Origin of the sequence: Xenorhabdus thuongxuanensis, assembly GCF_001908095.1 — a bacterium.
GTDB lineage: Bacteria > Pseudomonadota > Gammaproteobacteria > Enterobacterales > Enterobacteriaceae > Xenorhabdus > Xenorhabdus thuongxuanensis.
The window spans coordinates 20,232-77,902 of the sequence record NZ_MKGR01000005.1 but is presented as its reverse complement, the minus strand read 5'-3'; the positions used below and the strand labels follow the sequence as shown (position 1 = coordinate 77,902).

General features: G+C 40.7%; 49 protein-coding genes and 3 pseudogenes (1 of these 52 only partly in view). 32 read left to right on the top strand and 20 right to left on the bottom strand.

All coding sequences use genetic code 11. From position 1 onward, the window contains the following. On the bottom strand, positions 1-1,322 hold the 5' portion of the coding sequence (dgt, locus tag Xentx_RS05035; protein ID WP_074019183.1) for a dGTPase. 214 nt of this gene lie to the left of the window's left edge; 1,322 of the gene's 1,536 nt are visible here — the first part of the coding sequence; the start codon lies at positions 1,320-1,322; the stop codon falls past the left edge of the window. 135 nt (positions 1,323-1,457) lie between these two features. On the opposite strand from dgt, the gene mtnN reads away from it, so the two are divergent. The 5 genes from mtnN (at position 1,458) to Xentx_RS05010 (ending at position 6,453) form a co-directional block, all read left to right on the top strand. Then, on the top strand, positions 1,458-2,156 hold the full coding sequence (gene mtnN / locus Xentx_RS05030; RefSeq protein WP_074019182.1) for a 5'-methylthioadenosine/S-adenosylhomocysteine nucleosidase: 699 nt from the start codon (positions 1,458-1,460) through the stop codon (positions 2,154-2,156). A gap of 27 nt (positions 2,157-2,183) precedes the next feature. Beyond that, the gene (btuF, locus tag Xentx_RS05025; protein ID WP_083600879.1) at positions 2,184-3,029 is read left to right on the top strand and encodes a vitamin B12 ABC transporter substrate-binding protein BtuF; all 846 of its coding nucleotides are present in this window, start codon (positions 2,184-2,186) and stop codon (positions 3,027-3,029) included. Between the two features lie 450 nt (positions 3,030-3,479). Beyond that, positions 3,480-4,010, top strand: a complete 531-nt coding sequence (locus Xentx_RS05020) for a YbfB/YjiJ family MFS transporter (protein WP_083600878.1) — start codon at positions 3,480-3,482, stop codon at positions 4,008-4,010. Between the two features lie 262 nt (positions 4,011-4,272). Continuing rightward, positions 4,273-6,147 carry an FAD/NAD(P)-binding protein gene (locus tag Xentx_RS05015; protein WP_074019180.1) on the top strand — a complete coding sequence of 625 codons (1,875 nt, stop codon included), beginning with the start codon at positions 4,273-4,275 and terminating at the stop codon, positions 6,145-6,147. A 132-nt stretch (positions 6,148-6,279) separates the two neighbouring features. Beyond that, complete coding sequence (locus tag Xentx_RS05010; protein WP_074019268.1) at positions 6,280-6,453, top strand: tautomerase family protein; 174 nt, start codon at positions 6,280-6,282, stop codon at positions 6,451-6,453. 557 nt (positions 6,454-7,010) lie between these two features. Here Xentx_RS05010 and Xentx_RS05005 read toward each other — a convergent pair. The 4 genes from Xentx_RS05005 to erpA form a co-directional block, all read right to left on the bottom strand. Then, a complete protein-coding gene (locus tag Xentx_RS05005; RefSeq protein ID WP_074019179.1) occupies positions 7,011-8,183 on the bottom strand; it encodes an MFS transporter in 1,173 nt (390 codons plus the stop codon). Positions 8,184-8,194: 11 nt separating this feature from the next. Continuing rightward, positions 8,195-8,683 (bottom strand): hypothetical protein, encoded by a 489-nt coding sequence (locus Xentx_RS05000; protein WP_074019178.1) that lies wholly within the window; start codon positions 8,681-8,683, stop codon positions 8,195-8,197. Positions 8,684-8,951: 268 nt separating this feature from the next. Beyond that, positions 8,952-9,572 carry an L-tyrosine/L-tryptophan isonitrile synthase family protein gene (locus Xentx_RS04995; RefSeq protein ID WP_074019177.1) on the bottom strand — a complete coding sequence of 207 codons (621 nt, stop codon included), beginning with the start codon at positions 9,570-9,572 and terminating at the stop codon, positions 8,952-8,954. Between the two features lie 535 nt (positions 9,573-10,107). Further along, entirely contained in the window at positions 10,108-10,452 is a 345-nt protein-coding gene (gene erpA / locus Xentx_RS04990) for an iron-sulfur cluster insertion protein ErpA (protein ID WP_074019176.1), read from the bottom strand. Between the two features lie 222 nt (positions 10,453-10,674). Between erpA and hemL the strand changes: the two genes are divergently transcribed. Next, positions 10,675-11,958 (top strand): glutamate-1-semialdehyde 2,1-aminomutase, encoded by a 1,284-nt coding sequence (hemL, locus tag Xentx_RS04985; protein WP_074019175.1) that lies wholly within the window; start codon positions 10,675-10,677, stop codon positions 11,956-11,958. 65 nt (positions 11,959-12,023) lie between these two features. Here hemL and Xentx_RS04980 read toward each other — a convergent pair whose 3' ends face one another. Then, on the bottom strand, positions 12,024-12,764 hold the full coding sequence (locus Xentx_RS04980) for a sulfite exporter TauE/SafE family protein (protein WP_074019174.1): 741 nt from the start codon (positions 12,762-12,764) through the stop codon (positions 12,024-12,026). Between the two features lie 223 nt (positions 12,765-12,987). Here Xentx_RS04980 and Xentx_RS04975 point away from each other — a divergent pair, with 223 nt between their 5' ends. Both Xentx_RS04975 and nadS read left to right on the top strand, forming a co-directional pair. Further along, positions 12,988-13,314: a type II toxin-antitoxin system RelE/ParE family toxin gene (locus Xentx_RS04975; protein ID WP_074019173.1), complete on the top strand. Its 327-nt coding sequence runs from the start codon at positions 12,988-12,990 to the stop codon at positions 13,312-13,314. Positions 13,315-13,319: 5 nt separating this feature from the next. After that, complete coding sequence (gene nadS, locus Xentx_RS04970) at positions 13,320-13,610, top strand: NadS family protein (protein ID WP_074019172.1); 291 nt, start codon at positions 13,320-13,322, stop codon at positions 13,608-13,610. An 82-nt stretch (positions 13,611-13,692) separates the two neighbouring features. Here the strand turns inward: nadS and mrcB are convergent, their stop codons facing one another. Beyond that, positions 13,693-16,164: a bifunctional glycosyl transferase/transpeptidase gene (mrcB, locus tag Xentx_RS04965; RefSeq protein WP_074019171.1), complete on the bottom strand. Its 2,472-nt coding sequence runs from the start codon at positions 16,162-16,164 to the stop codon at positions 13,693-13,695. Between the two features lie 38 nt (positions 16,165-16,202). After that, on the bottom strand, positions 16,203-18,713 hold the full coding sequence (hrpB, locus tag Xentx_RS04960) for an ATP-dependent helicase HrpB (RefSeq protein ID WP_074019170.1): 2,511 nt from the start codon (positions 18,711-18,713) through the stop codon (positions 16,203-16,205). Between the two features lie 91 nt (positions 18,714-18,804). Between hrpB and sfsA the strand changes: the two genes are divergently transcribed. The 7 genes from sfsA (at position 18,805) to panC (ending at position 25,005) form a co-directional block, all read left to right on the top strand. Beyond that, positions 18,805-19,515 (top strand): DNA/RNA nuclease SfsA, encoded by a 711-nt coding sequence (gene sfsA / locus Xentx_RS04955; RefSeq protein ID WP_074019169.1) that lies wholly within the window; start codon positions 18,805-18,807, stop codon positions 19,513-19,515. Positions 19,516-19,710: 195 nt separating this feature from the next. Then, complete coding sequence (gene dksA, locus Xentx_RS04950) at positions 19,711-20,166, top strand: RNA polymerase-binding protein DksA (RefSeq protein WP_074019168.1); 456 nt, start codon at positions 19,711-19,713, stop codon at positions 20,164-20,166. 55 nt (positions 20,167-20,221) lie between these two features. After that, positions 20,222-21,103 carry a tRNA glutamyl-Q(34) synthetase GluQRS gene (gene gluQRS, locus Xentx_RS04945; protein ID WP_074019167.1) on the top strand — a complete coding sequence of 294 codons (882 nt, stop codon included), beginning with the start codon at positions 20,222-20,224 and terminating at the stop codon, positions 21,101-21,103. A gap of 308 nt (positions 21,104-21,411) precedes the next feature. Continuing rightward, the gene (pcnB, locus tag Xentx_RS04940) at positions 21,412-22,770 is read left to right on the top strand and encodes a polynucleotide adenylyltransferase PcnB (RefSeq protein ID WP_208607541.1); all 1,359 of its coding nucleotides are present in this window, start codon (positions 21,412-21,414) and stop codon (positions 22,768-22,770) included. Position 22,771: 1 nt separating this feature from the next. Further along, positions 22,772-23,254, top strand: a complete 483-nt coding sequence (folK, locus tag Xentx_RS04935) for a 2-amino-4-hydroxy-6-hydroxymethyldihydropteridine diphosphokinase (protein ID WP_074019267.1) — start codon at positions 22,772-22,774, stop codon at positions 23,252-23,254. A gap of 62 nt (positions 23,255-23,316) precedes the next feature. Next, the gene (gene panB / locus Xentx_RS04930; RefSeq protein ID WP_074019165.1) at positions 23,317-24,108 is read left to right on the top strand and encodes a 3-methyl-2-oxobutanoate hydroxymethyltransferase; all 792 of its coding nucleotides are present in this window, start codon (positions 23,317-23,319) and stop codon (positions 24,106-24,108) included. Positions 24,109-24,147: 39 nt separating this feature from the next. Next, complete coding sequence (gene panC / locus Xentx_RS04925) at positions 24,148-25,005, top strand: pantoate--beta-alanine ligase (protein ID WP_074019164.1); 858 nt, start codon at positions 24,148-24,150, stop codon at positions 25,003-25,005. Positions 25,006-25,075: 70 nt separating this feature from the next. On the opposite strand, the gene Xentx_RS04920 is transcribed toward panC, so the two are convergent. Both Xentx_RS04920 and Xentx_RS04915 read right to left on the bottom strand, forming a co-directional pair. Continuing rightward, positions 25,076-25,846 (bottom strand): ABC transporter permease, encoded by a 771-nt coding sequence (locus Xentx_RS04920; RefSeq protein WP_074019163.1) that lies wholly within the window; start codon positions 25,844-25,846, stop codon positions 25,076-25,078. Beyond that, positions 25,846-26,769, bottom strand: coding sequence for an ABC transporter ATP-binding protein (locus tag Xentx_RS04915; RefSeq protein WP_074019162.1), 924 nt, complete (start codon positions 26,767-26,769; stop codon positions 25,846-25,848). The genes Xentx_RS04920 and Xentx_RS04915 overlap by 1 nt, the downstream gene beginning before the upstream one ends. Before the next feature lie 184 nt (positions 26,770-26,953). On the opposite strand from Xentx_RS04915, the gene can reads away from it, so the two are divergent. Further along, positions 26,954-27,607, top strand: a complete 654-nt coding sequence (can, locus tag Xentx_RS04910; protein ID WP_074019161.1) for a carbonate dehydratase — start codon at positions 26,954-26,956, stop codon at positions 27,605-27,607. A 97-nt stretch (positions 27,608-27,704) separates the two neighbouring features. On the opposite strand, the gene hpt is transcribed toward can, so the two are convergent. The 4 genes from hpt to Xentx_RS04890 all read right to left on the bottom strand — a co-directional run bounded on the left by hpt (position 27,705) and on the right by Xentx_RS04890 (position 29,736). Then, on the bottom strand, positions 27,705-28,244 hold the full coding sequence (gene hpt / locus Xentx_RS04905; RefSeq protein WP_074019160.1) for a hypoxanthine phosphoribosyltransferase: 540 nt from the start codon (positions 28,242-28,244) through the stop codon (positions 27,705-27,707). Positions 28,245-28,679: 435 nt separating this feature from the next. After that, positions 28,680-29,024 carry an NAD(P)H-dependent oxidoreductase gene (locus Xentx_RS20065; RefSeq protein ID WP_244149820.1) on the bottom strand — a complete coding sequence of 115 codons (345 nt, stop codon included), beginning with the start codon at positions 29,022-29,024 and terminating at the stop codon, positions 28,680-28,682. Next, positions 29,021-29,293, bottom strand: coding sequence for a hypothetical protein (locus Xentx_RS04895; protein WP_074019158.1), 273 nt, complete (start codon positions 29,291-29,293; stop codon positions 29,021-29,023). Before Xentx_RS04895 ends, Xentx_RS20065 begins: the two co-directional genes overlap by 4 nt. Further along, positions 29,290-29,736, bottom strand: a complete 447-nt coding sequence (locus Xentx_RS04890; protein WP_244149819.1) for a carboxymuconolactone decarboxylase family protein — start codon at positions 29,734-29,736, stop codon at positions 29,290-29,292. The genes Xentx_RS04895 and Xentx_RS04890 overlap by 4 nt, the downstream gene beginning before the upstream one ends. A gap of 106 nt (positions 29,737-29,842) precedes the next feature. On the opposite strand from Xentx_RS04890, the gene Xentx_RS04885 reads away from it, so the two are divergent. From Xentx_RS04885 to speD, 5 genes and pseudogenes are all read left to right on the top strand, one after another. Beyond that, on the top strand, positions 29,843-30,322 hold the full coding sequence (locus Xentx_RS04885) for a MarR family winged helix-turn-helix transcriptional regulator (protein WP_074019156.1): 480 nt from the start codon (positions 29,843-29,845) through the stop codon (positions 30,320-30,322). A gap of 34 nt (positions 30,323-30,356) precedes the next feature. Beyond that, a pseudogene (locus Xentx_RS04880) lies at positions 30,357-30,635 on the top strand (IS1 family transposase); the annotation flags it as partial. Positions 30,636-30,781: 146 nt separating this feature from the next. Next, the gene (locus tag Xentx_RS04875) at positions 30,782-31,129 is read left to right on the top strand and encodes a YacC family pilotin-like protein (protein WP_074019155.1); all 348 of its coding nucleotides are present in this window, start codon (positions 30,782-30,784) and stop codon (positions 31,127-31,129) included. 117 nt (positions 31,130-31,246) lie between these two features. Beyond that, positions 31,247-32,110 (top strand): polyamine aminopropyltransferase, encoded by an 864-nt coding sequence (speE, locus tag Xentx_RS04870; protein ID WP_074019154.1) that lies wholly within the window; start codon positions 31,247-31,249, stop codon positions 32,108-32,110. A gap of 28 nt (positions 32,111-32,138) precedes the next feature. Beyond that, positions 32,139-32,933, top strand: a complete 795-nt coding sequence (gene speD / locus Xentx_RS04865) for an adenosylmethionine decarboxylase (protein WP_074019153.1) — start codon at positions 32,139-32,141, stop codon at positions 32,931-32,933. An 81-nt stretch (positions 32,934-33,014) separates the two neighbouring features. Here speD and Xentx_RS04860 read toward each other — a convergent pair whose 3' ends face one another. Then, a complete protein-coding gene (locus Xentx_RS04860; protein ID WP_074019152.1) occupies positions 33,015-33,563 on the bottom strand; it encodes a cysteine hydrolase family protein in 549 nt (182 codons plus the stop codon). 557 nt (positions 33,564-34,120) lie between these two features. Here Xentx_RS04860 and Xentx_RS04855 point away from each other — a divergent pair. The 9 genes and pseudogenes from Xentx_RS04855 to Xentx_RS04815 form a co-directional block, all read left to right on the top strand. Continuing rightward, positions 34,121-34,750 (top strand): response regulator transcription factor, encoded by a 630-nt coding sequence (locus tag Xentx_RS04855; protein ID WP_074019151.1) that lies wholly within the window; start codon positions 34,121-34,123, stop codon positions 34,748-34,750. A 3-nt stretch (positions 34,751-34,753) separates the two neighbouring features. Then, positions 34,754-36,331: an MASE1 domain-containing sensor histidine kinase gene (locus Xentx_RS04850; protein ID WP_074019150.1), complete on the top strand. Its 1,578-nt coding sequence runs from the start codon at positions 34,754-34,756 to the stop codon at positions 36,329-36,331. A gap of 64 nt (positions 36,332-36,395) precedes the next feature. Next, positions 36,396-37,694, top strand: a complete 1,299-nt coding sequence (uhpC, locus tag Xentx_RS04845) for an MFS transporter family glucose-6-phosphate receptor UhpC (RefSeq protein WP_074019149.1) — start codon at positions 36,396-36,398, stop codon at positions 37,692-37,694. Positions 37,695-38,140: 446 nt separating this feature from the next. Further along, on the top strand, positions 38,141-39,172 hold the full coding sequence (locus Xentx_RS04840) for an ABC transporter substrate-binding protein (RefSeq protein ID WP_074019148.1): 1,032 nt from the start codon (positions 38,141-38,143) through the stop codon (positions 39,170-39,172). 113 nt (positions 39,173-39,285) lie between these two features. Then, positions 39,286-41,367 carry an ABC transporter permease gene (locus tag Xentx_RS04835; RefSeq protein ID WP_074019147.1) on the top strand — a complete coding sequence of 694 codons (2,082 nt, stop codon included), beginning with the start codon at positions 39,286-39,288 and terminating at the stop codon, positions 41,365-41,367. A 15-nt stretch (positions 41,368-41,382) separates the two neighbouring features. Next, positions 41,383-42,438, top strand: coding sequence for a ferric ABC transporter ATP-binding protein (gene fbpC, locus Xentx_RS04830; RefSeq protein WP_074019146.1), 1,056 nt, complete (start codon positions 41,383-41,385; stop codon positions 42,436-42,438). Between the two features lie 259 nt (positions 42,439-42,697). Further along, complete coding sequence (locus Xentx_RS04825; RefSeq protein ID WP_074019145.1) at positions 42,698-44,038, top strand: MATE family efflux transporter; 1,341 nt, start codon at positions 42,698-42,700, stop codon at positions 44,036-44,038. Between the two features lie 526 nt (positions 44,039-44,564). Continuing rightward, complete coding sequence (locus tag Xentx_RS04820; RefSeq protein WP_074019266.1) at positions 44,565-45,890, top strand: SLC5/6 family protein; 1,326 nt, start codon at positions 44,565-44,567, stop codon at positions 45,888-45,890. Positions 45,891-46,796: 906 nt separating this feature from the next. Continuing rightward, positions 46,797-47,363: pseudogene (locus Xentx_RS04815) on the top strand (tyrosine-type DNA invertase); the annotation flags it as partial. Positions 47,364-47,715: 352 nt separating this feature from the next. On the opposite strand, the gene yjiA reads toward Xentx_RS04815, so the two are convergent. The 5 genes and pseudogenes from yjiA to map all read right to left on the bottom strand — a co-directional run. Further along, complete coding sequence (yjiA, locus tag Xentx_RS04810; RefSeq protein ID WP_074019143.1) at positions 47,716-48,675, bottom strand: GTPase; 960 nt, start codon at positions 48,673-48,675, stop codon at positions 47,716-47,718. A 60-nt stretch (positions 48,676-48,735) separates the two neighbouring features. Then, positions 48,736-48,939, bottom strand: a complete 204-nt coding sequence (locus Xentx_RS04805; RefSeq protein ID WP_074019265.1) for a YbdD/YjiX family protein — start codon at positions 48,937-48,939, stop codon at positions 48,736-48,738. Between the two features lie 136 nt (positions 48,940-49,075). Then, entirely contained in the window at positions 49,076-51,229 is a 2,154-nt protein-coding gene (locus tag Xentx_RS04800; protein ID WP_074019142.1) for a carbon starvation CstA family protein, read from the bottom strand. A gap of 302 nt (positions 51,230-51,531) precedes the next feature. Beyond that, on the bottom strand, positions 51,532-52,923 hold the full coding sequence (locus Xentx_RS04795) for a phosphoethanolamine transferase (protein WP_167366744.1): 1,392 nt from the start codon (positions 52,921-52,923) through the stop codon (positions 51,532-51,534). A gap of 323 nt (positions 52,924-53,246) precedes the next feature. Continuing rightward, a pseudogene (gene map, locus Xentx_RS04790) lies at positions 53,247-53,762 on the bottom strand (type I methionyl aminopeptidase); the annotation flags it as partial. Between the two features lie 416 nt (positions 53,763-54,178). Here map and mutS point away from each other — a divergent pair. Both mutS and miaE read left to right on the top strand, forming a co-directional pair. Next, positions 54,179-56,740: a DNA mismatch repair protein MutS gene (mutS, locus tag Xentx_RS04785; protein WP_074019263.1), complete on the top strand. Its 2,562-nt coding sequence runs from the start codon at positions 54,179-54,181 to the stop codon at positions 56,738-56,740. A 17-nt stretch (positions 56,741-56,757) separates the two neighbouring features. After that, positions 56,758-57,522, top strand: coding sequence for a tRNA isopentenyl-2-thiomethyl-A-37 hydroxylase MiaE (gene miaE, locus Xentx_RS04780; RefSeq protein WP_074019264.1), 765 nt, complete (start codon positions 56,758-56,760; stop codon positions 57,520-57,522). The last annotated feature ends 149 nt before the right edge of the window (positions 57,523-57,671 follow it).

Sequence of the window (57,671 nt, the reverse complement as noted above, 5' to 3'; positions counted from 1 at the left end):
TTGTGGAAATTATTTTGGTTCAGTTCCATAAAATCCTGACGAGGTAACTCCAGCAAAGGGCTATATACATCCAGCAATCCGGTAATAATTCGGTATCCCTGTAACTCCAATTCTTCCACTTCAGGATGATTGAAAACCCGTTTACGGGTGACATTCTTTAAGGTTTTCAACAAACGATGTTCTTCCCCATTTCCTTCCAACAGGGCGTGATTAAATGTACCTGCATAGATTTCAGGCAGGTGTTCAATAAACAATTTGGCGGTATAAGGCACCAATTTACCGGTAATAAACACCCGTAAATACATGAAAAATTGTTCGTGGATATTACGACGGACTTCGTTATTGGTGGTTTTCTTGTAGGCTTGTATCACCGTAGATTCGAATAAATCACCTTTTCCGTATCCTCCGTTTTCTTCCCACTCTTTTTTCAGATATTCCACCAGTTGTTCGACGTTAAAAATGCCCTTTTCAACCGCATCATCCAAATCTGCAATGCAATATGAAATATCATCTGCGGCTTCCATAATGTATGTCAGCGGAAAGCGACAGAAATCTTCCATTTGCAGTTCTTTTTTCAATTCACGGATAAAGCTCTCTTCTGACCAGTAGTAACCTATTTTCTTCATCAGGTAACTGAATTCAGCAGGCGTCTCTTCCAGACGATAGGCCGGACAGGTATATTTCAATATGCAACCAATCTGGGCATAAGTGAGATTCAAACGCAGCAGATTATGTGCCAGACGGATAGCCTGGGCATTACCTTCAAACTGACATAAATCTCTACGCAATTGTCGGCGAAATAGATCTTTCTTATCTTCTCCCGTCAGGCGCAATGCCGCAACCTTACAGGCATCCTGCCTATTCTCCGTTTTCAGCGTATGGAGCGAATAGTCAGGATCTAATCGGCGGGAGAACCAATCTTTAATCGCTGCCTCGCCAAAATGGCCAAATGGGGGATTACCAATATCATGCATCAGACAAGCCATCTCAACCAGGCTTTCAAAAGCAAGTAAGCGATCACTCAGCCCATATTTTTCCAATAAGTTCTGCTTTGCCAGCTCCGCGATAATTGTTTTTGATATATAACGCCCTATTTGCTGTACTTCGAGCGAATGCGTCAGCCGACTGCGTACTGCCGCATTACGTTCCAGTGGAAATACCTGTGTTTTCTGTTGCAACCGCCGAATAGCGGCTGAGTTGATGATCCGCCCCCGATCGCTTTCAAATTGGCGAATCACTTGCTCTTCATCATCGGGATGAATGGAAGATTTACTGAACTTACGTTGGTAATTCAACTTCTGCTTGAAATCAATCTTAGACATTAATCCCCCATACTAAATGAAACGATTATTTAGAATTGGAATCTGCGGTAAATAGCTATTCAATGATACACTTGCCGATTAAATTAGCCTTTTAATATAGGCATCAATCCATTAATAACAAGCGAGTATGACACAATGAAAATAGGTGTAATAGGTGCAATGGAACAAGAAGTGACTTTATTGCGTGACCAGATTGAAGGTCTGCAAACATTGTCACGAGGTGGATGCGAAATTTATACCGGCAAACTGAATGGCGTTGATATCGCCTTGTTGAAATCTGGTATTGGTAAAGTTTCCTCCGCACTTGGAACCACCTTGTTGATTGAGCATTGCCAGCCAGATATCGTGATTAACACGGGTTCAGCAGGTGGCCTTGATCCTCAACTGAAAGTGGGGGATATCGTGGTTTCCGAAGAAGTTCGCTACCATGACGCCGATCTTACTGCTTTCGGCTATGAGCCGGGACAAATGGCGCAATGTCCAGCCTCATTTATTGCTGACGATAAATTGATCGCCTTGGCCGAAAAATGTATCCAATCCCTCAACCTGAATGCCGTTCGTGGTCTGGTTTGCAGCGGCGATGCCTTTATCAATGGTTCAGAGCCATTAGCACGCATTCGAGCCACCTTCCCGAAAGTTGCTGCGGTTGAAATGGAAGCCGCGGCCATTGGTCATGTTTGCCATCAATATAACATCCCCTTTGTTGTCGTTCGTGCGATTTCTGATGTTGCCGATCAAGAATCCCATATCAGTTTTGATGAATTTTTAGTTGTCGCGGCGCGTGAATCAACACGGATGGTCAATGCCATGCTGACCGAACTGAGTAAACAGTAGTCCATCATGTAAAGTGGAGCATTGATAATGCAATCATTGTTGAAAACTATCTTTTGCCGTTCAATTTGTCTGGCATTCTTATTCCTTTTGTATAGCTTTTGGTGTGGTTTCAGTGCTCCACTTTATGCGGCCGCTTCCCGTGTTATTAGCCTTGCACCATCAACGACAGAGCTGGCATATGCTGCGGGGCTGGGCGACCAGCTTATCGCTGTTAGCGCTTACTCCAATTATCCCGAAGCAGCTAAAAAGTTAGAACAAGTTGCTGATTGGCAAGGCATCAATGTTGAACGGATTATCGCTCTGAAACCTGACCTGATTTTGGCATGGCGTGGCGGTAATCCCCAACGTCCTCTGGAACAACTCGCTGCTTTCGGCATCCCCATTTTTTATTCGGATGTGAAAAATGTAGAAGATGTTGCGTCAGAACTGGAACGACTGGCTGCCTATAGTCCACATCCCGATATGGCTAAGAAATCAGCCACAGATATTCGTGATAAGTTCAATCAATTAAAACAAAAATACGCCAACCAGAACCCTAAACCCGTGTTCTTGCAGTTTGGTATGCACCCGATTTTTACTTCCTCTAGCCATACCATCCAAAGTGAAATTGTCTCGGTATGTGGCGGTAAAAATATTTTCGCTGATAGCCCCGTCCCATGGCCACAGGTCAACCGTGAGCAAGTATTTACCCGCAAACCAGAAGTGATCATCATAGGCGGAACGGAAGAACAAAAACAGCAGGTTACAGATTTTTGGCGACCACAAATTAATGTCACTATTATCGCGCTGAACGATGACTGGTTTAGCCGTGCAGGACCGAGGATTATTTTAGCGGCAGAACAACTTTGTAATCAGTTGAACCATCCCAACTAAAATAATCTATCTTTTCATCTCAGTGCGTTTTTTCAGCATGTCATGAGCATTGGCCTCGGATGCGGTGACAAATAAGCAGATAATTACAGCATCTCTCGTACACTCATCCCTAATTTCTTGATTTAAACTATTTGCAAATTTGGAATATAATTTCATTAAAAATAATTATGATATTTCATTTATTAAATTGCAATATTATCTTATTTAAATATTTTATTTTTTAAATAGCACGATACATTTATAAAAATGGAAACAAATAAAATCAGAAAAACAAACTCATACTTACCTACATCAATAATAAAGAAATGAAATTATTTTCAATAATAATAAAAAGCAATAAATGTAATGCATTTCACTTAAATTTCCTTCTAACTATGGAACTCAAATATGAATAACATTATTTATTGACATATTGATAATAAACATTTATCTTTCGGCCTACTTTCTAATATGAATTATTCTAATATACTTATTGTTGCTATGACAGGAAGATGGGGTTATGAAATGCTAAATCATAGGATTCCTTTGAAGAGCATATATTCTGTATTTTATGTAATAATTATTTTAGTATCTGAGATGGGATTAGGTTGCTTTCTCTATAATACTTCTCTCTTGCCTGATATACCTGATGACGACATGTTAAATTTTAAGCAGTCACCCTATATTATCAGTACAAATTTCATCAATTATATTTTAGGAAGTTTATTATTTTTATTCTCAGCATTTTATTGCCATAAAACCCTTAAAGAATTACTATTATCATTTTCTATTATAACATTTTTTCTGTTATTTACTGTATTAAGTATTTATAATAAATCCCGTATGGTAGCCAACAGGTTTCTTTCTGGCATTGGCAATGCAGTGATGATAACTTGCAGTTCAAAAAATATATTGCAGTATACTGAACACTGTATTATTACGTCAATTTATTTTGGTGCATGGTTTGGAATGTTGTCAGGTGATAATCCTGGAGATATCTAATTTATTATGGATAATTTATGGAATTATAGCTATTTTAACACTTATTCATTTAAATATCATTTACACCAAAAAAAATCACTTACTATCTTAAACTTTATAAGATTTGGCACTGCTTTTATACAAAATAAAAATTAGTAATATCCCTAGCTAAAAAACTTTATTACGTCAGTAATTATATGCATTTCTATTCATTTATATATTTTAGAAAAAACAGGAATAATTATTTTATATAACATAATTATATTCCACAATGAGGAAAATCATGTCTAATAAAAAAATTGCAATTATTGGATTAGGCCCCAGAGGGCTAAGTATTTTAGAACGTATTATAGCACTTCATCCAATATACCAGCAATATGAAAACATTGAAGTTTTGTTAATTGAACCGAATAATATAGGTGTTGGTTCTCATGATATAGAACAACCTGAACATTTATTGGTTAATACCGTTGCTTGTCAAATAACCATGTTTGGGGACCATACGATAAAAACATCTGGTCCAATTATTACTGGCCCTAATTTTTATGATTGGACTCAAGAACAAGGGTATCGTAATGTAGATGGTAGTTATTTAAAATCAAAAAATCTAGGGGTTCCTATAGAACCTAATGAATACTTACCTCGTTATTTACTAGGACGATATCTTTCCTGGACATATGATTATCTCTCAGCACATTGCAATAAGAATATAAAATTAACTCATATAAAAAACAAAGCGATTAATTTGATTTTAAAAGAAAATAAGAAAATTGAAATTCATTTTGAAGACAAGTTCATTTCTGATCTGATAGTTGATTTTGTTTTCTTAACGACAGGACATGGGAAAAATTTACCCTCGATAAAAGATTATCAGATTAAACAATTTGTCAGTTCAAACAAAATTAAAAACACCAAACTAGAATATAGAAACAATCCTTATCCAATAATCAATTTAACAGATATTCCATCTGATTCCAGAGTATTGATACAAGGTATTGGTTTAACAGCATATGATATAATTTCTCATTTGACGCAAGGAAGAGGAGGAAAATTCCATAAAGAAAATGGAAAACTAATTTATACACCTAGCGGTAATGAACCATCAATTTTTATTCATTCAAGATATGTTCTGCCTTTTAGTGGACGAGGGGTTAACCAAAAAGGCATAAGTGGGCAATATAAGCCATCTTTTTTTACGGATAAAGAAATAAAAAAAATAGTTTTAAATAACTTAAAAAATGGATCTATAAAAATAGATTTTGAAAATCAACTTTTACCTTTATTACTTAAAGAGATGTGCTATGTTTATCGAAGCACTTTAGAAGGACACTGGTTAGATATTAATTCTTATAAAATTAGTATTGAAGACGAAAAATACATTAAACATTTGCTTTATCCACATCAAGGAAAAAGATTCTTATCATTGGAAGATTATACACATTGGTTTTTAGATTATTTAAGTGAAGATATTACAGAAGCAGAAAAAGGGAACGTAAAAGGAGCAACTAAAGCAGCAACAGATATTATCAGAGATATAAGAGATATTTTGCGTGATGCTGTAGACTTTTGCGGACTAACTCCTGATTCACATAAACTTTTTATTGAGCATTACTGCCCAATAATGAATAGAATCGCTGTTGGTCCACCCAAAGAGAGAAATCAACAACTAAAATCTCTTATGGATCTTGGAATTATAAAATTAGCCGGTGGGCCTTCATCTCATCTAATATTAAACGATCAAGACGCTTGTTTTGAGATTTATACCAAATTTGAAAAAGAAGTTAGTATTGTAAAAACTGATATATTAATTAAAGCCAGACTAGACACTTTTTCACCATGCACTGATAATTCGGCTTTAATATTCAATTTGAATAATCAAAGAATGATAAGACCATTTATGAATGGTAACTATCATTGCGGAGGTATTGATATTGATCGTAATATGCATCCGATTGCACAAAATGGTATCAGTATAGATAATATATGGGCTCTGGGTAATATTATTGAAGGTCCTAATTTCTATACTTATGTATTACCAAGGCCTTTTGTTAACTCACGAGCAATCAGAGATGCAGGGCACATTGTAATTGATATGTATAATCAAATAAAAGAATCAATCAATTATGAAAATGGAGAATCCATGAGTGTTTTATACTAATATCTATAATAAACAAAACAGATATTGACTTAATTTGATAATATAAAATAGTTTTTATGGTAATTTTATAATTATCATGAATATATAATGCAATTATTATATACAGTTAATGTAATAACAAAGGATATTATTATCCCATACGTTAATATTAAAATAACTAATGAAGGTGTTACCGCTAATCAAAAGAAAAAACTAATGGAAGGAGCAACTCAATTATTAGTAGATATCCTCAACAAAAATCCCAAAACCACTATTGTTGTCATTGATGACAATTGGGGAATAGGAGGAGTACCTGTAACAGAATGAAGAAAGAGATAATGTAATTAGTTTCAAATATTAATTATCAATTTTTATATTAATAACCTCTGTAACTGATCGTAATAGATACTGTTGTGAGTTTATTAGCTCTCATCTGAATATTGAGTTCATGATCCAGAATGGCTAATAGTTGAGAGCTAACCACAACAGTATAAAACTAGTAAAGATAAAAACATAAAGTTATTTACCCCCAATTATTAACAATATAATATTTCAGTTAAGTAATATTATTCTTTATAATACACAATTCCCCATTGTCACATCAAGATAACTAATTTATCCCATATAATATTTGATAGCATTGGCTTTGGTATAATAGTCTAAAGTAATAGTTTTTTCGTAGAAGCAATGATACTAAATCATCATATTGGTCACTAAATATCTCCTGACAATCAAAGAAAAAGAACAATTATCAGATACTGTAATTATTCCCCATTAAATAAACATTGATAAAATATGTTCACGCCCTGCATATTACTACAGGGCTATTATTTATTACTCTAATTTAACATTAGATATTTATTCATTTGATAATTTTTTGCTTTTTATAAAAAAACAATAGTGTATATAACAATTAATATGATACCAACAGAATTTAAAATATTCCATCCTCCTGGATAACTCATCACGATCCCTACAGATAATGATGAAATCATATTAGACAGATAAACTACCAATGAGTTTATCCCCTGTAATTTATGTTTGAATTTACTGTTTACAAACTCATTAAGCAGGAATGTCCCACCATTAAACATAAATGCCCATCCTAACCCAACAAAAAATAATGAAAATAGAAAACCATGAAATCCATCTATAAAAATAGCTATAATCATCCCAATTATAAAAAACAAAGCTCCAAGTAAGATTATATTTGTTGTTTTTAATTTATTGACAAGAAATGGGAGTATTAACGCTGGAGCATACATAGCAAAGAAATGCCACTGTAAAACTAATGCACTATCTTCCACTTCAAATTTAGCATGCAACATAGCTAAAGGAGTAGAGTTCATTAATAATGTCATCAATGAAAATCCTATAGCACAGCTACTTGTTGCTAAAAAAAACAACCTTGATTTTAATAAATCAGCAAGGTTGTCATTTTTATAATCGGTGTTACATTGTGTGTTAATTATTTCTTTTTTAAACCCCATAGGAAAATAAACAAATGATTGAAGAATAATTACAACAACACATACTATAGCTATTAATAAGAATGTCCCCAAAAAATGATAATCAGGAAATATATATTCACCTTTCATAGCTAAAAAAGGACCTAATACTCCCCCAAAAACTCCACCACCAATAATAATTGATATGGCTCTTTTTTTATTCAATTCGTCATCAAATATTTCAGCCGAAGCAAATCTGTAATATTGGTTAAATACAGTTGAGCACCCTAATATGAGTGCTCCAAATATAAACATAAGGAATGACTGGTAAATAATAGATATACCTGCCAATCCACTGCCTATTATTCCTATAATATTACCAATAATAAAAGCTATTTTTCTTCCATATATTTCCATTAGCATGGAAGCATAATAAACCATCAAAGCAGCACCACAAACTGTTGCAGTTATTGGTAATGTAGATAAGTAATCAATAGGGGCTAATGTCTTGCCAACTAATGTCGATGTTAATGTTAGCAGGGAAATAATTGAACCATTAAGCCCCTGACATATAAAAAGAAGAGTTAAATTTATATATTTTTTATTCATTTTTACCACTTTCACATTTTAATCAAAGGTATAGATAGAATATTTGAAAATGCATGACTTATATTGTCATTAGAATATAAAAGAGGTTGATTTTCACTATTTAACCAATGAAATAATCCTTTCCAATCTGTTGGTAGGAAATATTTTTTTATTTTGTCATTTTTATATAATTCCAATACTGTTGAAAACAGTATAACACCATCAACAACTGACATACAAACATGTTGAGAGAGTTTATTTCCTCCTATTTTTCCTAAAGTATAAATGGCAGGTATATCATTTCTATCATTTTTTACATGAACTGTTAGCCTTATACAATCACTATAAAATTCATTTTTTAATATTTTTTCAACACCGTTAATTAAATGGATTGATAAGTATTTTATTGTGGACTGCATTGTTATTTCTCTAAAATAATCTATTGTATTATCAAATGAACGATATATATAAGTTTTGAGTTTCTCTATTATTATAAATATCTTTATAATTTGTTTCTCCATAAATAGAATCATAATGAACAGATGTTAAAATAGACCAATACGTGTAATTAATTTGATTACCTAAATCACTAGTCTGCTTTATTTTCTCTAATGTACTATTCAGATCATTGCAACAAAACATAGGGTCAAATTTTTTTGACAAAGAGTTATAAATATTAATATACATTGACTCCCTTTTATCAATGTAGTTACTTTCTTTATTTTCTAATACCCACTCTTCATAGTCACATATTTTTACAATATCTGAAATATTTAAAGCCTTTACCCATTAATTAAGTGACATTTGATAATTATCAACTATACTTTTTGGTGTTCCACATGCTCTATTGTACTTATTACCATCAGCTAAAACTAAAAATTCACATTTAAAATTAGAAATGTTACTTATCATTTTAGCTATTTTTGCAAATCTTAATAATGTATTTATCTCGCCTAAGTCTGGGAAATATCCTTTATTCTTTATTGGTGAAATAGGTTTTCTGGATAAAATTGGCATCACCAGACATATCTTATCTTTATATTCAATCGATTTTTTAATTAAATTAACAGTATGTTTTGGAGTAACATAATCACCATTATTCTTAAAGAAATAGCTATCAAACAAAGCTTCAGCTGCGTACTCATAAACGGTTAGCTTATTAACCTCATAATTAGATTTTTTATCTCTTATTCTTCTTAGCAAAGCTGTTTGTCGCTTTGATATACTAGTATTAAACTTATGCTTTAATTCTGGAATTATCCAATTACAAAAATAATCACGATCAATATATTCAAAATCTTTTCCATACACCTCTTCTATACTTAGTCGATGCCTGATCTTTTTCGTCATCTCAATAAGTCGATGAGAACTGGATATTTGTGTCTTTCTTTGCTCTTTATTTAATCTCATTTTATTTCCATTCTTTAATAAAAAAACAAAAATTCAAATTAATTTAATTTAATTTAATTTAAATATTTCCCATAAGATAAAAACCAAAACCACATTATTTTATTAAAAACAAAATTAACCATATTTTTTAAAATCATGACCACCATTTTTAAATGTTAACTTATAACATTTAATAAAGATACTATAATGCCATTCCTATAGTATAACAAAATTTATTATAATCGCTGATAAAAATGTAAACATAATACTATGATAAATATAAGATTATTTTTTAATTGTATGAAACCAAACTACTCTCCACCTTTGATAATCAGTTTCAACCACACAGCATGCATATTCTATTTACATTCCTGTTCATCGGAGAAAACTCAGGGTGACTGAATACACTGGATGCATTTTTCATTATGTCTGGATTGGTGATCAACATTATTAAAAAGTTTCGCCAGCCATAATTGATTTCGTCGGAAATATGAAGGTATCTTGCAAAATGGCCTCTTAAACAAGAGGCCATTGATTACAACAGTGAGTTTTCCAATCAGATACTGAAAGAAGAACCACAGCCACAAGTGGTTTTTGCATTCGGATTGGAAACAACAAAACGGGAACCTTCCAGTCCTTCTGTATAATCCACACATGCGCCTATCAAATATTGCAAACTCATTGGGTCAATAACCAATTCAACCCCTTGTTTCTGAATGGTCATATCACCTTCGTTAATTTGGTCATCGAAAGTGAATCCATACTGGAAACCGCTACAACCACCACCGGTAATGTAAACCCGCAGGCGCAGGTTCGGGTTATCTTCATCAGCAACCAGTACTTTGACTTTATTGGCTGCGGCATCAGTAAACTGCAAAGGCAATGCAGCATCATCGCTCATACTTTTACTCCAGTCCGGTTTTCCGGTAAAAATTCTCGGAAAGTTATTTTATGCTTTCTGATCAGTTAGCCGAGATTATCCAATACCTGACTGATTCGTTCAAGTTTTGCCACATGAATGCAATGACTCGAAAGATGAAGAGCATATGATGATTTGGCTTCCCTATCGGGGTAATTTAGAATGGAATTCCCATATCCCGCTATTTTTCAGGAGCTTTTATTAATGAGCCAGTCCGAAATACTTTACTCTCAGGCAAAACATGTGATCCCTGGTGGAGTCAATTCACCTGTACGTGCTTTTAACGGTGTTGGTGGGACCCCCGTCTTTATTCAACGTGCTAATGGTGCTTACCTTTATGATGTTGATGGCAATGCCTATATCGATTATGTCGGTTCATGGGGGCCAATGGTTCTTGGACATAACCACCCGACTATCCGCAACGCCGTCATTGAGGCCGCTGAACGTGGTTTGAGTTTTGGCGCACCAACCGCTGCCGAAGTGGAAATGGCAAAACTGGTCACTGAACTGGTGCCTTCCATGGATATGGTTCGTATGGTGAACTCAGGTACAGAAGCCACTATGAGCGCCATTCGTCTGGCTCGTGGTTATACTCACCGTGACAAAATCATCAAATTCGAAGGTTGCTACCACGGCCATGCCGATTGTTTGCTGGTAAAAGCCGGCTCGGGTGCCCTGACGATTGGTCAGCCAAATTCTCCGGGCGTTCCCGCTGATTTCGCTAAACACACCCTGACTTGTGTTTACAATGACCTGAATTCTGTCCGTGAAGCCTTCGAAAAATATCCAGAAGAAATCGCTTGTATTATCGTCGAACCCGTCGCAGGTAATATGAACTGCATTCCACCGTTACCAGAATTCCTACCGGGTCTGCGTAAGTTGTGTGATGAATTTGGTGCCCTGCTCATTATTGACGAAGTGATGACAGGTTTTCGTGTCGCACTAGGTGGTGCACAAGAATATTACGATGTTAAGCCAGATTTGACATCTCTTGGCAAAATCATCGGCGGCGGTATGCCTGTAGGTGCTTTTGGTGGCCGTCTGGAAATCATGGAAAAACTGGCTCCAACTGGCCCTGTTTATCAGGCCGGAACCCTTTCGGGCAACCCCATCGCGATGGCGGCTGGCCTTGCTTGCTTGAAAGAAGTGGCTCAGGTTGGTGTTCATCAGCGCTTGAGCGAACTGACCGACAAACTGGCGGCTGGTTTAAAAAATGCGGCATCAGCAGCCGACATCCCGCTGGTAGTAAACCACGTTGGCGGCATGTTCGGTATCTTCTTTACCGATGCGGAAAGCGTTACCTGTTATCAGGATGTCATGAAGTGTGATGTAGAACGTTTCAAGCGGTTCTTCCACTTGATGCTGGATGAAGGTATCTATCTGGCTCCTTCTGCGTTTGAAGCGGGTTTTATGTCCATCGCTCATTCAGAGGAAGATATCCAACGTACTGTTGATGTGGCAGCACGTTGTTTTGCAAAACTGAAATAAAATATTCAACTTCCCGAAATCCCAGACGTCACTGTTTTCCATTTCAGTGGCGTCTGGATAAATATTCATACCAAAGTTCGTATCGCCTGAATAGCTGACATCACCGCCAACACGCCAAGTAATATCAACATTAACCAGCGAAAATGGTGTTGGCTGATACGCGATCTTAGGCGTGTACCAATAAAGAGAGAAAGCAAAGATAATGCTGTTAATATGAGTATCGGCCATAAATAATCTGAAGAAAACAATTCGAACGCTTCCTGGCGTAACACCGCTAATTGACTGATCTTGCCAACTAAAAAGCACAGATTAGCTGCCCGTGCAATTTCATGGCGATCACTGCTCATTGCTAATAAACACATAATCAGGATAGGTGACATCGCATTGGTTGCCCCACCAATAATCCCAGCAGCTAAACCAAACAGCGACAAAATAACTGGATTGTCTGGCAAACGGAAATGACGGCTACGAGTACTGCTGACAATATAAAATGCAATGACACCACTTAATAATAATTGCAAGTAGGCCGGATTAATTAAAAATAAAAGTTTCGCTCCGATAACACTGCCAATTAATGAAAAAAGTGCCAATAAGCCATATTTATGGAATATCTTACCAATCTTTCCACCTGAAATAACGCTTAAGATATTCACCAATAATGTCGGCCATAAGGCTAATACAACCGCCTCTTTTAATGGCATAAATAGACTTAATGCTGTCGTACTGGCTATCGGAAAACCGATCCCGCTGATACCATGCAATAATGCAGCGGTAATAAAGAGTAAGGATAAAATAAGGATATTCAAGGTGTTATGCCCCTGATTCAATATAGTTCATTGGGTTTACCCCATTGTTTCATTTTAATTCTTTTCATTGCAATCAGATCTGATCATCAAGAGTTAAATAATAAGGTTTCATCAATCAAATATCGATATCCATACCACCTAAATAAATAAACAACAACGCAGAAACTTGCAAGCCTTACTTTGTAAGACTACAATTCACTCTTACAGAGTGGGAGTCAAGCCAATGGAATATCTTGAATTTATAGAAACATCTGTATTTACAAGGGAATGCAAGAAACTACTTACAGACGATGAATACAAAGAGTTTCAGTCTTATTTACTGACAGATCCTGAAGCTGGCGCAGTCATCGTAGGTACTGGAGGTTGTCGGAAAATTCGGTGGGCAAAACAGGATACTGGCAAAAGTTCCGGTGTTCGAGCAATTTACTATTATTACAGCACAGCAGGAAAACTTTATTTGCTTTTGTTGTATTCCAAAAGCGAAAAAGACAGTCTAACTAATGCGGAGAAAGCCCAACTTAAAGCGGTTGTTGCTGGCTTCAAGGAGTAATTATTATGCGTAAAGAACTTTTTGACGATTTACTTGCCTCCGCAAAAGAGGCAGTAGCTATTCATAAAGGGCAGTTAGAACCAACGAAAATCACTAAGTTAGCTATTCCTGATGTAAAGGCTATACGTATACATACAGGTCTTAAACAAGACGAATTTGCAAGACTTATGGGAGTATCCCCCTCCCTTGTACAAGCCTGGGAACAACATCGAAGAACTCCCGCAGGTAGCAGTTTAAAACTTTTGCGTATGATTGAACTAAAACCAGATTTGGTTGAAACATTGCGTTTAACCTAGTTCCCCAAAGATAGTTCATTTAATTAAGCTCCCTACTCATTTTCGAGTCGGGAGCTATATTTTATTATTTATCAAAAAATTATCACTGACCAAACATCTCACGTAGCCAGCCAGGCGCTTCTTCTTCATTCTCCTCTATCGGTTGTTGTACCGATTGCTGACACAGCCTCTGTGGGTCATCAGTCCAAACTGGCAATACTCTGATACCGCCTCCCTCACAGTTGAAACTGCCATCTTCATTAACTGACATATCCGCAATACCTTCTGGTGGACGGTTATTCAGTTCCAGTGGCGTTTCATGTTCCAGATAACGACGGTAAATCGTCAGTGCACCCGTTGCTCCGGTTAAGTTGGTTGGGCCATTGTTATCACGTCCAGTCCAAACAATCGTGACTTCTTTGCCATCAATACCTGTAAACCAACTGTCACGCAGATCATTGGTTGTTCCGGTTTTCCCCGCCAGATTGTATTTACCATATTTTCCAATCAAAGAACGTCCTGTACCTCGTGCTATGACTTGCTGCATACCATATAGCGTCAGATAGGCGGCCTGTGGCGGCACAACTCGCTCTGCCTGTGGATAGCTCTGGTAAAGCACCGTGCCATCTTCAGCAGTGATGGAGCGCAACGCAGAGAGTTTCGCCCGATTGCCGCCGCTGGCAATCGTCTGGAATTCTTGTGCCATTTCCATTGGCGTTAGGTTAATCGCGCCCAACAACATAGAAGGGTTCTGTTGGATCTCTTTCGCGGGAATACCCAGTGCAATCAGGGTGCTGGCAATACGATCTAACCCAACATCCAGCCCCAAATTCACTGTCGGGACATTCATCGAACGTGCTAACGCGTCGATCAACATGACACGCCCACTGAAAATACGGCTAAAATTCTTCGGTTCCCAGGGCTTTCCACCCGCCTGAGGGATAGAGATAGGTTCATCTGCCAGCCAGGTATTCAGACGATATTTATCCGGCTGGCTCAATGCCGTCAGATAAGTGGCGGGTTTGGCAAGCGAGCCAATTAAACGACGGGCATTCAAGGCTCGGTTAAATCCGGCATATTGTGGCTGGGAGCCGCCAACCATAGCACGAACCTCACCGCTGAAACGATCAACAACGACCATCGCCCCTTCCAAGTCATCAATCTTGCGTACTTTTCGCAGGGCAGCAATGCCCTCTTCAACCGATTTTTCCGCCGCATCCTGCGAAACAGGATCGAGGGTCGTAAAGATCTTCACCCCTGACAAATCATTGACTTTATCACCCATCTTTTCCTGCAATTCCTGACGCACCAATTGCATAAAGGCTGGCTGTGGCGTAATCACCCCGCTTTTCGGTTTTACGCCTAACGGACGGGCACTGAGTAGATCATACAGTTCCTGATTGATAATTTTTTGGTTTTGGAGGATTTTCAAAACGATATTGCGCCGCTCCAACGCGGACTTAGGATTGCGCCATGGGTTATACCACGAAGCTCCCTTGACCATTCCCACCAGCAACGCCTGCTGATCCAAACTCAGTTCATCAACCGGACGCCCAAAATAGTACAAACTCGCCAATGGGAAACCATGGATCTGCTCATCACCACTTTGTCCTAAAAAAACTTCGTTCAAGTACAATTCCAGAATGCGATCCTTGCTATAACGTGCGTCCATCAGCAACGCCATGTACGCCTCATTCGCTTTACGGCTCAAGGTACGTTCGTTGGAAAGGAACAAGTTTTTCACTAATTGCTGCGTCAGGGTGCTGCCCCCCTGAACTGTACGTCCCGCCGTCAAGTTAGCTAAAACCGCACGGGCAATGGAGAACGGCCTGACGCCATCATGTTCATAAAAGTGCCGATCTTCTGTTTCCAGCAAAGTCTGAACCAACAAATCAGGAAAACCGGAACGCGGGACAAACAGACGCTGTTCACCATTCGGCGATTGCATCATAGTGATCAATTTCGGATCAAGGCGGAAAAAACCAAACTGGCGTTGGTTTTCCATGTTTTCAATGCTGGCTAGGTGGTTATTATCAAAGGTCAGTCGTGCCTGAATTTGCTCTTCTTTACCATCAGGAAAATCAAACGGGCGGCGTAGCATCTCTATGCTATTCCCCCTGACTACAAATTCACCTGCTCTGGTGATTTTTGTCACTTTTCGATATTGCATACCTTCCAGCAGGTGGATCATTTCGTTCTTGCTGTAATTCATGCCAGGTTCAAGATTGACCATCCGTCCGTACACGGCTGCCGGTAAATCCCAGACTTTTCCGTCAATACGCTCGCGAATTTTGTTATCCAGATAGAAACCATAAATGACAATGAGTACCGCTAACACAATAAAGATCTTTAGCAGCAACCACAAAAACCAATGCCCGCCTCTTTTAGGTGGGCGGGACTTAGGACTACGGGCGTTCTTCCCTTTTTTAGTCATGACTTCATCCTCATCATCATCATTAAAATCATCATTTTTATCATAGTTATCCCGCCGATCGCGTTGGTTAGATGTTTGCCCACGACGAAGTTCAGATTTTTTACCCTTGCGTCCGATTGGCTGACGATCATCATCAGACATACCGAATTCTCCAAATGTTTATTAATTAACTGAAACAATTACATCTGTTTTTTCACACGCCTGGTCGGTGCCGTGTTGGCAGGATCATCAGGCCATAAATGTTTGGGGTAACGCCCTTTCATCTCTTTTTGCACCTCACGATAAGTTCCCTGCCAAAACGCAGCGAGGTCTTGCGTGATCTGTAATGAACGATGGGCAGGAGATAACAACTCAATGACAACCGGAACCCGTCCTTTCGCCAATACTGGATTTTGCTGCTCTCCGTACATTTCCTGCATTCTCACTGCCAGTACAGGAGGTTTATCATGGAAATACTGGATAGCGATCCTGCTCCCAGTTGGCACAGTGTAATTAGTAGGCAATTCATTATCCAGTATTTGCCGTTGTTGCCAATCAAGCAACCCTATCAAACAGGGGGACAATTCAATCTGGCGCAAGCCTTTCAAGTCATCAACATCATCCAAAGCAGGAAGCAACCACTGTTCAAGGGAGTTCAACAACGCTTCGTCATCAACCGCAGGCCACTCCACCTCCGGTAACCATTCTGTCGCCCTTTGCAGACGAATACGCAACTGCAACGCTTCCTGTGACCAATTCAATGCCGATAATCCTTCCTGCCTGACCCAATTCAGCAAGGCTTCCTGTAATTCCGATGACGAAGGCTTTGCCAATGGCTGTGCTTTGACAATTAATCGCCCACATTGCAAACGCTTCCACGCCCGTAACGAACCTTTACTATCATCCCACTCTACAGTTGTATGTTCAGTAAACAGAAGAGGGTGCTGTTTTATGGTCTGTTCAATGTCCAATGGACAAGCAAGTAAAACTCGCGCCTCAGGCTGGCTACTTCCTTGCTGTAACGAGGGAGCCACCAACCAGGTTTCTCCCGAAAGTGGCTCTTCACGTTCCAGTGCTACCCCCAAGCCATTGGCTAACTGAAAACGCCCAAGATTATCGCGGTTTTTGGCAATCCGATCTGGGAAACCCTGTACCAATAGTTCAGGTACAAGATCCAATCTGAGGTTCTTAGCATGGCTTGCAACGCGCTGTGTCTCATTTTTATCCGCCAGTTGATTTGCAAAATTCCTGACGAGCTGATTAGCTCGCTGCTGCCAATGACGCTGATTCTCCGTCATCCAATAGAGAAGATCAGGCTGTCCACGACGCGGGGGTTCTTCCAGAATGGCAACTAATTTCGCTGCTGTTATTAATGCTGCACTTCCTTCTCCTCCTTTACCTTCGCTCTCCTTGGCTGAACACAATATGGCAGCCAACCGCGGTTCACTGCCGAATTCCGCCATTTGCCAACCACGGGAAGTCAGTTGCAGGTGATCGTCCAACGCCCCCAGACGCAGCAACAGAGATTCTGCAACAGCCAATGCGGGTTGTGGTGGATTGTCCAGCCAATGAAGGTGGGTGCTGTCACGGCATCCCCACTGCAATAAAGAGAGCAGTAATCCACTTAGATCTGAATGTAAGATCTCTGGCTCGCTGTGCTCTCTGGCTCTTTCTGCCTGATCCTGACTAAATAAGTGCCAACAAACACCTGCCTCTACTCGTCCAGCCCGCCCTGCTCGCTGAACCATAGATGCCTGGCTGATGCGTTGGGTAATCAAACGCGTCAGGCCACTCTTCGGTTCAAATCGGCCAGATCGTTCCAGTCCGCTGTCTACTACTAATCGGATACCTTCAATCGTCAAACTGGTTTCGGCAATATTGGTAGCGAGTACGACCTTACGCATCCCCACTGGCGCTGGCGTGATTGCCTTGCGTTGTTCTGACAACGACAATGCACCATACAATGGACACAACAGCGTATCGTCATTGATCTTGCCTTCCAATTGCGACAACACCCGTTGAATTTCACCGATACCAGGCAGAAACAGCAACAACGATCCCGTCTCCTGCTGCAATAACCGCAATACCGCCGATGCAACTGATTGTTCAAAAGGTTGATGAGAAGGAAGTGGATGATATGACCTCATTACCGGATAACTACGCCCTTCTGACACAATCACAGGTGCATCAGGTAATAAAGAAGAAAGACGCTGGTTATCCAATGTTGCCGACATCACCAAGATACGCAAATCATCACGCAACCCTTCCTGTACATCCAACAACAATGCCAATGCAAGATCAGCCTGTAAGCTACGTTCATGAAATTCATCAAGAATTACCAGAGAAACACCGCTCAATTCAGGATCTTGTTGCAGCATACGCGTCAGAATCCCTTCGGTCACAACTTCAAGCCGTGTTGCAGCACTGACTTTGGTTTCTGAACGCATCCGGTAGCCTATGGTCATACCAACAGGTTCATTGAGTTGTTCAGCAAGACGTTCAGCCACACTACGTGCAGCAATACGCCGCGGTTCCAGCATAATGACGCGCCCCGACAACTGCGCTTGCTGTAAAATCTCCAATGGCAATCCGGTCGATTTTCCAGCTCCCGTTGGTGCATGTAATAACACCTGCTTCGACGTTTGCAACGCAGCAATAACGGACCCCACTACGTCATAAATGGGTAATAAGTCACAAATGGGCAATGACAAAGGATCACCATAATGAATTAACTTTCAATGGATACCATTGTAGCATTAGCGCCTTTGATTTCATTCGCCCACTGGTTATGAAGGAAAGTTTATGGAATTTTCACCTCCCCTGAAGCCTGCTACCTTAATCCGCCGCTATAAACGCTTTCTTGCGGATGTCCTCACGCCAGAAGGAGAAACACTCACCATACACTGTGCCAATACGGGTGCCATGACAGGATGTGCCACGCCAGGGGATACTGTGTGGTACTCCACATCCGATAATCCCAAACGCAAGTATCCTAATAGCTGGGAATTAACGCAAACTCAAGATGGTCACTGGATTTGTGTCAATACCCTTAGAGCCAATGACCTGGCCTATCAAGCTATTGAAAAAAATACCATTTCAGAATTATCTGGATATGAGCACATGAGTCGTGAAATTAGCTATGGAAAAGAGAAAAGTCGTATAGATTTATTATTACAATCAAAACAAAAGGTTAACTGTTATATTGAAGTCAAATCAGTCACATTGTTACAGGAAAATTATGGATATTTTCCCGACGCTGTCACAATTCGAGGGCAAAAACATTTACGTGAGCTATCATTGATAGCACAACAAGGCCAGCGGGCTGTTTTGTTATTTGCTGTCTTACATTCTGGGATTAGTCAGGTTGCAGCAGCAAAACATATCGACCATGATTATGCTTTTCTTTTGGAACAAGCATGTCAATCAGGGGTCGAAGTAATCTGTTATAAGGCCAGCATGACAGAAAACGGGATGGTTCTAAGTGACAAATTATCTTTCTTATCAATGGGATAATTTGTAAACAAATCATACTGACGAGAGGAGTTTTGCAACATATTTAGGCAGTAAACATGCCTGCCTTCACACCATTGCAAAACTAATGGCAGGAACAATTGCCAACCTCGCAGTCATCTGCTATTTATAGCGGCCTATTTTTTTCCCCCTCTTGTTGGGGGGTCGTTTGATAGTGCGTGTGTAAGGAGAAGCATTATGCAAGAAGGGCAAAAACGTAAAACCTCGTCCTTGAGCATTCTCGCCATCGCTGGGGTAGAACCTTACCAAGAAAAGCCAGGCGAAGAATACATGAACGATGCCCAGTTAAAGCATTTCAAGCTGATTCTGGAAGCATGGCGCAATCAACTCAGGGATGAAGTAGACCGTACTGTATCTCATATGCAAGATGAGGCAGCAAACTTCCCTGATCCAGTTGACCGTGCGGCGCAAGAAGAAGAGTTCAGTCTTGAATTACGTAATCGGGATCGTGAGCGTAAGTTGATCAAAAAGATCGAAAAAACGCTGAAAAAGGTCGAAGAAGAGGACTTTGGCTATTGTGAGGCCTGTGGAATTGAAATCGGCATCCGCCGTTTAGAGGCTCGCCCAACAGCCGATTTATGTATTGACTGCAAAACGTTGGCCGAAATTCGTGAAAAACAAATGGCTGGCTAACCAATAGGGTTAAGTACGGCGCTAAACGCGCCGTATGCCCCTTTTTGAATCAACTATGACTCAATCTGGACACTCCTCGTTATATATTGGGCGCTTTGCTCCATCTCCTTCTGGCGATCTCCATTTTGGTTCTCTGGTAACTGCACTAGGCAGTTATCTGCAAGCCCGTGCCTGCCACGGAAAATGGCTGATGCGTATTGATGATATTGATCCCCCACGGGAAGTTCCCGGAGCCGCCAACCGGATATTGCAATCCCTTGAACATTACGGACTTTATTGGGATGGCGAAGTACTCTATCAATCTCGGCGTCATGATGCTTACCGTGCTGTCCTCGATCAATTAAAACAGCAAGGAGATAGCTATTACTGCACCTGCACCCGTCAACGTATCCAACAATTAGGCGGCTTTTATGATGGCCACTGCCAACATTTACATCTATCAGCTCACAACGCTGCAATTCGTCTAAAACAGCACCATCCGATTTACGGTTTTTACGATAAATTGCAAGGCCATATCACTGTTCCTACGAAAATGGCCGAGGAAGATTTCATTATTTATCGCAAAGATGGTTTATTTGCCTATAATCTTGTCGTTGTTATTGATGATAACTATCAAGGTGTCACTGAAATTGTCAGAGGAGCTGATTTAATTGAACCCACAGTTCGCCAGCTATCTCTGTATCAGCATTTGAATTCTGCAACACCAAATTATGTGCATTTACCTCTCGTGCTAAATAAAGAGGGAAATAAACTTTCTAAGCAAAATCATGCCCTGCCGATCCCATTGAGCGATCCAAGGCCATTGCTTATTGATGCGTTATCATTTTTAAATCAACCCACTATCGCAGGCTGGCAGGATCTCACGACAGATCAACTGCTACAGCAGGCTATCGTCGGTTGGAATATCAACGCGGTTCCGCCAAAAAAACCTAGCTAATAGACTAAGTTAAATAAAGTCTTTCTATTGGTACTGTAAGCATTCTCAAAAAATGTCCAGTAAGTTATGATTGGCGGCTGTTTTTTGTTTTAATTGATCAGTCACTACCGAGGTGTACCATTTTTAACCGAGTAGCAACTTTCTGCCGTAATCTGCTAATCCGCGATCACAGAGCAAAGCACGACACACCGGCAGTCAGTGAAAGGCCAGTCACCGTATCTGACCATTCTGCTCAAACAGAGAGCAGTTCTTTGCGTAAACGTCGCAGAGGGAATCATTCATCTTCATCACATGCCGAAAACGACAAAATGAAGAAAAAATTCGCAAAGGCAATGCCTTCGGACTCTCCGCTCACGGTGATCCCACGCGAACAACACCCAATTTCACGCAAGGACATCAGTGATAATGCCCTGAAGGTTCTGTATCGCCTAAATAAATCAGGTTTTGAAGCTTATCTGGTCGGTGGCGGAGTTCGTGATCTACTGTTGCACAAAAAACCCAAAGATTTTGATATAGCAACCAATGCTACACCTGAACAAGTTCGTCAACTGTTCCGTAATTGTCGCCTTGTCGGACGTCGTTTTCGCCTTGCCCATATCATGTTTGGCCCTGATGTGATTGAAGTTGCCACCTTCCGCGGGCCACATGATCAAATTGAAAACAATGACCGCAACCAGTCACATAAAGCCCAAAGCGGCATGTTACTGCGGGATAATATTTTCGGTTCAGTAGAAGAAGATGCGGTTCGTCGCGATTTCACGATTAATAGCCTCTATTATGGCATTGAAGATTTCGCACTGCGGGATTACGCTGGTGGCATGGCAGATCTGAACGCAGGTATCATACGCCTGATTGGTGATCCAGAAACTCGCTATCGGGAAGATCCCGTGCGTATGCTGCGTGCTGTCCGTTTTGCCAGCAAATTGGATATGACTATCGAGCCAGCTACCGCTGAGCCTATCTCACGCCTTGCATTTCTGTTGAAAGATATTCCGGCGGCACGTCTGTTCGAAGAATCTCTGAAACTGTTACAGACAGGACAGGGTTACAAGACTTATAAACTGCTGCGCGAATATCAGTTGTTCCAGCCATTGTTTCCGCTTATTCAACCTGGTTTCACCCAACGCGGTGATTCGTTAATGGAAAAGCTGTTGGCACAAGTGCTGAAAAATACCGATTTTCGCTTACAAAGTGACAAGAGAGTTAACCCCGCTTTCTTATTTGCGGCCATGTTATGGTATCCATTGATTGAACATGCGGAAAAATTGACACAAGAAGGCGGATTACAGTATTACGACGCCTTTGCGTTAGCAATGAATGATATTCTTGATGAACAGTGCCGCTCCATTGCGATCCCGAAACGCCATACCACAACCATGCGCGATATCTGGTTGCTTCAACTTCGCTTGCCGCGCCGTCAAGGAAGACGAGCAAATAAATTGATGGAACATCCGAAGTTCCGTGCTGCATATGACTTACTAGAATTACGCGCCAGCATTGAACCACGCCATGAACTGAAAGAATTGGTGCAGTGGTGGACTGCATTCCAACAATCAACTTCATCACAACAGCGCGAAATGATATCAGGACTGGGCAGCGAACCCATTCGCCGCAGGACACGCCCCCACCGTGGTGGGCGCGTTCGCCAGAATAGGAATAATGGTTAATATGACTCGAGTCTATATCGCCATTGGCAGCAATCTGGCTGATCCTTTGCAGCAAGTCAATAACGCACTTGCTGCCTTGAGCAAGATCCCTGATACCACTTTTGTGGTACGCTCATCTTTTTACCGAACTAAACCAATGGGACCACAGGATCAACCAGATTACCTCAATCTTGCCGTCGCATTGGAAACCCAATTACCTCCAGAAGCATTGCTTGATCACACCCAAGCAATCGAACTGGAACAAGGACGCGTTCGTAAGGGCGAACGCTGGGGCCCCAGAACACTCGATTTGGATATCATGCTGTTTGGTAATCACATCATCAACACTGAACGCTTGACTGTTCCCCACTACGGGTTAAAACAGCGTGAATTTATGCTCTATCCACTTGCAGAAATCGCACCAGATCTTGTGTTTCCCGATGGAGAAACCCTGGCAGAGCAATTAAAAAAAGTTCCAGAAAACGGCCTGACACTTTGGTTGTAGCTTGTAGTAGAAAGTAGAGAGGCAACTTGAAAATAGAGGGTATAACTATTCAGGAGAGAATGATGAAACCAACAACTTTGGCTGATTTAAGTCAGTTAAAAAAAGAAAAGCGCAAATTTGCAACTATCACAGCTTACGATGCCAGTTTCGCCCACCTTTTCGCTGAACAAGGCATTAGTGTCATGCTCATTGGTGATTCACTCGGCATGACCATACAGGGGTTCGACTCTACCCTGCCGGTTACCATTGAAGACATCTCCTACCACACCCGAAGTGTTCGCGCTGGTGCCCCTCGTGCTTTTCTCATCGCAGATATGCCTTTCATGAGCTACGCAACCCCCGAACAGAGTTTTGACAATGCGGCTGAACTCATGCGTTCTGGTGCCAATATGGTCAAAATTGAAGGTGGAGACTGGCTATGTGATACCGTCAAAATGCTGACCGAGCGTGCCGTCCCCGTTTGCGGTCATTTAGGTCTGACACCACAATCAGTCAATGTACTCGGTGGCTATAAAGTTCAGGGGCGTGATGAATCCTCAGCCCAAAAGTTACTTGACGATGCTATTGCTTTGGAAAAAGCAGGTATGCAACTCCTGGTGTTAGAATGTGTTCCGACTACACTGGCACAACGTATCACTGAAGCGCTGGACATTCCGGTTATCGGCATCGGAGCAGGCAATATGACTGACGGTCAAATTCTGGTTATGCATGATGCCTTGGGCATCACCGCAAGACCACCTAAATTTGCCAAAGACTTCCTCAAAGAAACTGGCAATATAAGGGATGCCATCCGCCTATACATTGAACAAGTAGAAAGCGGTGCCTATCCCGACCAGACACACTCATTCAACTGATTATTCTCCAGCATGACGGCTAATTAAAGGAGTACAGCAATGCTGATTATAGAAACGATCCCAATTTTACGCCGAGAAATCCGTCGCTGGCGCCAAGCGGGCAAGCGTATTGCTTTCGTTCCCACGATGGGAAACCTGCATGATGGTCACATGGCGTTAGTTGATACTGCCAAAGCACAGGCTGACGTCGTTATCGTCAGCATTTTCGTCAATCCGATGCAATTTGACCGAGAAGACGATCTGGTCAATTATCCTCGAACTTTACAGGAAGATTGCGAAAAACTGAGCCGTCGCAACGTCGAATTGGTATTCGCCCCTAATGTTAACGAGATGTACCCACACGGTTTAAACGGCAATCAAACTTTTACCGAAGTACCAGAACTCTCTCATATCCTTGAAGGCGCCAGCCGACCAGGACATTTCCGTGGCGTTACTACTGTTGTCAGCAAATTGTTTAACCTGATCCAGCCCGATCTGGTCTATTTCGGCGAAAAAGATTTCCAGCAATTACAGATTATCCGCAAGATGATTGCCGATATGGCTTACGATATTACATTGGTTTCCGTGCCGATCGTCCGTGATAAAAATGGATTGGCGTTGAGCTCACGTAATAGTCTTCTATCCGCTGAAGAGAAAAAAACTGCGCCTTTGCTGAACAAAATTATGCAATCTATGGCAGAAAGGCTGAAAAATGGCGAACGGGATACTGAACGACTCATTGAACAGGCATCTGCACATTTGCGTGAAGAAGGTTTTATGCCGGATGAGTTATTTATCCGTGATGCAGAAAACCTGATGCCATTAACAGCACAAAGTAAAAAAGCCGTGATCCTGATGGCTGCATGGTTAGGAAAAACACGACTGATTGATAATCAGCAGGTTGATTTGGCTGACTGATTTTAATTGTGGGATGTGTGTGTATCCACCACTCCGCCGCAATCAACGGCGGAGTATTATATTTTGGCCATTAAGTTCTTAGCCCTCGCCCTGATTCAATGAGATACCAGGCCAATGCATAGAATCCAGCAATAAAGATCCCCAACATGCCTAATGTCATCGCCAGAGAAACATCCATAATACCGAGAAAACCATAACGGAAACCACTGACCATATAGACGATCGGGTTCAGTTTTGACACTATTTGCCAAAAAGTAGGTAACAGGGTAAGGGAGTAAAATACGCCTCCTAAATAGGTCAACGGTGTCAGAACAAATGTTGGAATAATACTAATATCATCGAATGTTTTCGCAAAAATGGCATTCAACAGCCCCGCCAATGAAAATAAGATCGACGTTGCCAGCAAAGTGATTGCCACCATTCCCCATGAATGTATCTGTAACGGTACGAACAATAAGGAAACCAATGTCACCAGAATGCCAACGCATACCCCACGAGCTACCCCGCCCCCAACAAATCCAGCAATGATGACATGGGTTGGAACCGGAGCAACCAGCAATTCTTCAATGCTATGCTGGAACTTAGCGCCAAAGAAAGATGAAGAAACGTTAGCGTAAGAGTTGGTGATCACGGACATCATTATCAGCCCTGGCACAATAAACTGCATATAACCAACGCCACCCATTTCGCCAATGCGGGAACCAACCAGATTGCCGAAGATAACGAAATAAAGAGACATAGTGATCACAGGCGGCAGTAATGTCTGCACCCAAATACGACCAAAACGGGTGACCTCTTTAATCCAAATGGTTTTCAGAGCCACCCAATATAGTTGGATCATTATCTATCTCCTTGATTATTATTGGTTAGTCCGACAAACAGTTCTTCCAGACGATTCGCTTTGTTACGCATGCTGCTAATTTGTATGCCCTGTGTACTTAGCTGGGTGAAAACATCATTTAATCCCTGCCCACGTTTTATATCCACCTCCAGAGTTACTGCATCAATCAAACGGTAGTCGTAGCCTTCAACAATAGGCTTTACCCCTTTCGGTGATAAATCGAGCAAGAATGTTTCACATTCAAGTTGGCTAAGCAGATTTTTCATGCTTGTGTTTTCCACCAGCTCGCCATGTTGGATAATGCCGATGTTTCGGCACAGCATCTCAGCCTCTTCAAGGTAGTGAGTCGTCAGAATGATGGTGGTTCCCTGCGCATTCAATTCTTTCAAAAATTCCCACATAGATCGGCGCAGTTCAATATCCACTCCCGCCGTAGGTTCATCAAGAATCAACAATTTTGGCTGGTGCATTAAGGCTCGGGCAATCATTAAACGCCGTTTCATACCACCAGATAAACGAATTGCCCGCTCGTTGCGCTTTCCCCATAGATCTAATTGAATAAGGTAGGTTTCCGCCCTCTCCAGTGCCACATTGCGCGGGACACCATAATATCCCGCCTGGTTTAATACAATCTGAATCACCGTCTCGAATGGGTTGAAATTAAATTCCTGTGGAACAAGACCAAGCTGCCGTTTAGCATTGACGAGAGCCGTATCAATATCGTAGCCAAAGACCCTGACCTTACCCCCACTTTTATTAACCAAGGAACTAATAATACCTATCGTGGTAGATTTCCCAGCACCATTTGGCCCCAAAAGCGCGTAGAAATCACCTGCTTCTACACGCAAATCAATTCCCCGCAGCGCTTTCACTCCACTTTCATAGACTTTCGTGAGCTGCGTCAATTCTAATGCGTAAGCCATAAGTAAAAAATACCTTTATTATTTGCTATTCCTGACTGCTGCAAGATATAAATTATGCCATTATTTTTCCCCTATTTCTTAGTAATGGTAGGGGGGAAATAAAAAACATTCTTCAATTAAATATTAAATTCTCAATTAATGTTGTATATGATTCTATCTCAAAAATGTTACCAGGCTATTTGTTATGATGAGAAAAATTGAAGAACTGTTTGCCAGGAACAAGCAGTGGTCAAAATCCGTAAATGAAGAAAACCCACTTTTTTTTAAAGAATTATCAAAAGCGCAAAAACCTCATTTTCTATGGATAGGCTGCTCTGATAGCCGAGTACCTGCCGAAAAACTGATTGATGCAGCTCCAGGCGATCTTTTTGTTCATCGAAACGTCGCTAACCTTGTGATCCATACCGATTTAAACTGTTTATCTGTTGTACAATATGCGGTTGATGTTTTACAGGTTGAACACATCATTATCTGTGGTCACTACGGTTGTGGTGGTATTGAAGCTGCCATGGATGGCACTGAATTGGGCTTAATCAATAACTGGCTGCTCCATATCCGTGATTTGTGGTACAAACACAGTTCCATGCTTGGTGAGTTACCTCCTAATGATAGGCTGAATCGCTTGTGTGAATTGAATGTCATTGAACAGGTTTACAACCTCGGCCATTCAACCATTATGCAATCTGCATGGAAACGTGGACAGAAAGTGATGATTCATGGTTGGGTATATGGTTTAAAGGATGGTGAATTACATGATCTGGATATTACAGCTGACAGTCGTGAAAAATTGGAACTCAATTACCGTCAGGCTATTTCCAAGTTATCCCAGACAAAATAGCAGATCGAAGGACAACCTATTAATTATAAAAACAAATGGCAGCAAAAAAGCTGCCATTTGTTTATGCCGTATTGATTATTTCTGTTTGTCGCAAAAATTAATCTTCTAACAGAGTGACATGCCCAATATAAGGCAGATGGCGATAATGCTGTGCATAATCAATGCCGTAACCGACTACAAATTTATCTTCAATTGAATAACCAATCCATTCAACTGGCACATCGACTTCACGACGCGATGGTTTATTCAACAAAGTACAAATTGCCAGTGAATTAGGTTCACGCAATGCGAGAATCTCACGGATTTTGTTCAGTGTATTGCCTGAGTCAATAATATCTTCGACGATCAACACATCTTTACCACGAATGTCTTCATCCAGATCCTTGAGAATTTTCACATCACGGGTAGAACTCATCTCATTGCCATAGCTGGATGCAGTCATAAAATCCACTTCATGAGGAACCTGAATTTCACGACATAAATCTGCCATAAAGATAAACGATCCTCTCAACAGGCCAACTAACACTAATTCACGATCGCTATTACGATAGTGCGCAGTAATTTGTTGTCCCAGCTCAGCAATACGTTGCTTAACCTCCTGTTCGGAGATCATCACTTCTACAATATGTTTCTTCATTAATATAACCATTTGTTTCTAATAACAAATTCATGTCAGGTTATGTGATAACTCTTTAAAACTGATACACCGATTGATACACAGTTCGCCGCACAAATACGCACACTTGACATCCTCCTCGCCCTTCAGGGCGAGGATTCCTACGGTGTTCAGACGAAAGTCTGACTCACTTCGGTGGGTTCCTGCTTCAACGGACGGCCTGATTGCACCGTTCCTCTACAGGCTTAAAATCCCGCATGTTCTGCGGTACTGATTGCCGTCATTACGTCGCCGGAGCAAAACGCTGGTAGCAAATTAAGTTTAACACATATTAGCGGGAAAACCGTGCCTTATATCGGCACACACGATCAGTACAACTTTGCCCAGCGCACCGCCCATTCCCTCGAAAAGCTCACTTACTGTTATCCACCTATCACCAAGGCCAGGATTTCGCAGTCAACCATTCTTCGAAACGTACACGAGATTCCATCTGAACTTGAGATGAACGGTTACAGTTTTCAAGCGCGAATACCTGAAAGTTTCGCAGGCTAGTAATACGCATACAGGTCGGTCCCGCAGTAGCCCTACTTTTCCAATACCAGTTGATCGGAATGTACGATCTGGACGCACCACATGATCGATCCAACTTTTTAGCACCGAAGGTACGGCAAAGTTGTGCAACGGGAGGGACAGTAAGACCACATCGGCAGCATCAAGCTCGTTGATCAGTACTTCTGACAGCGCCAGTGCCAGATGATGAGCCTTGTCTCGTTGTGACGCAGCCGTTAAGCTTGCGTTCACAAATGTGGCGCTAACGTGTGGTACAGCAGTTTCGACCAAGTCTCGGAGCGCATCAGGTTTTCCTGCACTCGATAGCCAGCCAATGCTACTGGCGTACTTCCATCAAACAAGCCGGCCAGATGATAGCCATCTGCTGACTGACGTTGCCAACGGTCCCAAAATTCAGACTCCGACGTGAGGTGTGGACGGAGCTGCTGCATCAATTGGAAGCAACAACGAACATCTTTTTCATTACTGACAGAGCGGAGTACTAAGTTCTGTTTACTCATAGGCGCACGCTCTCGGTCATTTTAACCTTCGGAATGGGTGGAGAAAACTGCAAAGCACCTGCGATACGATTCCAAGCATTGATTGCACCCACAGAGGTAGTCAGGAATGCGATTTCTGATTCGGTGAACGCGGCTCGAACCTCATCATATAAAACATCTGTAACGTGCTGTTGTGCCATTAAGGTCAGTGCCTCAGCCCAACCTAGTGCGGCACGCTCACGAGCAGAAAACACACCCGCGTCTCGCCATGTTGCTACCAAGTCGATTTTAGCCTGTTCTAGGCCGAGTTTGCGTGCCAGATTCAAATGGAATTGGAGGCAGAATGCGCATCCATTTAACTGGGAGACTCGCAATTTTAGTAGTTCGGTGAGTTGTTTTTCCAGCCCTGAGTCGTCAACTGCCTTGCCCAGCATTCCTAGTGCGGCGATAACATTTGGCGCCACTTGTTCAAAAGAGGGCCAATCGCTTCGTCGATCAAATAAAGATTCCATAAAGCACTCCAAATTGCTAATATAAGAATACGAACAATAATATATGAACTCTAACATTATGCGCAAGTTAAAAATACACAACTCGTCGATTCCAGAAATAGGTGAAGGTAAGCGAGGAGAGGCTGGCCATATCGGTTATCTGCTGCGGCAGGCTCATGCAGCCCATAGGATAAGGATGGAACGCGCACTGCAGGACATTGGTTTGACCCTGCCTCAATTTTCAGTGCTGACCATGCTTGCCGAATATCCCAAGGCTTCGGGGGCTGAACTGGCCCGCTTATCACTATTGACACCGCAAACGATGAGCGTCATTGTCGGAAATTTAGAGCGTGCCGGAATGGTGTTGCGGCGGCCACACAAAATGCATGGCCGAATTCAAATTATCGAGATCACCGATGCAGGTCGAGAACTGCTTGTTCGCTGCAAATCAGCGGTCCAACCAACTGAAACTGTACTGCTGGCAGGTGTAAGCGATGCCGATGAAATAGCAGTTCGCCGATGGCTGGTTCAAGTTGCAAAACAATTGGGCACAATGTAAATCCAGCAGCGGGGCATACTTAGTTGGTCGAGTAGTCCGAGGAGATCTCACCCACAGGCCACTCGACCAGGTATTGAGTGTCATTTTCAATATCGTTATTTATATGACAGATGGCTGGAAAAGTTATGAAAAAGCATTGACAGGGAAACGGCATGTGGTCAGTAAGCGTTATACCCAACGTATAGAGAGGCATAATCTGAACCTTCGTCAGCATTTGGCAAGACTGACTCGAAAAACATTATCTTTTTCAAAATCCATAGCAATGCATGACAGAGTTATAGGATATTATCTGAACATTCATCACTATCAATAAATTGTAGTCATAACCCGTACAACCCAATTTTCTCACCAGTGGAAAAAACGGTAATTTTATAAAAATTAAGTAAATAAAGCTTAGCTACCAATGATATTAATATGTTAATTTAAGTAAAATGGTAGAAAATCAGTATAATAGAAATTATGCAAAAAATTGCCTTATTCGCGTACATTCTTGTTCTGTTTAGTTTTACTCAACCAGCAAAAGCGCTGTCTGAGAATGAAGCTGAAGATCTCGCCGATCTGACAGCCGTTTATATCTATCTAAAACATGACTGCGGCTATAGCCAAATCCCAGATTTTCAAATTAAGCGTACAATTATCTATTTTGCCCAACGTAACAAGTGGGATCTCAGTAACTACGATAGCCAGTTAATGCAAAAACTAAATCAATTAGGTTACAACGATTTAAAGGGAATCAACTTACCCCATGAGGTTAAATGCCGCTCTCTTGCAAAGAACTCCCTCAGTCTGCTTTCGTATATAAAATAGGCTCTTTTGATATTCCCAAGGTTAATTTCACATTGAAATTAAGTGACAATTATGTGAATCATTGGCTACTATGTGTACCCAATACCGATGAATATCACAATGGAGGAATAGCGGAACATGCCACAAAAAGAAATTTGGTATGAAACATTACATCCCAATTTCGGTCAGTATTTCTCTGTTGAAAACGTGCTTTATCACGATAAAACAGAGCATCAAGATTTAATTATTTTTGAAAATACAGAACTAGGCCGCATCATGGCACTTGATGGTGTAGTTCAAACCACAGAGCGCGATGAGTTTATCTATCATGAAATGATGGCTCATGTACCACTATTTGCCCACGGCCAGGCCAAAAAAGTGTTGATCATTGGCGGTGGTGATGGCGGGATGTTGCGCGAAGTTTGCCGTCATCACTATCTCGACAGTATTACAATGGTAGAAATTGATGCTGGTGTAGTCGAATTCTGCCGCCAATATTTGCCAAACCATAACGCAGGGGCTTATAGCGATCCCCGTTTCAAGCTGGTAATTGACGACGGTGTTAAGTTTGTCAAAACTACATCTGAAAAATTTGATGTTATCATTTCTGATTGTACTGATCCTGATGGACCAGGTGAAAGCCTGTTTACTTCTGAATTTTATGCAGGCTGCGCTGGTTGCTTAAACGAAGGTGGCATTTTTGTTGCCCAAAATGGTGTCTGTTTCCTTCAACAGGATGAAGCCGTCAATAGCCATAAAAAATTGAGCCACTATTTTACTGACAGCAGTTTTTATCAGGCAGCCATTCCAACCTATTATGGCGGGATCATGATGTTTGCATGGGCAACCCAAAATTCTGCCTTGCGTCAGGTGCCTCTGACAACACTGCAACAACGCTTTGAAGATGCGGCCATAACTTGCCGTTACTACACACCTGCCGTACATGCAGGAAGTTTTGCACTGCCGCAATACTTACTGAATGCCCTATCTGATAACCAATAATCCCCCATTAACCGGGAGGTGAACTAAATTGCGCAAACTGAAATTGCACGGCTTTAATAATCTAACAAAAAGCTTGAGTTTCTGTATCTATGACATCTGTTATGCAAAAACGAAAGCCGATCGCGACAGTTATATCGCGTACATTGATGAACAGTATAATGCAACCCGCCTAACTGAAATACTCAGCGAAACCTGTTCAATCATTGGTGCAAACATTCTTAATATTGCTCGCCAAGACTATGACCCTAAAGGAGCGAGCGTTACCATTTTGATTAGTGAAGAACCCATTGCAGCCAAACTGGTGGATAATACGGAAAATCTAGGCCCACTCCCTGACTCTGTCGTCGCCCATTTGGACAAGAGTCACATCTGTGTGCATACCTATCCAGAAAGCCATCCAGATGATGGCATATGTACCTTCAGGGCAGACATTGAAGTATCAACCTGCGGTGTTATTTCTCCCCTTAATGCTCTGAATTACCTGATTTATAAATTGGAATCTGACATTGTAACAATGGATTATCGCGTTCGTGGTTTTACCCGAGATATTAATGGCATAAAATACTACATTGACCATGAAATTAGCTCCATCCAGAATTATGTGACAGAAGAAATTCAATCTCAGTACCATATGATTGATGTGAATATTTTTCAGGAAAATCTCTTCCATACCAAAATGATGCTGAAAGAATTCGATCTGAATGAATATTTGTTCAATACCACAGCAGAAGAACTAAGTGAAACGGAAAAGAGAGAAATCACCCGTTTACTTAAAAAAGAGATACAGGAGATCTATTACGGTCGAAATTTACCCGATCTATAGATAATTGTATTCGACCTGATCTATTTGACTGGCAGAATATCAATCTGCCAGTCATTCATTTTTTATCACGTATAACATTCTTTATTTTAACGGCACACCTAATTCAGTACTTGTGATAATTTTGGCGCCATAAATTGTTTTTAAATAATCAAGAGCTGCTTCATGATCAACCCCAGGAAAAACACAAACTGCATCAGACAATACGGTAATATCATAACCCCGAGTAAATGCGCTATAGGCGGTATGCCGGACACAGCAATTTGTATGTTGGCCTGTCAACACAACTTCTGTAACATCATATTGTCTGAAAAGATCTTCCAAAACGGTGCCATCAAAGGCACTATAAAAACGTTTTGGAGAAACAATTTCACGTTCTGAACCAATGGGAGTCAGTGCATCGACAACTTTAGCTCCCCACGTTCCTTCCATAGCATGTTTTCCCCAAATACCTATTTCTCTATCATCTGCACGATGGGCATCATTAGCATATATCACTAACCAGTTCTGCCGATTTCTGACATAATTAATCGTTCGCTGGATCACTGGAATAATTTCCATTGCCTTCTTTTCATTGGCAAGAATACCTGTTACGAAGTCATTCAGCATGTCAATTATGATAAGTGCTTTCATCTGTAAGACCTTCTTTGTGTATTATGCATAGTTTTTCTGAAAAAATAGTAATGAAAAAACAATAAAGCATATCTGATGATGCAAAAATATCGCTTCCCATCCATATAGAAAAAATATTCAAGATTTTTTATAGGGGAATCTAGCATAATTGCCCCTATACCTATAAAGGGATTATGGTAAAAGTTTTTTCATATCATTTACCATAAAATAACATATGAAATATAATAATGAAAACACATAAAATTACAGTGTAATTTCTTTATTAAATCCACCAGTTTAATTTAATAAAGAAAAAAACACTGTTTAATATCAATAAATATATTGATTTTGTTATTGATAATTAACAAAAATAGAATTCATCATTACGATATGGGGGTATGAAAAAGGCAATAAAAAATAATAATAACCATATGAAATAAATATAGTTTATATTAAATTAAAATAAATTTTGTTATCTCACTAACAAATTTAGTTTATTTATTTGCATGAATTTTATTTTATGAACATTATTATATCTAAATTATTTATAATAAAGCCCCTTACAACATACAATAAAAATGACGATAAAAATTGCTCTCATTGATGATCATGTTGTTGTCCGTTCAGGTTTTGCCCAATTATTGACACTTGAAGATGATATTATAATCGTTGGTCAATACAGCAGTGCCGATGAAGCATGGCCGGATTTACTAAGAAAAACGATTGATATCGTCATCATGGATATCTCCATGCCTAACGAAAGTGGCCTACAGCTTCTAACCCGGCTTCGTCCCACCAGCCCAAATTTTCGTACGATCATGTTAAGTATTTATGACACTGCTGCGCTTGTGCAAAGTGCGCTAGATTCAGGTGCGCGAGGTTATTTGACGAAATGCTGTGGGCCAGAGGAATTAGTACAAGCCGTCCGGTCAGTCCATCAAGGAAATATTTATCTTTGTGCTCATACACTGAAAGCATTTCGCCAAAAACCTCAAGAAATTGTAGCGCTGCAAGCCCTAACACCGAGAGAAAGAGAAATTTTTACCCTATTAGTCAATGGGGATAGTGTAAAAGTGATCGCTGAACAGCTTGAACTTAGCCACAATACAGTTCATGTCCATCGAGCTAGGATTTTAGATAAATTACAATGTAATACTACTATTGATCTAGTCCATTATGCTCTTAAGAATCAGATCATTACGAGTTAATCAATGAATGAAAAATTGCTATTCATTTTACAATCACTATTCCTTGGTCTATTTTACTCACTGATTTGGATTTCATTATGGGTAATTAGTTTTTATTTTCACAATAATGGACTACAGGCAACACTATTTTTACCTCAAGGGATACGTTTAGTATTTATGGCTTTGCTAGGACGACGTTATCTTCCAATCCTTCTGATTAGTGAAATCTGTATATTATTGTGGCTAAGAAGCGAGCAGCTCATTATATATCCAATCATTCTTTTTTCACCATTAATTAGTGTGATCACAGCATTAGGCATTCAAAAGATATGGTGGAATTATTCTCTTTATTGGCAACAGCTTTCTATCTTGTTGGCTGGAGTTATCATTAATAGCCTTTTACAAATCTTGTTTTTGAGCTTTTCGTTACCTAATAAAATTAGCTTTATTTTTCTCTCTTCATTAACTGGTGGAGTTTTACTCTCCCCATTCATCTATCTGATTTATGTTTATTTATATGAGAAATATTGGAAGAATCAGCATACCAAGACTGATATATCTGATCCACAATTAAGAACATCTTTGCTGATGTGGTGTTTCCTGTTTAGTCTACTGGGAATAAGTGGCCAATACCTTCTATCCTCGAAAATAGAGTGGTTACTGTCAATTTTAGTTTTTATTCCTAATGTATTTATGGCCTATCGTTATGGTTGGCAAGGCGGTGTTCTCTCCGCATTGTTAGGAAGTTTACTCGTCACTTCAGCCCGTCAATCCAATGGCTCATTCAGTGAATTACAGGAATTGGAGATTTTTTTAACCACTCAGGCTTTATTAGGAATAGGGCTTGGTATTGCCATCAGTCGCCAGCAACAATTGGCAGGTAACCTAACCTATCAAAAACAGTTGGCAAATAATTTAAACCGTTATCGTGAACGGTTAGAAAAAGAGTTAACAACCCGTCATATTTTGATGCAAAAACTAGTACACACAGAAGAAGATATTCGTAAAAATATTGCCAGAGAACTTCATGATGCCATTGGACAAAATATAACTGCCATTCAAATTCAATCCATGCTAATAAAACGTACTTCAAAGTTATCATTAGCTCATAAATCTGCTGAACAAATTAACCACCTCTCCCAACAAGTACACCAAACAACTCGTCAACTGCTGCGTGAACTGCGCCCACCTGCACTTGACGAAATGTCTCTTGATCAATCAATTCATCACTTAATAAATGAGTTTGCTTTTGAAGAACAAAACATTTGCTGCCATTTTGATTACCAGCTACCACACACTCTCAATGATAACACTATCACTCTGACACTTTATAGGTTAATTCAAGAGTTACTGAACAATATCAGTAAGCATGCTAACGCTAACCAAATAAATATTACCTTAAAGCAAAAAAGAAATTTAATCGTACTTCAGGTCAGCGATAACGGTATTGGTATCATCGATGATAAAAAAAATACGGGATTTGGGCTCAAAGGGATTGAAGAACGTGTTCGGGCTCTTGGAGGCAATTGGAGGCTCAATACTCAACAAGGAACCCATGTCATTATATATTTACCAATAAATGCAGACAACGATACCGAATAACCAAGTACCCTCTTCGAGCGACTGAAGCAACAGCAGCTACTTATATCTTTTTATGGAGACACTTATGCAAAGCATCAACCATGAGCAAATATCACAACATTATCGTTATTGGCGAATCCATTTGCTCATGTCAATGGTTATAGGTTATGCCGCATTCTACCTAACTCGCAAGAGTTTGAATGTGGTTATGCCAACCATGCAGCTGGAATTGGCTCTTAATAAAAATGATATTGGATGGATAACAAGTTTATTTTACCTTGCTTATGGTGGTTCAAAATTTTTTTCCGGTATTTTTCATGACTACACTGGTTATCGCTGGTTCATGGGTGTAGGGCTATTAATGACAGGAGTACTGAACATTATTTTTACTTTCTGCTCATCACTACCCTCCTTACTGTTCGTTTGGACGTTGAATGGTTTTTTTCAAGGATGGGGATGGCCAACCTGTGCTCGACTTCTCACTTACTGGTATTCTCGTAATGAACGAGGTTTCTGGTGGGGCTGCTGGAATATATCTATCAATATAAGTGGCATTTTTCTGCCATTATTGTCCGCTCTTTTAGCATCACACTATGGCTGGCGCGCTACATTATCCGTTTCCGGACTCATTAGTATCGTGCTTGGAATTTGGTTATGCCGGAGAATACGAGGCATTCCACAGGAACATGATTTACCTAGCGTAGGACATTGGCGACAAGATACTATGGAGCTACGGCAAGAACGATTGTCTTCACTCATGCCCATGATGAAAATCCTACAGGAAACTATTTTATTCAACCGTACCATCTGGCTCCTTGGTCTTTCTTATATTCTCGTCTATTTCATTAGAATCGCAATTAATGACTGGGGTAACTTATGGTTATTAGAAAAACATGGAGTTAATTTACTGAATGCCAATGCTATCCTATCGTTATTTGAATTGGGAGGATTATTAGGTGCTCTTTGTTCTGGATGGGGATCTGATTTATTATTTCGCAGCCAACGTGCACCAGTAATTCTACTATTTTCTCTCGGGCTCTTCTTTTCCATGGCTGCTCTTTGGTTAATCCCCATAAATAACTATGTGCTATTATCTATCTGTATTTTCAGTATTGGCTTCTTTGTGTTTGGGCCACAGATGTTAATAGGCCTTTCAGCAACAGAGCATTGCCACAAAAAAGCAGCAGGTACAGTAACCGGATATTTAGGATTGTACGCCTATTTTGGTTCTGCAATCGCTGGTTGGCCATTAAGCCAGATCATTGACTGTTATGATTGGACAGGTATGTTTGCCTTGCTGACTCTTGCAGCCGCTGTAATGGGGTTATTATTGATGCCAATTTTAATGGCTGACGTCAGTAAAGTGTATAAGAAACACAGATAACAGAATTACCTCCATGTAGTGTTCAAGTAAATTGATCACTACACTAGTAAAATAAGACTATATTATTAATTCAAACGAAATAACTCTCAGAATTCTAAAAACACATTTATAAAACAGATCATAACAAAACAATTAACACATCACAATTACCAATAAAACTTAAAATATCACATAATTTATTTTTTATAAAATAGATAAAAACCTTAATTAAACAAACAACAAAAAATAAAATTTAGAATAAAACCTTAATTATTCGAGCAATAAAAAATGTTACTCACATTACAAATTCACAAATCAAAGTTGAATAATTAATTTTCATTCTTCATTATCCATTTGCAAATATTTCATGACATTTTAACCTTAAATAAAGCAACAATAAGTGTTTGCTTTATTGATTTGAGTATAAATAAGTAAAATACAAAATTATGGACAGTAAGGAAATTATAATGAAATTAAAATCTTTCTCTTCCCTTATCGTTATGGGATTAACTCTTACGGCTATTACTAACAATGTTCAAGCAGCAGGACGGCTCATTGTTTATTGCAGTGGCACCAATGCTCTTTGTGAAACAGAAACACGTACCTTCAGCGAAAAATACAATGTTAAAACCACATTTATCCGCAATGGAACAGGCAGTACATTAGCCAAAATAGAAGCGGAAAAACGTAATCCACAAGCAGATGTATGGTATGGCGGCACACTTGATCCCCATTCTCAAGCGGGAGAAATGGATCTCCTGCATCCCTATAGATCCTCCAACTTAGATCAAACCATGCCTCAATTCCGTGATCCGGCAAAACGCAAAGGTAATTACTCTTCTGCGGTCTATATGGGAATTCTGGGTTTTGGTGTGAATACAGACCGTTTGAAAGAGAAAAAACTACCTATACCGAAGTGCTGGAAAGATCTGACAAAACCAGAATATAAAGGTGAGATCCAAATTGCAGATCCACAAAGTTCAGGTACATCCTATACAGCATTGGCAACGTTTATCCAACTGTGGGGAGAAAACGAAGCTTTCGATTACCTGAAAAAATTAAACAGTAATATTTCCCAATACACCAAATCTGGTATTGCCCCTGCGCGCAATACCGCACGTGGTGAAACAGCTATCGGAATTGGCTTCTTACATGATTACTCGCTGGAAGTTGAAAATGGCGCCCCCATGAAATTAATGGCTCCCTGCGAAGGTACTGGGTATGAAATTGGCGGTGTTAGCATCATCAAAAACGCCCGCAATATAGATAACGCCAAATTATTTGTCGATTGGGTGCTGTCCAAAGAAGCTCAAGAGCTGAGTTGGAAGAAAGGCCAATCTTACCAAATCCTTATCAACACTACAGCAGAAGCATCTCCTATGACATTAAAATCTGATGAATTAAACCTCATCAATTATGACATGGAGAAATATGGCTCCAATGAAGTGCGTAAGGAACTGATCAACAAATGGCTCACTGAAGTCAAAATGGGGCAATAAATTCTCTAAGCATCAATAAAGTCCATTCAAGCAGTGGGTCATCAAATCAATATGTGCTCACTACCTAATAATACAATTTACATACTCGCGTTATACAATTTATTGGGGGAAATATGTCTCATACCCTTACCTTGCCCTTGCAGAAAAAGCAAGGTCGGGATTCTGTTTTCTGGTGGATTATTCTGGCATGGCTGTCATTTGCCCTGCTGCCATCATGGAGTCTGGATTACGGCCTTTTTGATTCAACACAGGAAGAAGTTCTGGCTGCTTACGGCTGGTATAGCATCAATATCAGCATATTGTGGTTTCTGCTGCCATCTGTATTACTATTGCGTTTTCGATCTTCCAACCGTATTACCCGTCAATACCACTATTTTGATGCAGGATACGCCTTGCTATGCGTACTGTTCATTATCACCAGTGCAGCACTGACTGGTCGCGGGCTTGGTTATTCTACAGTTATCTTATTCATCTCATTAGGTGCAATTATTACCCTCGCACTTACCCGTCTGGAATGGTTAGGGGGTGACAGTTTCGTCATTGGCTCGCTAGTCGCGATCATTGCGTTGATTGGTGTATTTATTCTATTCCCCAGCATCGCTATTTTTATCCCCATGTTTAGGGATGAGTCCGGTCATTTCGCGCCATTCGCATTTATATCAATACTCGGACAATCCCATATCCTGAAAATCATTACCAATTCAATATTACTTTCCATGGCCGTTGGTTTGGGATGTACATTTTTTGGGTTAGTTTTAGCAATTTACACCACCAGAATCGCCAAACGTTCAGCCATCATTGGCCGAGTATTTTCTATTCTGCCAATTGTAACACCACCGTTCGTTGTCGGCTTGGGTGTCACACTAATGATGGGACGTTCCGGTTATATCACGGAATTTCTATCTACCTGGTTTGGTTTGACCGACACAAACTGGTTATATGGTTTTACCGGGATCTGGATCGCCCAGGTACTGGCCTTTACGCCAATGGCATTTATGATCCTGGATGGTGCCATCAAGACAATTCATCCTTCTCTGGAAGAAGCTGCTTACACTCTGCGAGCTAATCGCTATCAAACTTTTTTCCATGTTTTTATCCCGTTGCTAAAACCCGCTCTTGCCAATGCCTTTTTGATTGTGATCGTACAATCCCTGGCTGATTTTAGTAATCCACTGGTTTTAGGGGGAAACTTTGACGTTCTGGCTACCCAGATTTATTTCTATATCACAGGCTCACAACTCGATTATCAAGCTGCCAGTACATTAGGAGCATCGTTGCTGGTCTTCTCACTCTTGGTTTTCTGTGTTCAATATCTCTGGATTGGCAAACGCTCTTATGTCACCGTTTCCGGTAAATCTTACCGTGGTGATGTACAACCTTTGCCTGTTTCTCTGGTATGGGGTGTTTGCACTTTGTTGTTTATTTGGGTGGTCTTCAACGTCCTGCTGTATGGCAGCATTTTCTATGGCAGTTTCACTGTCAATTGGGGAGTGGATTACTCCTTGACGTTGGATAATTTCATCAAACTGTTTGGCCAGGGAATGAGTGATGGTGCATGGCCTTCACTATTAGATACATTGCTGTATGCTGGTATTGCTGCCCCCATTACCGCCATTTTTGGGCTATTGATTGCCTATATCGTGGTACGTCAACAATTCCGTGGCAAGAAAGTCATTGAGTTCACTACCATGCTCTGTTTTGCTGTTCCTGGCACAGTGGCAGGGATATCTTATCTCCTGGCTTTCAATAACGCACCATTCTATATCACGGGTACAGCTTTCATTATCATCATTTCCATGACGATGCGAAATGTACCTGTTGGCATTCGAGCAGGTATTGCAGGACTTGGGCAAATTGATAAATCGCTGGATGAAGCTTCTCTCAGCCTGCGAGCAGGTTCAATGAGAACAATTTTGCATATTCTGCTACCACTCTTACGCCCTGCTATCTTATCTGCATTGGTTTACAGCTTTGTTCGCGCTATAACGACAGTCAGTGCTATTGTATTTTTGGTGACACCAGACACTCGTGTAGCAACGGCTTATATCCTGAACCGCGTTGAAGATGGCGAATACGGTTTGGCTATCGCGTATGGCTCCATTCTAATTGTGGTCATGCTAGCGGTAATTTTCTTATTTGACTATTTGGTTGGCGAAGCACGTGTTTCCCGCTCAAAAGCCCAAAATACCCAGTAATCACGGAGTGACGATATGACACAACAACATTTTGTCGAATTAAAAAATGTGACCAAACGATTCGGGAATAACACCGTGATCGACTCGCTGAATTTAGCCATTCCACAAGGGCACATGGTTACTTTGCTGGGACCATCTGGATGTGGTAAAACGACAGTACTAAGGCTGGTTGCAGGGCTGGAAAAACCAACAGAAGGCAATATTTTCATTGATGGTGAAGATGTTACCGCTCGTTCTATTCAGCAACGGGATATTTGTATGGTATTTCAGTCTTATGCCCTTTTTCCGCATATGTCATTGGGGGAAAACATCAGTTATGGTCTGAAAATGCTGGGACGGCCAAGAGCTGAGATCCGCCAGCGTGTCAAGGAAGCATTAGAATTGGTTGATTTGGGTGGTTTTGAAGATCGCTATGTTGACCAAATATCCGGTGGGCAACAACAACGTGTTGCTTTGGCACGTGCACTTATCCTCAAACCCAAGGTACTGTTATTCGATGAGCCATTGAGTAACCTTGATGCCAATTTGCGCCGCAATATGCGGGAGAAAATCCGCGAGTTACAGCAACAATTTAATATCACTTCACTCTATGTAACCCATGACCAAAGTGAAGCCTTTGCCGTTTCTGATACGGTTTTAGTAATGAATAAGGGCAAGATCATGCAAATGGGTTCACCACAAACTTTGTATCGTCAACCTGCCTCAAAATTTATGGCAAATTTTATGGGAGACGCCAATATTTTTCCTGCCACATTAGGGGCGGATTATATGGAAATTTTCCAATATCGCCTGCCTCGTCCAACCAATTTCACCACAACACAGACATCAACCACCGTTGGCGTTCGCCCTGAGGCTATTACCTTGAGCCTGCAAGGCAGTGAAAGCCAGCGTTGTAAAATCAATCATGTCGCATATATGGGGGCACAATATGAAGTCACTGTTGAATGGCGTGGACAAACGCTACTACTACAAGTCAACGCCACTCAACTGCAACCAAAAGTTGGTGAGGATTATTATCTGGAAATTCATCCGATTGGAATGTTTGTTTTGGCCGAGGAGACACAAGATTAGAGTTAACAACCCAACTGTAAGATAACCCAATTTATCGTGTTTGTTAGACTCTTTTAGAAACAAATTCTACAACACCAGACTCCTGCGGCGATTACCGCAGGAGATTTTTATCCAATCGAATCCTTCAACAAACCAAAGACATAAATCACCTGTTCTGCCTATCAACTCATCAATAAACCCTGTAAAATCATCTACGCTTTCTGGGTATCTCACACCGAAAAAGACCATTCATCTCATTTCTAATAAATAGGTTTTACTAATGCAACAGTCTGATGTTGTTGATCGCTCTCTTTTTTCGTTAAGTTGGCCGATTTTCATTGATATCTTTCTGCATATGGCGACGTTATTAATCAATACATACATGGTCAGCCATATTTCTTCTTCTTATCTTGCTGCAATGGGGGTAGGTAATCATGTTTTTGATCTCTTTATTACAATTTTTAACTTCATCAGCGTAGGTTGCAGTGTTGTCATCGCACAATATCTGGGATCAGGAAAACGCGATAAGGCTAGTCAGGCGATTCATATTTCCATTGCCTTTAATTTTGTACTGGGTTTCAGTTGTGCTCTGATCACGGTGTTCTTCGGTTATAAAATCCTGCATATCATGAACCTGCCTGAAAATCTGATGGAGGATGGATTCGCTTATCTGCATGTGCTTGGTATCTGTCTGATACCTGAAGCGATTTCGATTATTCTGGCGGCCTGTATGCGGGTTTATGGAAAGTCGAAATCGGCCATGTATGTCACGCTGATTGCCAACTTGCTTACCATTGTTGGTAATATGATCGTGCTGTATGGGTTCTTTGGGCTGCCTCAATATGGACTTGAGGGAGTAGCGTGGTCTACGGTATTTGGTCGTACTGTCGCTATTATTTTGCTTTGCGGATTACTGTTTTGTGGTTTAAAGATCAAGTTCGAGCCTAAATTACTCGTGAACTGGTCTAAAAATATGTTGGGCAAAATCCTGCATATCGGCTTACCAGCCGCTGGTGAAAATTTGGTGTGGATCCTGCAATATATGACTGCACAGGCATTTATTGGCCTGATGGGCGAAACGTCTCTGGCTGCGCAAACACTGTACTTCCAGCTATCTCTGTTCATTATGTTGTTTGGTATCTCTATCAGCATTGGCAATGAGATTATGGTTGGCCACCTTGTTGGAGCAAAGCGTTTTGAAGATGCCTATCTTCGGGGGCTGAAGAGCCTGAGAATTGGTGTGATTGTCACAGTAGGCATCGTCTTGGCGTTCTGGATTTTCAGGGAACCGCTTCTCTATGTCATGACGGAAGATCAGAAAATTGTTGAGCTTCTTCTCCCATTGTTCCTGCTCTCGGTCTTTTTGGAACCAGGGCGCACTTTCAACATTGTGATGGTCAATGCCCTGCGCGCTTCTGGTGATGCTCGTTTTCCACTCTATACCGCGTTAATTTGTATGTGGGGAATATCTATTCCCGTCGGATATTTTCTGGGAATTACCATGGGTATGGGGCTTTTGGGGATCTGGATAGGATTCTTCTGTGACGAGTGGATCCGTGGATTAGTGAATGCCTGGCGTTGGAAGTCTAAAAAATGGCAAACCAAGCGATTAGATGTCTAATTAAAAAATAACCGTAAAAATAAGTGTAAAAAATGCCGCAACTTTGCTTACGGCATTTTAATTTCAATCAAAACCAACATACCGATCAAACCACCGCCGAAATAATTGTCTTTATTTCATCAAACTAATTAGGCTGCTTAATTTCAGGTAAAACATAAATCACAATTTTTTATTTATTTGTAATCTTAAAATTTTAATGAAATATAATTTGATTTTATCAATGACACTGTTCCATTAGTTTTTATTACCCAAAAAACTATAGCAAAAACAGGATTAATTAGGTATTGATTGCCCATCAGAAAACAGGATTAAGCTATGTATAATCCCCTTTCACTAGTAAAAAATTCTAGATTAATCCCCTAAACTACCGCATAATATTAACGATAAAAAGGAGTTAATCCTGACAGGGTGTTTTCAACACTTTTCTTTTTTGCACAATTTCCCTTTGCAATTTCTTCTTCATGGAGAAGTTGTTCTCCTTGAAATCATTGACTATCAGCACACGATAATTCACTTACTAAAAGATATGAAAACAGCAACAAAAAACAATGATGTCACACCACAGTTATCTCCATCAGCCAAACGCGCTAACATGACAGAAGAGGAATGGAAAAAAGCCATAAAATTCAACCATACCGATACCGGCTGGGTCATTATGAGTATTGGCATGGCAATCGGGGCTGGAATTGTTTTCTTACCTGTTCAGGTTGGATTGATGGGATTGTGGGTTTTCCTGTTCTCTTCCATTATTGGCTATCCTGCCATGTATCTCTTTCAGCGGCTCTTTATCAATACCCTTGCAGAATCACCAGAATGCAAAGATTATCCTAGTATTATCAGTGGTTATCTTGGTAAAAATTGGGGCATTCTGTTAGGCATACTCTACTTCATTATGTTAGTGATCTGGATGTTTGTTTATTCCACCGCTATAACCAATGACAGTGCTTCTTACCTGCAAACATTTGGGGTTACCGATGAATTGATGTCGAAAAATCCATTGTATGGGTTGGTATTAATCTGTGTATTAGTTGCTATCTCTTCCCGCGGTGAAAAATTACTATTCAAAATATCCAGCCTGATGGTTATAACCAAGTTGTTTGTTATCGCAGCATTAGGATTTTCCATGATCGGTATGTGGCATCTTTACAATATCGGGGCGTTACCTCCCTTAGGTCTGTTGATTAAGCAAGCCATTATCACTTTACCTTTTACGCTCACATCTATCCTGTTTATCCAAACACTTAGCCCAATGGTGATTTCTTATCGCAACCGAGAGAAAAACCATGAAGTTGCCCGTCATAAGGCATTGCGAGCCATGAACATTGCCTTTAGTATCCTGTTTTGTACGGTATTTTTCTATGCCATCTCTTTTACGCTTGCAATGGGACATGACGAAGCGCTCAAAGCCTATAAACAGAATATTTCAGCACTCGCAATTGCTGCTCAGTTCTTTCCTGGTGGCTGGGTTATTACCGTCAGTATTATGCTCAATGTCTTTGCTGTGATGACTGCCTTTTTTGGTGTTTACTTGGGGTTTCGCGAAGCCAGCCAAGGAATTGCTATTAATGTTCTTAGTCGTCTGATGCCTGCCGAAAAGATCAATGAAAAATGGGTTCAAAGAGGTATCATAGTTTTTGCCATCTTATTGGCATGGAGCGCGATCCTTCTCAATGTCCCAGTATTGAGCTTTACTTCTCTTTGTAGTCCAATATTTGGCATTGTCGGCTGCCTCATTCCGGCTTATTTGGTCTACAAAATCCCTGGCTTGTACCATTACAAAGGGATATCGCTCATTTTGATCATCTTTACTGGGATCTTGCTATGTGTTTCTCCTTTCCTGGCCTTCTCCTGACGTGGGTATGATTAAAAAATCAATGTCTAAGAACATCAATTACGATCAGCTTTATTATTAAGATTTACTCAATGCGCTATAAATCCTCGTCTCCCTGTTCGGGGATATAAGGCGCATTTTTACAACTCATCAATTCCCCACAAAATACACAGAATTTATTAAATAATCCTTTTAATGATGAAATTATATTTAATCAATCATAAAAAATATCTATTTAATTAAACTTTACAAATTGAATGAAAAACAACCACACATCTAAGCCAAAACAAGAAAATGATAAACAATATAAATTATAACAAAAGTTACTAAATTGGCTAAAACTCTTCTTTTAACCTAATGTTATTCTAACCATTATCTCTCATTTACCACTATAAAATATTATTTTATCCAAAAAAAACACTATTATTCAGAATAAAAATCTAACAATAAACCAAAAATAAAAATTTTCCGAAAAAAATACCAAATAAAATTTAATTTTCAACAAATAATAAGGCATTATATAAACAACTTAGATAAATCATTTACTTTTTCCACTAAATGCAGTAAAAATACCAACTCAATACAACCAAAATGGAGTTTAAAAGAATAAAAAACTAAAAAACAAACCAGGCTAAATGATTAGTTGTAAAGTTCAATAGAGTTGTTTTTATGTATGGAATTCTATTTATGATTGCCTCATTCTGTGTATCAGAATCACATAGCACGTATTTATACGATTTCAATTAGCATTTTCATTAAAAATAAGACAAAAATAAGCAGCAAATTTTTTTATTTGCTGTACTCCAATTAATTCAATCTGGTATTTGGCTAATCATATTAAAAAAACACTAATGTTTTGTTGTATTCGATTGGCTTAAATACCTTGCTATTCACAATTCATCTCTCTGATTTCATAGGAATGATAATTTCATGAAGCAACGTAAGTTTTTAACCCGATACGAAATAGACGCAATTTTGGCAGCAACAAAACAAGGACGCCACGCAGAGCGGGATTACTGTATGCTGTTAATGTGTTTTATTCACGGTTTTAGGGTAAGTGAACTATGTAATCTACGTCTATCTGATCTCGATTTAAATTCAGCAATCATTCACATCAGACGGTTAAAAGGTGGGCTTTCAACCACACATCCTTTAATTCCAGAGGAAATAGAAGCGTTAAATAAATGGCTAGATATTCGTCAAAAATGGCGAGAAGCCGATTCTCCGTGGGTATTTCTCTCTCAAAAATCTGGCCCAATTTCACGACAACAAGTTTATGGATTATTAAAACGCTATGGGAAGCAGGCATCTGTCAGTGTTTCTCCACATCCGCATATGTTAAGACACGCTTGTGGTTATGCTTTAGCCGATCTCGGTCGCGATACCCGCTTGATTCAAGACTATCTTGGACATCGTAATATTTCACATACCGTAATTTATACTGCCAGTAATGTGAAACGTTTTTCCAGAATTTGGGAGTCTCACTCTAAATAACTATGTTATTTTTCTGCTGTTTTCACTAACATAATTTGTTATTGCAACAATCTCCACTAATTAATTTGTGGAGATTGCCGGCAGATAAAATATACAATGCCATGAGCACCTAAGATAACTTACTATTTTTTATGCATGATAAACTTAATTTATGAATGGATCTTATTTTTATTGTTTTGCATTTGTTAATATATTAAGTTGTTTTTTAAAACACTTAAATCTAACGGGTAAATATATAAATTAAATTTCTATTTAAACTTGAGCAGCGAATTTATATGAACAATTTCACTGCTCAATAAGAAATAAAAATAAACAATTAAAACTCCACAAAAAGTGATTACTCAAACAATTATTATTCAAACAATTTCACAAATTTTTCACGAATTTTCTGTTCTGGCAGATCTGTACCAATAAAAACCATTACACTTCCACGTACTTCACCATCGCGCCATTCTCTATCCCAATCCGCACTATACAGACGCTGAACTCCTTGAAACAATAACCGGCGTGGTTCTTCTTTGATAGCCAGAATTCCTTTGTAACGCAGAAGATTATCCGCGAAACTCAGTAATAGCTCCTCCATCAGGCTAGAAACTGCTGGCAATTCAACTGGGTACGCTAAGTTAATGACAACCGATTGAACCAAGTTTTGTTGTTTGGGTACAAATCGGAAAACGGGCGTCGAAACCGTCAGTTTGTCATTTAACATAAAACCTTCGATATCAAACAGTAAGCCTAAATCTGCTTCACCTTGAATAACCTTATGAATGGGTGCTCTGATATTGATTCGCTGCAAACGTTCAACTAAAGCATCATGAACGGGAGCAACATCAGTCTTCGTTAAAAGAACCCTGTCCGCATATCCCACCTGTGCCTGTGCAATGGAAAAACGATCTAACTGTTGTTCCGCATGAACCGAATCCACCAGCGTAATGATACCATCGAGTACAAAACGCTGGCACAAAACTTCATGAGAAAAGAAAGTCTGCGTGATCGGGCCTGGATCAGCCATGCCTGTACACTCGATAATCAAGCGGTCAAAGTTGATCTGCCCTTTATCCAGACTATCCAGCAAATCTAATAATGCATCTTCCAGTTCATTTGAACGACTACAGCAGATACATCCGTTACTTAATGTCTTAATCTGAGTTGCGCGATCACCAATCAATTTGTCATCAATGGGCACTTCACCAAATTCATTTTCAATGACGGCTATTTTATGACCATGATTAACATTGAGAATATGACGTAACAGCGTCGTTTTACCTGATCCCAAAAAACCGGTCAGGATCGTGACTGATATTGGTTGCATTTTCGTTTCCCGATGCTTCTTAACTGCTAAAAAATTTCCAATGAGTTAGTCGCTTTTGCACTAACAGCAACGCATTCCACCTTTTCCATCGCCACCATAGCGAGCATTCTGACGTTCTCGAAAAAATTCTTCATAAGACATATAAGGCTTATCAGGGTGGTTTTCCTTCATATGCTGTACATATGTGTCATAGTCGGGAACGCCCACCAACATTCTGGCAGCCTGCCCCAAATACTTGCCTGCTTGACCAAGATTACCAAACATAAATTGTTCTCCAAGGCTTGTTTTATCAGGAATAGCTTCCCAATAAAAAATACCCCACATAATACAAAGCCAATTAGTGGGGTATACCTGTTACCAATACGGAATGCTTTTGATCGGTATCAGTTTTAGTATCGCATCAGTGCGTAGAAGAGATTTTTACCCCACCTTCAGGAACCGGAACATAAGGTGTTTCATTATCGGTACGCTCTGGATTTTTGCTTGCTTTTACCGCAGCTTTGATACCATAAATGATGATGCTGTACACCACAATCAGGAACAGAATGCTTAAGCCCGCATTGGTGTAGTTGTTCACAACAATGTGATTCATGTTACTGATTTGTCCAGCCGTCAATTCTGCACCACCTTCGGCAATCCGCTGCTTGTATTCTTTCGCCATGAAGAAGAAACCTTCAAGCCGTGGGTTATCACTGAATAATTTCAGTCCCAGCGCCCATGTGGTACAAATCAACAACCAAACCGCAGGAATAACGGTTACCCAGATATATCGGGTGCGTTTCATCTTGATCAGGACAACTGTACCCAATACCAACGCAACGGCAGCCAACATCTGGTTGGAGATACCAAATAGCGGCCACAAGCTCTTAACGCCACCCAATGGGTCAACCACGCCTTGATACAGCAAATAACCCCATAGGCCGACACAGCCAGCTGTACCAATGATACCCGCAATCAGAGAGTCCGTTTTTTTCAGGAATGGAACAAAGTTACCCAAAAGATCCTGCAACATGAAACGGCCAGAGCGTGTACCTGCATCCAACGCTGTTAAGATGAATAAAGCTTCAAACAGAATACCAAAGTGATACCAGAAGCCCATGTCTGCCGCCGGGATGATCTGATGGAATACATGGGCAATACCCACTGCCAAGGTTGGCGCGCCCCCGGCACGGTTCAGGACCGATGGCTCACCAATGTCTTTTGCCGTTTGCAGAATTTGATCTGGTGAAATAACAAAGCCCCAAGAACTTACGGTCGCTGCCGCATGGCTCGTTACTTCTTTCAAAGAAGCCATAATCATTGGTGCTTCGGCAGTACCCAAATTATGCAGATCCGGCATGGTAATGCCCAACGCTGCCGGAGGGGTATTCATAGCAAAATATAGTCCCGGCTCAATGATGGATGCAGCAATCAATGCCATGATAGCCACAAACGATTCCATCAACATCGCACCATAACCAATGAAACGCGCATCTTTTTCATTTGCTAACAACTTAGGTGTTGTTCCCGAAGAGATCAAAGCATGGAAACCAGACACCGCACCACAAGCAATAGTAATGAACAAGAATGGAAACAGCGTTCCTTTCCAGACTGGCCCTGTACCATCAATATATTGTGTGACGGCTGGCATTTTCAGTTCAGGGTTCAGGATGATAATCCCAATTGCAAGACCAACAATAACTCCAATTTTCAGGAAAGTTGCCAGATAGTCACGCGGTGCCAAAATAAGCCAAACTGGCAATAATGCAGAGATAAATGCATATCCGATCAGCGCATAAGTGATAGTGGTATCTTTAAAAGTCAACGCGGGTCCCCAGTAGGGATCTGCGGCGACAACACCACCAAACCAAATGGCGGCAATCAGCAGGAGAATACCGATCACAGAGACTTCACCCACACACCCCGGACGGATATATCGCATATAGATCCCCATGAAAAGCGCTATTGGTACTGTTGAGCAAACAGTAAATACGCCCCATGGACTTTCCGCCAATGCTTTCACGACAATTAAGGCCAGTACTGCAAGAATGATGATCATGATTAAGAAGCAACCAAACAGGGCTATTGTGCCTGGCACACGCCCCATTTCTTCCTTGACGATCTCACCCAGTGATGCCCCATTGCGACGGGAGGAGATAAACAGCACCATAAAGTCCTGCACCGCTCCGGCAAGCACTACCCCTGCCAACAACCACAATGTTCCTGGCAGATAACCGACCTGTGCCGCCAATACTGGCCCTACTAACGGACCTGCCCCTGCAATGGCGGCAAAATGGTGACCAAACAGGACATTTTTGTTGGTGGGAACATAGTTCAAACCATCATTATTGACAACAGCCGGAGTTGCTCGCGTAGCATCCAGCTTCATCACCTTCGTGGCGATATACAGGCTGTAATATCGATAAGCAACCAAGTAAACGGCTACAGAAGCGACAATGATCCACAAAGCGCTAACGTGTTCTCCCCTACGTAGCGCAACAACTCCAAGACAGCATGCACCAATTATCCCCAATATTACCCAAGGTATATGTTTTAACAATTTATCATTGTTCATAAAACTTCCTTTTCCACAGTAAGACGAACAGCAAGTCATTATTTAATTTTTACTTCCTTTTCCATAAACCGACCTTCTACAGTCGGCAGGAAGCGATACCCATAAAAGGGATATACTCCTCGTCACACTGCACTATGATATAAAATCCCCCCTAATAAGAGTTAGAGGATCTTGCTCAGCGGTTAAATATCAACATTAAGCGGTCAAAATCCTCCAATCAGTGGCTTATACGTATAAAACATGAGCTAAGTTTTGTGAGGTAACTCACTTAATTATTAACTTTCAAGACAAAAGTATATTCATCAATCAAAGTTAATAGCGTCATCCTTCAAATGGTCAAAATCTTTATATTCGTTACTGAATGAAATCACTGTATGTTGGTTCGGACACTCTTGGTTGGAAAACCATGCACATTTAGAGACCAATCGAGGTTCTTCAATTCCCAACCATGTGGATAACATAGACAGTAGATTCAAACCGCTGCGGTGAGCATCTATGATATTTTTGCTTACTGTGTTCTTGTCGGCATTTTTAATGACATAGTCATAACCGGTAATAATAAAGGGAACTTGATAATTCTGCTTATTACTATCGTTATGGGTCAGATTCTCACTATCTGTATTCTTATTCACAAGTGACAAACCATGATCCGCAAAGTAAAGCATTGTCCAACGCAATTGATTTTTATTGGCAATATTTTCAATGTTAGCGAGCAGGCTATCCGTATTACGGATACTCTGGAGATAACATGAAATATTTTTGGAATGAAAATAGATGCCGTATTTATCGTTCGTTCTGACACAAGGTTGTGGATGCGAACCCATCAAGTGAATAATAATCAGTTTCTTTTTCCGCTCATTCTTCACTAATGCCTTGCGAATATAAGGAAATAGATTTTCATCCGGCATATAACTACGGTCATCTGAATTACCTTCTTTTAGAAAAGTATAATGATTGGCCTGCTGTCCAATCAGTGCTACAGGAGAATCAAACCCTCCCTTCATTCCCTGATTGGACAGCCAGTAAGTTTCAAATCCCGATTTTTTAGCCAGTGAAACAATACTGTTGTTCAGTTGAATTTCATTTGCTTCACGAACCGCCAGAGAGTTAGTCAACGATAATTGTGTCGATGGTGCCGCAGAAATATAGTTGGTTAACACGGTGGTATTCGTTTTATCCAACCAAGGAGTGTTTTTATCCGGGAACCCATAGGTACTCATAAAATCTTTTCGGACGCTCTCACCAATCACCATGATATAGGTGTCGTATTTCTCTTCTTTCACCACTGGCTGCCAGTCATCCCGATATTTAATAATCTTGGCAAATCGGTGATTTTCTGACATGACTTGCTTATAGCTCTGATAAGCATCATTGAAAAAGCGAACTTCCGGTAAACTGGTATTCAAAAGGTTCGAACTATCTTCAAAACCCGATTTTATATACCCTTTGGCTGGGGACCAAAAAGCCGAAATAAAAAACAGGGTAAACAACCCATTTTTACTTTTACCTGATAAAGTGACATTTAGCTTAAATGAAAATATCATCAGAACAAAAATAGCTATAGCCGTTAAATAGGTGAAAACAGAAAGGCCACTAATATATTCTGCTGTTTCATTTCTATTTGTATAGATTAATGATCCTACTGCATTGATGTCCGGATAACCGTAATTGAGGCCAATTGGGGTATAGAGCATTCCCACCAAGGAAAAAAAAGCAATCAAAAAGATATATATTCGTCTACTGATAGCAGCCAAAAATAAAAAGAGTGCAAAGGCACTGAAGACATATATTAGTTTTAATTGATACCCCAAACATTTATGTATCAGAAAAATAAGAAAAAAGAGAACAATAAAACAAGAGAAATTCTTGTTTTTATAAAGCCAAGACATAATCATCCTGTAATTTCACATAGCCGTAGTTAAATTTCTACAAACCCAACGTGGCGCTATTTTAGCCAAATAAAACCCAACACTGCACAATACAGTATTGGGAAAACTATCACATCATAAATTATAATTTATTGAGTGATCGACAAGTAACGTGCAAAAACTTCGCGTTCTTCATCCCGCAGCGTCAACACCTTAAAACCATCACAGGTTACCAAGATCGTATGCTCAAACTGAGCCGATAACCGACGATCTTTGGTTGTTACTGTCCAACCATCTTTATGCAGTTTGATATCCTTTTTGCCTTGATTGATCATAGGCTCAATAGTGAAAGTCATTCCCTCTTCCAAGATAATACCTTCTCCCGCCTTGCCGTAATGCAGAACTTGTGGTTCCTCATGCATATTGCAGCCAATGCCGTGCCCGCAATATTCACGTACTACCGTGTAATTATTTGCTTCGGCATGTTGCTGTATCGTATGACCAATATCTCCCAAAGTGATGCCAGGTCTGACGATCTTAATTGCCTTATATAAGCACTCTTGAGTCACATTAACCAAACGTTTAGCATGGGACGGTACATCCCCGACACAGAATGTGATGCTGCTATCGCCGTAATATCCCTCTTTTTTGACGGTGACATTTATCCCATATTTTTCTAACTATCCGAATCGCCAATAGCCTCCCTTCTTCGTTCCAACACGGAGTAATAGAATTCCAGTGCTTTCTACCATCTGTTCTCCTATTATTTGATAGCATGGCTCAACCCATACAATGATGTTCAGGAGATTAAATCGAGCAGCTTCGCAATCCTGCTGAATTGTGAAAAAATCTGATACATTCCTGCGAGTAATCCTGCTAACCTACCGTTTAAATCTTCTAATCGCATCCACAGATGAATCACACAGATTATCAGTGATAAGATAGCGTTTTCGCCCAGGATGAGGTCTATTCGCGTTCCATCCTTAGCTGATTATATTTAGGTTTTGTCATTTAGATGGGTTGACTGAGCGTCGATGGCCCAACTGAGTCAACAGGAATAATAGAATTGAATCAAGTCAATATGAAAGAATCTCCAGCAAAGGATATAGATAGCCATACTCCCATGATGCAGCAGTATCTGCGTCTGAAAGCGCAGCACCCCGATATTATGCTGCTGTATAGAATGGGGGATTTTTACGAGTTGTTCTATGATGATGCCAAAAAGGCGGCGAAGTTACTGGATATCTCCCTAACCAAGCGCGGACAATCGGCTGGTCAGCCTATTCCGATGGCGGGGGTTCCTTATCACGCAATCGAAAACTATCTGGCAAAACTGGTACAACTCGGTGAATCTGCGGCGATCTGCGAACAAGTTGGTGATCCTGCAACCAGTAAAGGCCCTGTTGAACGCAAAGTTGTGCGCATTGTCACCCCTGGCACCGTAACTGATGAAGCTTTGTTACAAGAACGTCAGGACAATCTGCTAGCCGCTATCTGGCATGATAATCAGGGATTTGGTTACGCGACGCTGGATATCACTTCTGGCCGTTTCCGCGTTTCTGAAATGTCCGATCAAGATAGTATTGCCGCAGAATTGCAACGCACCCGTCCTGCGGAATTGCTTTATCCTGAAACCTTTGAGCATATGGCGCTGATTGAACGTTGTCATGGTCTGCGCCGACGCCCAATGTGGGAATTTGAGCTGGATACAGCAAGACAACAACTTAATTTGCAATTTGGCACCCGTGACCTGATTGGCTTCGGTGTGGAAAAAGCGACGCTCGCCCTGCGTGCCGCGGGCTGTTTATTACAATATGTCAAAGATACCCAACGCACCACTTTACCCCATATTCGCAGCATGACGATGGAACGCCAGCAGGAAACGGTTATTATGGATGCTGCTACCCGCCGTAATCTGGAGCTGACACAAAATCTGTCCGGTAGTACTGAAAATACGTTGGCGTCGGTACTTGATCAATGTGTGACACCGATGGGCAGCCGAATGCTGAAACGCTGGCTGCATGCACCAACCCGCAACAAAGATGTGCTGGAAAATCGCCATCAAGCCATTTCCGCATTACAGGAAATCGGTTATGAATTAAGGCCATTTTTACGTCAGATCGGTGACTTAGAGCGTGTACTTGCCCGTCTTGCTCTCCGCTCCGCCCGTCCCCGTGATCTGGCCAGAATGCGTCATGCTTTCCAGCAATTGCCTGATATTCATCAGATCCTGACATCCTCAGATGCCCCTTATATCCAAGCGCTACAGCAGCGTGTGGGACATTTTGATGAATTGCAGACTCTGCTAGAGAATGCGATTGTCGAAACGCCTCCTGTTTTGGTGCGTGACGGTGGCGTCATTGCCACGGGCTATAATGCTGAATTGGATGAATGGCGAGCATTAGCCGATGGTGCCAGTGATTATCTGGATAAACTGGAAATCCGCGAACGCGAGAAACTTGGCATTGATACCCTGAAAGTGGGCTTTAATGCAGTGCATGGTTACTATATTCAGGTCAGCCGTGGACAGAGCCATTTAGTCCCTATCCATTACGTTCGTCGTCAAACACTAAAAAATGCAGAACGCTATATCATTCCTGAACTAAAGGAATATGAAGACAAGGTGCTGACTTCCAAAGGCAAAGCACTTGCCATCGAAAAAGGCCTGTACGAAGAGTTGTTCGATCTATTGCTGCCCCATCTGGCCGATTTGCAAACCTCTGCCGAAGCACTGTCAGAGCTGGATGTACTGGCAAACCTTGCTGAACGCGCTGAAACCCTAAATTACACCCGCCCGATACTAACAGATAAAGTGGGTATTCAGATCACTGGCGGCCGGCATCCGGTTGTCGAGCAAGTATTAAGCGAACCGTTTATTTCTAACCCATTGATGCTCTCGTCACAGCGCCGTTTGGTGATTATTACAGGGCCGAATATGGGGGGTAAAAGTACCTATATGCGTCAGACAGCTTTGATTACGTTGATGGCTTATATTGGAAGCTTTGTTCCTGCCGAAAAAGCAATTATCGGCCCTGTAGATCGTATCTTTACCCGTGTCGGGGCATCCGATGACTTGGCATCAGGACGCTCTACCTTTATGGTGGAAATGACCGAAACTGCCAATATTTTACATAATGCGACTGAACATAGTCTGGTTTTGATGGATGAGATCGGCCGTGGTACATCAACCTATGATGGTTTATCCCTGGCGTGGGCTTGTGCTGAAAATTTAGCTAATCGCATCAAAGCAATGACACTGTTTGCGACTCACTATTTTGAACTGACAACTCTGCCTGAGAAACTTGAAGGGGTCGTCAATATTCATCTTGATGCTGTCGAGCATGGCGATACCATTGCTTTCATGCACAGTGTGCAAGAAGGAGCAGCAAGCAAGAGTTATGGACTGGCTGTTGCCTCGCTGGCAGGTGTTCCGCGTGATGTAATTAAACGAGCTCGCCAAAAATTGAAAGAGCTGGAATCACTCTCCAATAATGCGACAGCAGGCTATGTTGATACACCACAGTTAACTCTACTAACAGAAGAGACATCTCCGGCAGTTGAAGCATTGGAAAACCTTAATCCAGATACCTTGACACCACGTCAGGCATTGGAATGGATTTATCGTCTGAAAGATATGGTTTAACAATGAATGGAACAGCAATGAAGTTTGATACCAATCTGTTAGCACCTATTTATCAATTTTTACAGTGCGAAACGCCCAACCAATGGGTAGAAAAGGCTCGGCAGCCTGAAAATCTGCCAATTTTGTTGCGCGATCATCTGCTATGTGAATTGAAAGCGGCACAAAGTGCTATGTTCTTAATTCGTAAATATGCCGTTGATCCTGAGAGTACTGATGCTCTGTTGGCTTGGTTTCAGCCCTATGAGGACTTTGCCTATAAAAAAATTGGCGATATCCATTCATTGAAAGGAAAAAATCAGGCCACCAAGCAAATTACCGCCCGGGCAAAATCACTTTATAGTCAAGATCTCATCGATAAAATGGTGTTATTAATTAAGGAAGAGTTACATCATTTTTATCAAGTATTAGAGATCATGGATGCCAGAGGGATAAGTTATGACAGTATCAGTGCTAGCCGCTATGCTAAATCCTTATTCCAGCATATTACCCACCATGAACCTTATACGTTGGTCGATAAATTGATTATTGGTGCTTATATTGAAGCACGCTCATGCGAACGTTTCGCAAAACTAGCTCCTCATCTGGATGAAGATTTGGGTAAGTTTTATATTTCTCTGCTGCGTTCAGAAGCTCGTCATTATCAAGATTATTTGACACTCGCTCAATCAATATCTAAAGAAGATATTACAGAAAGGGTGAATTATTTCGGTCAGATTGAAGCAGAACTTATTCAAACTCCCGATCATGATTTTAAATTTCATAGTGGTGTTCCAATTCTCTAAAATTGATAAATGGCGCACCAAATGGCAATGAAAATATAAATGAATGAGTAAATCAGAACCACCCGCATAGCGGGTGGTTTGCTCTAGCCCTATAAGGGCATGTTACCGACTGCGCCTAAATGACGCGGCTTTCTCTTCGTTCAAGCTAA

Bases quoted from the DNA above. Each gene is read 5' to 3' on its own strand.
- Xentx_RS04875 (WP_074019155.1), top strand. From the start codon at position 30,782: ATGCAAAAAATTGCCTTATTCGCGTACATTCTTGTTCTGTTTAGTTTT.
- dksA (WP_074019168.1), top strand. From the start codon at position 19,711: ATGCAAGAAGGGCAAAAACGTAAAACCTCGTCCTTGAGCATTCTCGCC.
- Xentx_RS05005 (WP_074019179.1), bottom strand. From the start codon at position 8,183: ATGAATAAAAAATATATAAATTTAACTCTTCTTTTTATATGTCAGGGG.
- folK (WP_074019267.1), top strand. From the start codon at position 22,772: ATGACTCGAGTCTATATCGCCATTGGCAGCAATCTGGCTGATCCTTTG.
- panC (WP_074019164.1), top strand. From the start codon at position 24,148: ATGCTGATTATAGAAACGATCCCAATTTTACGCCGAGAAATCCGTCGC.
- miaE (WP_074019264.1), top strand. From the start codon at position 56,758: ATGAAGTTTGATACCAATCTGTTAGCACCTATTTATCAATTTTTACAG.
- hemL (WP_074019175.1), top strand. From the start codon at position 10,675: ATGAGCCAGTCCGAAATACTTTACTCTCAGGCAAAACATGTGATCCCT.
- Xentx_RS04895 (WP_074019158.1), bottom strand. From the start codon at position 29,293: ATGAGTAAACAGAACTTAGTACTCCGCTCTGTCAGTAATGAAAAAGAT.
- speE (WP_074019154.1), top strand. From the start codon at position 31,247: ATGCCACAAAAAGAAATTTGGTATGAAACATTACATCCCAATTTCGGT.
- Xentx_RS04805 (WP_074019265.1), bottom strand. From the start codon at position 48,939: ATGTTTGGTAATCTTGGTCAAGCAGGCAAGTATTTGGGGCAGGCTGCC.
- panB (WP_074019165.1), top strand. From the start codon at position 23,317: ATGAAACCAACAACTTTGGCTGATTTAAGTCAGTTAAAAAAAGAAAAG.
- pcnB (WP_208607541.1), top strand. From the start codon at position 21,412: ATGAAGAAAAAATTCGCAAAGGCAATGCCTTCGGACTCTCCGCTCACG.
- fbpC (WP_074019146.1), top strand. From the start codon at position 41,383: ATGACACAACAACATTTTGTCGAATTAAAAAATGTGACCAAACGATTC.
- Xentx_RS04855 (WP_074019151.1), top strand. From the start codon at position 34,121: ATGACGATAAAAATTGCTCTCATTGATGATCATGTTGTTGTCCGTTCA.
- sfsA (WP_074019169.1), top strand. From the start codon at position 18,805: ATGGAATTTTCACCTCCCCTGAAGCCTGCTACCTTAATCCGCCGCTAT.
- Xentx_RS04920 (WP_074019163.1), bottom strand. From the start codon at position 25,846: ATGATCCAACTATATTGGGTGGCTCTGAAAACCATTTGGATTAAAGAG.
- nadS (WP_074019172.1), top strand. From the start codon at position 13,320: ATGCGTAAAGAACTTTTTGACGATTTACTTGCCTCCGCAAAAGAGGCA.
- Xentx_RS04795 (WP_167366744.1), bottom strand. From the start codon at position 52,923: ATGCTCTATACCCCAATTGGCCTCAATTACGGTTATCCGGACATCAAT.
- Xentx_RS04975 (WP_074019173.1), top strand. From the start codon at position 12,988: ATGGAATATCTTGAATTTATAGAAACATCTGTATTTACAAGGGAATGC.
- Xentx_RS04915 (WP_074019162.1), bottom strand. From the start codon at position 26,769: ATGGCTTACGCATTAGAATTGACGCAGCTCACGAAAGTCTATGAAAGT.
- Xentx_RS04850 (WP_074019150.1), top strand. From the start codon at position 34,754: ATGAATGAAAAATTGCTATTCATTTTACAATCACTATTCCTTGGTCTA.
- Xentx_RS05015 (WP_074019180.1), top strand. From the start codon at position 4,273: ATGTCTAATAAAAAAATTGCAATTATTGGATTAGGCCCCAGAGGGCTA.
- Xentx_RS04825 (WP_074019145.1), top strand. From the start codon at position 42,698: ATGCAACAGTCTGATGTTGTTGATCGCTCTCTTTTTTCGTTAAGTTGG.
- can (WP_074019161.1), top strand. From the start codon at position 26,954: ATGATGAGAAAAATTGAAGAACTGTTTGCCAGGAACAAGCAGTGGTCA.
- Xentx_RS04835 (WP_074019147.1), top strand. From the start codon at position 39,286: ATGTCTCATACCCTTACCTTGCCCTTGCAGAAAAAGCAAGGTCGGGAT.
- Xentx_RS04860 (WP_074019152.1), bottom strand. From the start codon at position 33,563: ATGAAAGCACTTATCATAATTGACATGCTGAATGACTTCGTAACAGGT.
- Xentx_RS04840 (WP_074019148.1), top strand. From the start codon at position 38,141: ATGAAATTAAAATCTTTCTCTTCCCTTATCGTTATGGGATTAACTCTT.
- uhpC (WP_074019149.1), top strand. From the start codon at position 36,396: ATGCAAAGCATCAACCATGAGCAAATATCACAACATTATCGTTATTGG.
- Xentx_RS05020 (WP_083600878.1), top strand. From the start codon at position 3,480: ATGAATTATTCTAATATACTTATTGTTGCTATGACAGGAAGATGGGGT.
- Xentx_RS05000 (WP_074019178.1), bottom strand. From the start codon at position 8,683: ATGGAGAAACAAATTATAAAGATATTTATAATAATAGAGAAACTCAAA.
- Xentx_RS04800 (WP_074019142.1), bottom strand. From the start codon at position 51,229: ATGAACAATGATAAATTGTTAAAACATATACCTTGGGTAATATTGGGG.
- yjiA (WP_074019143.1), bottom strand. From the start codon at position 48,675: ATGCAACCAATATCAGTCACGATCCTGACCGGTTTTTTGGGATCAGGT.
- mtnN (WP_074019182.1), top strand. From the start codon at position 1,458: ATGAAAATAGGTGTAATAGGTGCAATGGAACAAGAAGTGACTTTATTG.
- Xentx_RS04885 (WP_074019156.1), top strand. From the start codon at position 29,843: ATGCGCAAGTTAAAAATACACAACTCGTCGATTCCAGAAATAGGTGAA.
- erpA (WP_074019176.1), bottom strand. From the start codon at position 10,452: ATGAGCGATGATGCTGCATTGCCTTTGCAGTTTACTGATGCCGCAGCC.
- Xentx_RS04820 (WP_074019266.1), top strand. From the start codon at position 44,565: ATGAAAACAGCAACAAAAAACAATGATGTCACACCACAGTTATCTCCA.
- btuF (WP_083600879.1), top strand. From the start codon at position 2,184: ATGCAATCATTGTTGAAAACTATCTTTTGCCGTTCAATTTGTCTGGCA.
- hpt (WP_074019160.1), bottom strand. From the start codon at position 28,244: ATGAAGAAACATATTGTAGAAGTGATGATCTCCGAACAGGAGGTTAAG.
- Xentx_RS04995 (WP_074019177.1), bottom strand. From the start codon at position 9,572: ATGAGATTAAATAAAGAGCAAAGAAAGACACAAATATCCAGTTCTCAT.
- mrcB (WP_074019171.1), bottom strand. From the start codon at position 16,164: ATGTCTGATGATGATCGTCAGCCAATCGGACGCAAGGGTAAAAAATCT.
- mutS (WP_074019263.1), top strand. From the start codon at position 54,179: ATGAAAGAATCTCCAGCAAAGGATATAGATAGCCATACTCCCATGATG.
- gluQRS (WP_074019167.1), top strand. From the start codon at position 20,222: ATGACTCAATCTGGACACTCCTCGTTATATATTGGGCGCTTTGCTCCA.